Annotated in this window: 58 protein-coding genes, 1 tRNA gene and 4 pseudogenes (1 of these 63 running past the window's edge); 53 read left to right on the top strand and 10 right to left on the bottom strand. The window is 34.3% G+C overall.

The window, feature by feature from the left end; all coding sequences use genetic code 11:
* Positions 1-97, bottom strand: the beginning of a protein-coding gene (locus tag BM088_RS09445) for a type IV pili methyl-accepting chemotaxis transducer N-terminal domain-containing protein (protein ID WP_091983127.1). 722 nt of this gene lie to the left of the window's left edge; the window shows 97 of its 819 coding nt (coding positions 1-97); it begins with the start codon at positions 95-97; the stop codon falls past the left edge of the window.
* Between the two features lie 294 nt (positions 98-391).
* Between BM088_RS09445 and rpsF the strand changes: the two genes are divergently transcribed.
* Genes rpsF through rplI form a run of 4 tightly spaced genes read left to right on the top strand, consistent with a single transcriptional unit; the run spans position 392 to position 1,796 of the window.
* Positions 392-742 carry a 30S ribosomal protein S6 gene (gene rpsF, locus BM088_RS09440; RefSeq protein WP_091983125.1) on the top strand — a complete coding sequence of 117 codons (351 nt, stop codon included), beginning with the start codon at positions 392-394 and terminating at the stop codon, positions 740-742.
* A gap of 24 nt (positions 743-766) precedes the next feature.
* Positions 767-1,108 carry a primosomal replication protein N gene (priB, locus tag BM088_RS09435; RefSeq protein ID WP_091983123.1) on the top strand — a complete coding sequence of 114 codons (342 nt, stop codon included), beginning with the start codon at positions 767-769 and terminating at the stop codon, positions 1,106-1,108.
* Positions 1,083-1,310: a 30S ribosomal protein S18 gene (gene rpsR, locus BM088_RS09430; protein WP_002962753.1), complete on the top strand. Its 228-nt coding sequence runs from the start codon at positions 1,083-1,085 to the stop codon at positions 1,308-1,310. Before priB ends, rpsR begins: the two co-directional genes overlap by 26 nt.
* 33 nt (positions 1,311-1,343) lie before the next feature.
* Entirely contained in the window at positions 1,344-1,796 is a 453-nt protein-coding gene (gene rplI, locus BM088_RS09425) for a 50S ribosomal protein L9 (protein ID WP_091983121.1), read from the top strand.
* Positions 1,797-2,139: 343 nt separating this feature from the next.
* Here rplI and BM088_RS09420 read toward each other — a convergent pair whose 3' ends face one another.
* Entirely contained in the window at positions 2,140-4,608 is a 2,469-nt protein-coding gene (locus tag BM088_RS09420) for a penicillin-binding protein 1A (protein WP_091983119.1), read from the bottom strand.
* A 131-nt stretch (positions 4,609-4,739) separates the two neighbouring features.
* On the opposite strand from BM088_RS09420, the gene BM088_RS09415 reads away from it, so the two are divergent.
* From BM088_RS09415 to BM088_RS09375, 9 genes are all read left to right on the top strand, one after another.
* On the top strand, positions 4,740-5,819 hold the full coding sequence (locus BM088_RS09415) for a pilus assembly protein PilM (RefSeq protein WP_091983117.1): 1,080 nt from the start codon (positions 4,740-4,742) through the stop codon (positions 5,817-5,819).
* Positions 5,807-6,373, top strand: a complete 567-nt coding sequence (locus BM088_RS09410) for a PilN domain-containing protein (RefSeq protein ID WP_091983115.1) — start codon at positions 5,807-5,809, stop codon at positions 6,371-6,373. The genes BM088_RS09415 and BM088_RS09410 overlap by 13 nt, the downstream gene beginning before the upstream one ends.
* Positions 6,370-6,969, top strand: a complete 600-nt coding sequence (locus BM088_RS09405) for a type IV pilus inner membrane component PilO (RefSeq protein WP_091983113.1) — start codon at positions 6,370-6,372, stop codon at positions 6,967-6,969. The genes BM088_RS09410 and BM088_RS09405 overlap by 4 nt, the downstream gene beginning before the upstream one ends.
* A complete protein-coding gene (locus BM088_RS09400; protein WP_091983111.1) occupies positions 6,969-7,499 on the top strand; it encodes a pilus assembly protein PilP in 531 nt (176 codons plus the stop codon). Before BM088_RS09405 ends, BM088_RS09400 begins: the two co-directional genes overlap by 1 nt.
* A complete protein-coding gene (locus BM088_RS09395) occupies positions 7,483-9,567 on the top strand; it encodes a type IV pilus secretin PilQ (protein ID WP_425439296.1) in 2,085 nt (694 codons plus the stop codon). The genes BM088_RS09400 and BM088_RS09395 overlap by 17 nt, the downstream gene beginning before the upstream one ends.
* Before the next feature lie 189 nt (positions 9,568-9,756).
* Entirely contained in the window at positions 9,757-10,275 is a 519-nt protein-coding gene (gene aroK / locus BM088_RS09390) for a shikimate kinase AroK (RefSeq protein ID WP_091983107.1), read from the top strand.
* Between the two features lie 44 nt (positions 10,276-10,319).
* Positions 10,320-11,384: a 3-dehydroquinate synthase gene (aroB, locus tag BM088_RS09385; RefSeq protein ID WP_091983105.1), complete on the top strand. Its 1,065-nt coding sequence runs from the start codon at positions 10,320-10,322 to the stop codon at positions 11,382-11,384.
* A 9-nt stretch (positions 11,385-11,393) separates the two neighbouring features.
* Entirely contained in the window at positions 11,394-12,803 is a 1,410-nt protein-coding gene (locus tag BM088_RS09380) for an AAA family ATPase (RefSeq protein WP_091983103.1), read from the top strand.
* A 71-nt stretch (positions 12,804-12,874) separates the two neighbouring features.
* Positions 12,875-13,717, top strand: coding sequence for a Dam family site-specific DNA-(adenine-N6)-methyltransferase (locus BM088_RS09375; RefSeq protein WP_091983101.1), 843 nt, complete (start codon positions 12,875-12,877; stop codon positions 13,715-13,717).
* On the opposite strand, the gene BM088_RS09370 is transcribed toward BM088_RS09375, so the two are convergent.
* On the bottom strand, positions 13,714-13,896 hold the full coding sequence (locus BM088_RS09370; RefSeq protein WP_091983098.1) for a DUF2970 domain-containing protein: 183 nt from the start codon (positions 13,894-13,896) through the stop codon (positions 13,714-13,716). The genes BM088_RS09375 and BM088_RS09370 overlap by 4 nt on opposite strands.
* Positions 13,893-14,186 (bottom strand): hypothetical protein, encoded by a 294-nt coding sequence (locus BM088_RS09365; protein WP_091983097.1) that lies wholly within the window; start codon positions 14,184-14,186, stop codon positions 13,893-13,895. The genes BM088_RS09370 and BM088_RS09365 overlap by 4 nt, the downstream gene beginning before the upstream one ends.
* A gap of 291 nt (positions 14,187-14,477) precedes the next feature.
* Between BM088_RS09365 and rpe the strand changes: the two genes are divergently transcribed.
* The 10 genes from rpe (at position 14,478) to speD (ending at position 24,501) form a co-directional block, all read left to right on the top strand.
* On the top strand, positions 14,478-15,146 hold the full coding sequence (gene rpe / locus BM088_RS09360) for a ribulose-phosphate 3-epimerase (protein ID WP_091983094.1): 669 nt from the start codon (positions 14,478-14,480) through the stop codon (positions 15,144-15,146).
* A 115-nt stretch (positions 15,147-15,261) separates the two neighbouring features.
* Complete coding sequence (gene trpS / locus BM088_RS09355; protein ID WP_091983091.1) at positions 15,262-16,266, top strand: tryptophan--tRNA ligase; 1,005 nt, start codon at positions 15,262-15,264, stop codon at positions 16,264-16,266.
* 101 nt (positions 16,267-16,367) lie between these two features.
* Positions 16,368-16,952 carry an anthranilate synthase component II gene (locus BM088_RS09350; protein WP_091983087.1) on the top strand — a complete coding sequence of 195 codons (585 nt, stop codon included), beginning with the start codon at positions 16,368-16,370 and terminating at the stop codon, positions 16,950-16,952.
* 29 nt (positions 16,953-16,981) lie between these two features.
* Positions 16,982-18,142: an HDOD domain-containing protein gene (locus BM088_RS09345; protein ID WP_091983085.1), complete on the top strand. Its 1,161-nt coding sequence runs from the start codon at positions 16,982-16,984 to the stop codon at positions 18,140-18,142.
* Between the two features lie 595 nt (positions 18,143-18,737).
* The gene (locus BM088_RS09340; protein WP_091983083.1) at positions 18,738-19,949 is read left to right on the top strand and encodes an aspartate aminotransferase family protein; all 1,212 of its coding nucleotides are present in this window, start codon (positions 18,738-18,740) and stop codon (positions 19,947-19,949) included.
* An 84-nt stretch (positions 19,950-20,033) separates the two neighbouring features.
* Positions 20,034-21,050 (top strand): arginine N-succinyltransferase, encoded by a 1,017-nt coding sequence (gene astA / locus BM088_RS09335; protein WP_091983081.1) that lies wholly within the window; start codon positions 20,034-20,036, stop codon positions 21,048-21,050.
* A gap of 50 nt (positions 21,051-21,100) precedes the next feature.
* The gene (gene astD / locus BM088_RS09330; protein ID WP_091983079.1) at positions 21,101-22,567 is read left to right on the top strand and encodes a succinylglutamate-semialdehyde dehydrogenase; all 1,467 of its coding nucleotides are present in this window, start codon (positions 21,101-21,103) and stop codon (positions 22,565-22,567) included.
* A 131-nt stretch (positions 22,568-22,698) separates the two neighbouring features.
* Positions 22,699-23,043 carry a DUF3802 family protein gene (locus BM088_RS09325; protein ID WP_091983077.1) on the top strand — a complete coding sequence of 115 codons (345 nt, stop codon included), beginning with the start codon at positions 22,699-22,701 and terminating at the stop codon, positions 23,041-23,043.
* A gap of 147 nt (positions 23,044-23,190) precedes the next feature.
* A complete protein-coding gene (locus BM088_RS09320) occupies positions 23,191-23,598 on the top strand; it encodes an OsmC family protein (protein WP_091983075.1) in 408 nt (135 codons plus the stop codon).
* 96 nt (positions 23,599-23,694) lie between these two features.
* Complete coding sequence (gene speD / locus BM088_RS09315) at positions 23,695-24,501, top strand: adenosylmethionine decarboxylase (RefSeq protein WP_091983073.1); 807 nt, start codon at positions 23,695-23,697, stop codon at positions 24,499-24,501.
* A gap of 57 nt (positions 24,502-24,558) precedes the next feature.
* Here speD and BM088_RS09310 read toward each other — a convergent pair whose 3' ends face one another.
* On the bottom strand, positions 24,559-25,458 hold the full coding sequence (locus BM088_RS09310; RefSeq protein ID WP_091983071.1) for a phosphoribulokinase: 900 nt from the start codon (positions 25,456-25,458) through the stop codon (positions 24,559-24,561).
* A 124-nt stretch (positions 25,459-25,582) separates the two neighbouring features.
* On the opposite strand from BM088_RS09310, the gene radC reads away from it, so the two are divergent.
* The 5 genes from radC (at position 25,583) to mutM (ending at position 28,341) form a co-directional block, all read left to right on the top strand.
* On the top strand, positions 25,583-26,257 hold the full coding sequence (gene radC, locus BM088_RS09305; protein WP_091983068.1) for a RadC family protein: 675 nt from the start codon (positions 25,583-25,585) through the stop codon (positions 26,255-26,257).
* A 244-nt stretch (positions 26,258-26,501) separates the two neighbouring features.
* Entirely contained in the window at positions 26,502-26,738 is a 237-nt protein-coding gene (rpmB, locus tag BM088_RS09300) for a 50S ribosomal protein L28 (protein WP_091983066.1), read from the top strand.
* Between the two features lie 11 nt (positions 26,739-26,749).
* Positions 26,750-26,905, top strand: a complete 156-nt coding sequence (gene rpmG / locus BM088_RS09295) for a 50S ribosomal protein L33 (RefSeq protein ID WP_010364212.1) — start codon at positions 26,750-26,752, stop codon at positions 26,903-26,905.
* Positions 26,906-27,017: 112 nt separating this feature from the next.
* Positions 27,018-27,512 carry a hypothetical protein gene (locus BM088_RS09290; protein ID WP_143085056.1) on the top strand — a complete coding sequence of 165 codons (495 nt, stop codon included), beginning with the start codon at positions 27,018-27,020 and terminating at the stop codon, positions 27,510-27,512.
* 16 nt (positions 27,513-27,528) lie between these two features.
* Positions 27,529-28,341, top strand: a complete 813-nt coding sequence (gene mutM, locus BM088_RS09285; RefSeq protein WP_091983062.1) for a bifunctional DNA-formamidopyrimidine glycosylase/DNA-(apurinic or apyrimidinic site) lyase — start codon at positions 27,529-27,531, stop codon at positions 28,339-28,341.
* Between the two features lie 242 nt (positions 28,342-28,583).
* Here the strand turns inward: mutM and BM088_RS09280 are convergent.
* Positions 28,584-28,659 (bottom strand) — tRNA-His (locus BM088_RS09280).
* Between the two features lie 109 nt (positions 28,660-28,768).
* Here BM088_RS09280 and BM088_RS09275 point away from each other — a divergent pair.
* The 19 genes from BM088_RS09275 to BM088_RS09185 all read left to right on the top strand — a co-directional run bounded on the left by BM088_RS09275 (position 28,769) and on the right by BM088_RS09185 (position 49,105).
* Positions 28,769-29,146 carry a YbaN family protein gene (locus BM088_RS09275; protein WP_091983060.1) on the top strand — a complete coding sequence of 126 codons (378 nt, stop codon included), beginning with the start codon at positions 28,769-28,771 and terminating at the stop codon, positions 29,144-29,146.
* A 65-nt stretch (positions 29,147-29,211) separates the two neighbouring features.
* The gene (locus BM088_RS09270; RefSeq protein ID WP_091983058.1) at positions 29,212-30,024 is read left to right on the top strand and encodes a mechanosensitive ion channel family protein; all 813 of its coding nucleotides are present in this window, start codon (positions 29,212-29,214) and stop codon (positions 30,022-30,024) included.
* A 95-nt stretch (positions 30,025-30,119) separates the two neighbouring features.
* Positions 30,120-30,893: a DUF481 domain-containing protein gene (locus BM088_RS09265; protein WP_091983056.1), complete on the top strand. Its 774-nt coding sequence runs from the start codon at positions 30,120-30,122 to the stop codon at positions 30,891-30,893.
* A gap of 111 nt (positions 30,894-31,004) precedes the next feature.
* On the top strand, positions 31,005-33,641 hold the full coding sequence (locus tag BM088_RS09260) for an SLBB domain-containing protein (RefSeq protein WP_425439293.1): 2,637 nt from the start codon (positions 31,005-31,007) through the stop codon (positions 33,639-33,641).
* A 93-nt stretch (positions 33,642-33,734) separates the two neighbouring features.
* Positions 33,735-34,784, top strand: coding sequence for a UDP-N-acetylglucosamine--undecaprenyl-phosphate N-acetylglucosaminephosphotransferase (wecA, locus tag BM088_RS09255; protein ID WP_245763786.1), 1,050 nt, complete (start codon positions 33,735-33,737; stop codon positions 34,782-34,784).
* A gap of 191 nt (positions 34,785-34,975) precedes the next feature.
* Positions 34,976-35,386: a type II secretion system major pseudopilin GspG gene (gspG, locus tag BM088_RS09250; RefSeq protein WP_091983053.1), complete on the top strand. Its 411-nt coding sequence runs from the start codon at positions 34,976-34,978 to the stop codon at positions 35,384-35,386.
* Entirely contained in the window at positions 35,386-37,038 is a 1,653-nt protein-coding gene (locus BM088_RS09245) for a GspE/PulE family protein (protein WP_091983051.1), read from the top strand. Before gspG ends, BM088_RS09245 begins: the two co-directional genes overlap by 1 nt.
* Positions 37,038-38,240 carry a type II secretion system F family protein gene (locus tag BM088_RS09240; RefSeq protein ID WP_091983049.1) on the top strand — a complete coding sequence of 401 codons (1,203 nt, stop codon included), beginning with the start codon at positions 37,038-37,040 and terminating at the stop codon, positions 38,238-38,240. The genes BM088_RS09245 and BM088_RS09240 overlap by 1 nt, the downstream gene beginning before the upstream one ends.
* A 379-nt stretch (positions 38,241-38,619) precedes the next feature.
* Positions 38,620-39,066, top strand: a complete 447-nt coding sequence (locus BM088_RS09235; protein WP_177207999.1) for a pilus assembly FimT family protein — start codon at positions 38,620-38,622, stop codon at positions 39,064-39,066.
* Between the two features lie 2 nt (positions 39,067-39,068).
* Entirely contained in the window at positions 39,069-39,518 is a 450-nt protein-coding gene (locus tag BM088_RS09230; RefSeq protein ID WP_281247157.1) for a PulJ/GspJ family protein, read from the top strand.
* Positions 39,511-40,212 (top strand): PulJ/GspJ family protein, encoded by a 702-nt coding sequence (locus BM088_RS09225; RefSeq protein WP_091983044.1) that lies wholly within the window; start codon positions 39,511-39,513, stop codon positions 40,210-40,212. The genes BM088_RS09230 and BM088_RS09225 overlap by 8 nt, the downstream gene beginning before the upstream one ends.
* Positions 40,213-40,215: 3 nt before the next feature.
* The gene (locus tag BM088_RS09220) at positions 40,216-41,121 is read left to right on the top strand and encodes a type II secretion system protein GspK (RefSeq protein WP_091983043.1); all 906 of its coding nucleotides are present in this window, start codon (positions 40,216-40,218) and stop codon (positions 41,119-41,121) included.
* 3 nt (positions 41,122-41,124) lie between these two features.
* The gene (locus tag BM088_RS09215) at positions 41,125-42,273 is read left to right on the top strand and encodes a hypothetical protein (protein WP_091983041.1); all 1,149 of its coding nucleotides are present in this window, start codon (positions 41,125-41,127) and stop codon (positions 42,271-42,273) included.
* 1 nt (position 42,274) lies between these two features.
* Positions 42,275-42,829 (top strand): hypothetical protein, encoded by a 555-nt coding sequence (locus tag BM088_RS09210; protein WP_091983038.1) that lies wholly within the window; start codon positions 42,275-42,277, stop codon positions 42,827-42,829.
* Between the two features lie 7 nt (positions 42,830-42,836).
* The gene (locus BM088_RS09205; RefSeq protein WP_091983036.1) at positions 42,837-43,409 is read left to right on the top strand and encodes a hypothetical protein; all 573 of its coding nucleotides are present in this window, start codon (positions 42,837-42,839) and stop codon (positions 43,407-43,409) included.
* Between the two features lie 59 nt (positions 43,410-43,468).
* Complete coding sequence (locus BM088_RS09200; RefSeq protein ID WP_091983034.1) at positions 43,469-45,550, top strand: secretin N-terminal domain-containing protein; 2,082 nt, start codon at positions 43,469-43,471, stop codon at positions 45,548-45,550.
* Between the two features lie 321 nt (positions 45,551-45,871).
* Positions 45,872-47,278 (top strand): hypothetical protein, encoded by a 1,407-nt coding sequence (locus BM088_RS09195; RefSeq protein ID WP_091983032.1) that lies wholly within the window; start codon positions 45,872-45,874, stop codon positions 47,276-47,278.
* A 141-nt stretch (positions 47,279-47,419) separates the two neighbouring features.
* Positions 47,420-48,520 carry a DegT/DnrJ/EryC1/StrS family aminotransferase gene (locus BM088_RS09190; protein WP_091983030.1) on the top strand — a complete coding sequence of 367 codons (1,101 nt, stop codon included), beginning with the start codon at positions 47,420-47,422 and terminating at the stop codon, positions 48,518-48,520.
* 12 nt (positions 48,521-48,532) lie between these two features.
* Positions 48,533-49,105: an acyltransferase gene (locus tag BM088_RS09185; RefSeq protein WP_091983028.1), complete on the top strand. Its 573-nt coding sequence runs from the start codon at positions 48,533-48,535 to the stop codon at positions 49,103-49,105.
* Here BM088_RS09185 and BM088_RS09180 read toward each other — a convergent pair.
* The 3 pseudogenes from BM088_RS09180 to BM088_RS28105 all read right to left on the bottom strand — a co-directional run.
* Positions 49,102-49,352 (bottom strand): annotated as a pseudogene (locus BM088_RS09180) (transposase); the annotation flags it as partial. The gene BM088_RS09185 and the pseudogene BM088_RS09180 sit on opposite strands and share 4 nt — an antisense overlap.
* 16 nt (positions 49,353-49,368) lie before the next feature.
* Positions 49,369-50,417: pseudogene (locus BM088_RS09175) on the bottom strand (IS630 family transposase).
* Positions 50,418-51,072: 655 nt separating this feature from the next.
* Positions 51,073-51,240 (bottom strand): annotated as a pseudogene (locus BM088_RS28105) (DUF4277 domain-containing protein); the annotation flags it as partial.
* 273 nt (positions 51,241-51,513) lie between these two features.
* Here BM088_RS28105 and BM088_RS09165 point away from each other — a divergent pair.
* Genes BM088_RS09165 through BM088_RS09155 form a run of 3 tightly spaced genes read left to right on the top strand, consistent with a single transcriptional unit; the run spans position 51,514 to position 55,045 of the window.
* Positions 51,514-52,464, top strand: a complete 951-nt coding sequence (locus BM088_RS09165) for a Wzz/FepE/Etk N-terminal domain-containing protein (RefSeq protein WP_091983022.1) — start codon at positions 51,514-51,516, stop codon at positions 52,462-52,464.
* Positions 52,465-52,501: 37 nt separating this feature from the next.
* Positions 52,502-53,908, top strand: a complete 1,407-nt coding sequence (locus tag BM088_RS09160) for a lipopolysaccharide biosynthesis protein (RefSeq protein ID WP_091983019.1) — start codon at positions 52,502-52,504, stop codon at positions 53,906-53,908.
* Between the two features lie 3 nt (positions 53,909-53,911).
* On the top strand, positions 53,912-55,045 hold the full coding sequence (locus BM088_RS09155; protein ID WP_091983016.1) for a TDP-N-acetylfucosamine:lipid II N-acetylfucosaminyltransferase family protein: 1,134 nt from the start codon (positions 53,912-53,914) through the stop codon (positions 55,043-55,045).
* 44 nt (positions 55,046-55,089) lie between these two features.
* Here the strand turns inward: BM088_RS09155 and BM088_RS09150 are convergent.
* Positions 55,090-55,277 (bottom strand): annotated as a pseudogene (locus BM088_RS09150) (IS1595 family transposase); the annotation flags it as partial.
* A gap of 545 nt (positions 55,278-55,822) precedes the next feature.
* Here BM088_RS09150 and tnpA point away from each other — a divergent pair.
* The 3 genes from tnpA to BM088_RS09135 all read left to right on the top strand — a co-directional run bounded on the left by tnpA (position 55,823) and on the right by BM088_RS09135 (position 57,384).
* The gene (gene tnpA / locus BM088_RS09145) at positions 55,823-56,125 is read left to right on the top strand and encodes an IS66 family insertion sequence element accessory protein TnpA (protein ID WP_091983014.1); all 303 of its coding nucleotides are present in this window, start codon (positions 55,823-55,825) and stop codon (positions 56,123-56,125) included.
* Entirely contained in the window at positions 56,122-56,469 is a 348-nt protein-coding gene (tnpB, locus tag BM088_RS09140; RefSeq protein WP_091983012.1) for an IS66 family insertion sequence element accessory protein TnpB, read from the top strand. Before tnpA ends, tnpB begins: the two co-directional genes overlap by 4 nt.
* A gap of 96 nt (positions 56,470-56,565) precedes the next feature.
* Complete coding sequence (locus BM088_RS09135; protein ID WP_245763785.1) at positions 56,566-57,384, top strand: IS66 family transposase; 819 nt, start codon at positions 56,566-56,568, stop codon at positions 57,382-57,384.
* The last annotated feature ends 287 nt before the right edge of the window (positions 57,385-57,671 follow it).

Below are 57,671 nucleotides of genomic sequence, written 5' to 3'. Positions count from 1 at the left end.
TACTAATAGCTTGTTCAGTAGATAGTGCTTTTGAATTTCCTGAGTTTGATAGTAGTAATAAACTCATAAAAATTGGTATTAGAAGTATTTTTTTCATGGTGAACCTTTTGACTATTCCTTTTTGGGCACACCTTAACTTAAGAAAAAAGATAAAATTTGATCTAGATCAACTCAGTAAGTACTTAATAAATAATGCTTATATTTTCTACTTTGTTTTCATTAATGTGTTTTTAAAGTGAAAAATAATGAGCTAGAATAAAAAACATTCATAGATTGCAGAATATATTAAACCTGTGTAAAATACGCGCTCTTTCGACCAACTTAATATTAGTTCCTTGCCTTAAATCGACCGGTCGAACGATAAAAGGCTAATTAACCGTAAGGAATACCCATGCGTCATTACGAAATCGTATTCATGGTTCATCCAGATCAAAGTGAACAAGTTTCAGGAATGATCGAACGTTACACAGGTTCAATCACTGAAGCTGGCGGTACTATTCACCGTCTAGAAGATTGGGGTCGTCGTCAACTGGCTTACCCAATAAACAAACTTCATAAAGCACATTATGTTCTAATGAATGTTGAAACAACATCTGAAGTAGTAAGCGAGCTTGAAACTACTTTCCGTTACAACGATGCAGTGCTACGTAGTTTAGTTATTCGTACTAAAAACGCAGTAACTGAAGCTTCTCCTCTTGCAAGAGAAGAGAAAAAAGAAGCAGCTCCTGCAGCAGCAGCTTAATCGTTGTTGAGTAATGAAGGCAATATGAATGAGCTGAATATTTCGGGTGTTTTATGTAAAACACCTAAATTTAGCCAAAGCCCAGCTGGTATCCCACATTGTATTTTAGTGTTGGAACACAGATCTCAACAAATGGAAGCAGGATTTAACCGTAATAGTTATGTTCGAATTCAAGTTGTTGCTAGTGGTCATTCTATTGTTGAACATACTCAGAATTTAGAAGTTGGGCAAGAATTGGCTGTAATGGGGTTTTTAAACCGCCATGAAGGTCGAAATGGATTAAGTCAATTAGTTCTACATGCACAACAAATTAACAGAATTAGTTTAGGAGATTTATCTCATGGCACGTTATTTCAGACGTCGTAAGTTCTGCCGCTTTAAAGCGGAAGGCGTACAACAAATAGATTATAAAGATCTAGCTACTCTTAGAAACTATGTTACAGAAAGTGGCAAAATTGTACCAAGTCGTATTACTGGTACTAGCGCTAAATATCAGCGTCAACTAGCTACCGCTATCAAACGCGCTCGCTACTTAGCCCTTCTTCCATACACTGACTTACATAAGTAAGCAGCGGTTCAACATTTTTTAAGGTGTGGATAAATGCAAATTATTTTATTAGACAAGATCGCTAACCTAGGTACTCTAGGCGATCAAGTTGCAGTTAAATCGGGCTATGCTCGTAACTTCCTTTTCCCACAAGGTAAAGCAGTTCCTGCAACTAAAGCAAACATTGAAACTTTTGATGCACGTCGTGCAGAATTAGAAGCTAAAATTGCTGAACAACATGCAGCTGCAGAAATGCGTGCTGATACACTTGCTGCATTAGCTGAAGTTACTTTAGTATCTAAAGCTGGTGATGAAGGTAAGTTATTCGGTTCAATCGGTACTCGCGATATCGCTGATGCTATCTCTGCTGTTGGTGTTCCAGTTGCTAAATCTGAAGTTCGTCTTCCTCTAGGTACAATCCGTGAGTTGGGTGAATTTGATGTTGCTATTCAAGTACATTCAGACGTAACAGCTACGATTAAAGTTGTTGTTATTGCTGAAGCTTAATTTTTACTTTTTAAAGTAATTATTAATGTTAAAAACCGTGCTTTGTCACGGTTTTTTATTAAATTAGTTTAGTTTGCCTTAACTTTAGAATACTTATTCAAATACAACATCTCTTGATGGTTTTTCATTCAATATTACAATCAATTTTATTTTAGCTATTTCTCTTCAATCCATTATGTTTTTTCTATTATCTAATTTAACTTTCATGAAAAATATCCTATCTGAAATCAATGTTGCAGATTTTAGGTGGCTGTTTTATACCATTTAGATTTATATGCTCGGTTTGACATTAAAAACTCATTTAAAAGGAAAACAAATGCGTAAAATGAATTCGGCTAAGCGTCTAAAATAGCTCTTCTTCTTCGACAACTTTACCTTCATTATTGTCTTCAAAAATAGCAGGCTCACTATCTTGTATGTATTGTGTAGGAGCTGTATTTTTTATAAAGTATTCAAAACGACTTGTATAATCTGTTTTGTGACTTAATAATCCAGTTTTTAAATCTATTCTTACTGAAACTAAGCCCTCAGGCTGTTCTATTGGAGCAATAGGTTGTTCTTTTAATGCATATTGCATAAAGTCCACCCAAGCTGGTTGAGCTGTTCTGGCGCCTGCTTCAGTGCCTGAGACTTGGTTTTTTCCTAAGTTACTATTGCTTTTTGTTTTTCCGAGAGATTTACCTGGGTTATCGAACCCAACCCAAGTGGTTGTAAGTATGTTGCGATTGAACCCTGTAAACCAAGTATCAACCTGATTATTAGTAGTGCCTGTTTTACCTGAGAGATCTCTGCGTTTGAGTTTTTGTGCTCGCCACCCTGTACCGTTCCAACCTGTCTTATGAGTCCAATTTCCACCACCCCAAATAGTACTTGTCATCGCGTTTGCTATTAAAAATGCATTTTGTTTGCTAATAACACGAGGCGCATATTCAACAGTGTCTTTGATTTCTTGCTCATTACAAGTGAGGCAAGCGATGAGTGGTTTTGCTTTAAATAATTCATTGCCGAAAGCATCGTCTATTTTACTAATGAAATAAGGTTCAATTAAATGCCCGCCATTGGCAAAGGTTGCCATTCCTGTTGCTAACTCTAATGGTGTTAAAGAGGCACTCCCTAGTGCAAGGGTTTCATTTCTATGTATATCCTGGGCTTTAAAGCCAAAGTTTAATAAATAATCTGCAGTTTTATTTAAACCAACACCACGTAATAACCTTACTGAAATAACATTTTTTGACTGAGCTAATGCGCGTCTAACGCGTATTGGCCCAACATACTTTTCAGGACTATTTTTAGGTCGCCACGCGATGCCTTGACTTTTATCCCATTGATGAATCGCTGCATCATTCATGATGCTAGCTAAAGTATAATTGTTATTGATAGCTGCAGAGTATATAAATGGTTTTATATTTGAACCCACTTGGCGTTTTGCTTGAACTGCTCTGTTATATTGGCTTAATTTAAAGCTGTAGCCACCAATAATAGCAAGGATAGCACCATTTTGTGGGTTGAGAGAAACCAAAGCGCCAGAGGCGTCAGGTATTTGGCTAAGCGTATATTGTGATTGATCTTGCTCAAGAAGCCAAATTTGCGCGCCAGTATTAAGAATATCTATTGCAGTTTTGGGTGGCTTCCCTTGGCGATTATCGTTGATATAAGGTCTTGCCCATTTTAAACCATCCCATTGCACAGTGACAAAGTGACCATCTTTAAGCAGTACTTGAATACTCGTTTCAAATACGGCGGTAACAACACCAGCTTTTAAGTTAGCGACTTCTTTTATTGATTTTAAATGTTTTAGAATATCAGTTGGGTGCCATTGTTCTTCCTCATCTGAATTCCACAAATAAAGTTTGGGTCCACGATATCCATGTCTTAAATCGTATTGTTGTAAATTATTTGTGACAGCATACTGGGCTGCTAATTGTAAACCTGATGTTATACTTGTATATACACGATAACCATTATTATACGCATTTTCTAAACCATAACGCTTAACCATTTCAGCTCGAACCATTTCAGAAATATATGGTGCTGAAATTTCAATTTCAGCACCATGGAAACGTGCTGTAATGGGTTGTTTTATCGCATTTTCATATTGGCTTTCTGTTATGTGGTTTTCAGATAATAATCTACCTAAAACAATATTTCTTCTGGACTTTGCTCGTTTTGGATTTCTAATTGGGTTAAGTGCTGAAGGGGCTTTAGGTAAGCCTGCAAGCATAGCCATTTCAGGTAATGAAAGTTCATTTAAACTTTTACCATAATAAACTTGTGCTGCTGCACCTATGCCAAAAGCTCGATTACCAAGCTCTATTTTATTTAAATATAAAGCCAGAATTTCATCTTTAGAGAGTAAGCTCTCTATATGCATGGCTATAAAAATTTCTTTAACTTTTCTAATATAAGCTTTTTCGCGTGTCAGAAAGAAATTTCTTGCAAGCTGCATTGTAATTGTACTGGCGCCTTGCTTTTTTTGTCCTGTCGTAATTAAAACAATTGCAGAACGTATTATACCAATAGGGTCAATACCAAAATGTTCATAAAAACGACTATCTTCTGTTGCTAAAAATGCATTGATTAATGTCTGAGGTATTTCATCAATTTTTACAGGTATGCGTCGTTTTTCACCAAATTGATTAATAAGTTTGCCGTCTTTTGTGTAAACAAGCATAGGAGTTTGTAATTGAACGTCTTTTAAAATATCAACACTAGGGATGTCAGATTTCACGTAATAGTAGAGTCCTAGTAAGGTTAAGAGCCCTATAACCGTTGATATGATAATGAAACGTAAAATATTTTTTAACAATGTCACTGAAAATTCCCTAAATAAACTCCCATTTTTGGGGCAAGACTGCTAGTATATATTGATTAATAAATGAATAAAATTTTTTAACAACATTTTATAAGCTTATTAAAATTATAAAAAAAGGTTAGCGTTAGGTTATGTTAGGTCAATTATTTAAGAAACCAATATCCTGGATGGTCGGGATTGATATCGGATCTCATTCGGTCAAAGCTGTGTTACTCAGCAAAAAAAATGAGTTATACAGACTCGAATCATTTGCGATTGAACCTATGCCTAAAGGGGCCATGGTTGAACGCTCAATTCAAGATATTGAGTCTGTTGGGCGAGTGATTAACAAAATTCGTAAAAAAATGCCTAGATCTGTAACTCACGCGGCAGTAGCTGTTTCGGGTCAAACAGTTATTACGAAAGTTATTTTTATGGATGTTTCATTATCTGATAGTGAACTTGAATCTCAAATTGAAATTGAAGCTGATAGTTTAATTCCTTATCCTTTGGATGAAGTTAGTTTGGACTTTGAAAAGTTGGACATTAATGAAGCGGATCCATCAAAAGTAAATGTATTATTATCTGCAGCAAGAACTGAAAGCGTTGAAGCAAGAGCCGGAGCATTAGATGCCGGAGGTTTTGAACCTAAAGTTGTTGATGTTGAATCTTATGCTTTAAGTCGGACAATTTCTCTTTGTAAAAATACACTGCCAGAAGATGCCGAAGAAAAAATTATTGCTTTTATTGATGTTGGCGCTTCAACTACGCTATTTAGCGTTGTACAAAAAGGAAAAACAATTTACACCAGAGACCAAGTTTTTGGTGGTGAACAATATACTAAAACAATCGTTTCATATTATAACAAAAGTTTTGATGAAGCCGAACAAGCTAAGATTACGGGTGATTTACCTCCAAACTATACTTTTGAAGTTTTAGCTCCTTTTCAGACAACTTTTTTGCAGCAAGTACGTAGAGCTGTGCAAATGTTTTTGACAACCAGTGGTAATGAGCAACTAGACTATATTGTATTATCAGGTGGCACTTCTTTGATTCAAGGTATAGATCGTTTGTTAATCGATGAATTAGGAATACATTCAATCATCATAGACCCTTTTTCTGAGATGGAGCTATCTCCTGAACTCGATCGTGAGTTACTAGATAAGCACCGTGCTCAACTGGCTGTTGCATCAGGTCTTGCTTTGAGGAGTTTTTCTGCATGCCACATATAAATCTACTGTCATGGCGCGAAGCCTCAAGAAAAGAAGCACAGAAACAATTTTTATCTATACTTTTTTTAGTAACATTAATTTCATTTGGTTCTGTTTTTGCTATCAGTATGGTTTACGGTGAAATGAAAGATGGTCAAATAAAAAGGAACCAGTTTTTAACTGCTGAGATATCTATACTTGACAAGAGAATTGCTCAAATTAAAGAGTTAGATAAGAAAAAAGATAACTTACAACAAAGAATGCGGTTAATTGAAGAGTTGCAGAGTAATCGAAATTTGGGAACGCAAATTATGGATGAAATAGCAACAGTCGTGTCTTCAGGTGTTTATTTAACAAAATTAGAGCGACGTGACAATGCGATTCAAATTATAGGTAAAAGTGAGTCTAATAATAGATTATCAAGAATGTTACGTCATTTAGAAAACTCATACTTATTTCAAGATGCCACTTTAAAAGACATTATTGCAGGTGAACAACAAGCAAGGCTGCTAAGTGATTTTAATATGCAATTTACTGTAAAACCTTATGAAAAAATAGGTGAGGTTAAACAATGAATATTGATTTAAAAGCGATAGCTGATATTGATTTTAATGAGTTAGACCTAGAAAATATAGGAAGTTGGCCACTTGCGGTTAAGTTCATTGCAAGTATTATTGTTGCTGCTGTTGTTGCACTTTTAACCTATAACTTATTTGTATCTGATGAAGTAAGTGGTTATGAAAGTGCTCTAAATAAAGAAACAGAACTCAGAAATACATTTAAAGCAAAATATGGCGTCGCATCTAATTTAGAAGTTTACAAACAGCAAATGATTGAAATGGAAGATAAGTTTTCAAAGTTATTGAAACGACTTCCAACCTCAAGTGAAATTCCAGGAACCTTGGATGATTTATCATATGTGGGAACAACAAGTGGACTTATTTTTAATAAAGTGGGTTGGTTGCCTGAAATAGAAAAAGAGTTTTATACCGAATTACCTATTAAAATTGAGGTTGTTGGGCAATACCATGAGTTTGGAGAGTTTGTGAGTAAAGTTTCATTACTTCCTAGAATAGTAAGCTTACATGATTTTAGTATAAAGCCCGATGGAACCGGACGTTTAATGTTTAGTGTTATTGCAAAAACCTATCGCTATAAAGAGGTGCAATAATGAATAAACTTTTTTATGTTGTATTACCATTGTGTTTAAGCGGTTGTTTCGATGATACAACTGAACAGCAGGAATTCATCAATAAAGTTCAGGCAAGTACTGTCGCTCGAATTGAACCTATCCCTGAAATAAAAAAATTCGAGCATTTTGCTTATAGTACTGCTGATTTACGTAGTCCATTTGTTGCCCCAAAACCAGAAGTGATACAAGATAAATTGTTACAAATACAAAACTGCCTTCATCCTGACCCCAGACGAAAGAAAGAGCCTTTAGAAAGGTACCCTCTTGATAATATTATGATGAGAGGAACCTTAGGGGCAGGTAAAGAAACTTGGGCTTTAATTACAGCTTCTGATGATACATTACATAGAGTGACACGAGATAATTTTATGGGACTATATCATGGGAAAGTATTGCAAGTTCATAGCAGTTTTATTGAATTATTAGAATTAATACCAGATGGTGCAGGATGTTGGAAAGAACGCCTGACGAAAGTTGAAATCGTGGAGGCTACTGATGCATCTGAATAATAAAAAAGGGTCTTGTATGCACAAGAAAACTACAAAACTGAATCGCTTTATATCGGTATTTTTTGCCATGGTTACTATGCTATTTGTAACAACAGCAAGTGCAGTACCTTTATTGTATGACGTTCGTTATAACCCTTTGTTAGAAGGTGAAACTGAAATAGAATTTGTCTTTGATGAAGAAATTTATATTGAACCAAAAATTCAGGTTTTTAGTGAACCAGCAAGAATAGAGTTATTTTTTGATGAAGCCGATTATGAAGAAAATCTTGGCGAAGTTTTGATTAATAAAGCTGGAGTTAAAAAAGTTGTTAGTGAATTTAAAAATGACGGCTTTAAAGTTACAGTCTTTTTAGATTACCTAAAAATATATCAAACGAGAACTGATAAAAATTTATTTTATTTACATGTTTCAGATAATCCGACACAGGATGTTGCCGAAGCTTCAATTGTAGATGATGCTCAAACTTACATAAATAAAATTCAAGCCGTAGATTTTAGAAGAGGTGAAAAAGGCGAAGCGAGAGTTCTCATATTTATGCAAGAAAATATGGCTGCGATTGACGTAAGAGAGGAAGCTGGAAAAGTTGTTGTTGAGTTTCATAATACTGATATTTTAGATGATTTATTATATCAATTAGATGTACTTGATTACGGTACTATTGTTAGCACAATAGAGACTTTTAAAGATGGTGCTAATAGTCGCATTGTTATAGATACAACAACTGGTTTTGATTACAATTATCAGCAATTGGATAATATTTTTACACTTACCGTTGAGAAAGATGAATCTAAAAAAAGCTTCTTAGGAAGTGGTAAAGATTATCAAGGCAAGCCAATGTCTCTGAATTTTCAAGATATTGCAATACGTTCAGTGTTACAAATTATCGCAGATTATAATGGTTTTAACTTAGTTACAAGCGACTCCGTTTCAGGAAACATCACTCTTAGATTAGACGGTGTGCCATGGGATCAGGCTTTAGATATTGTATTGAAAGTAAAAGGCTTAGATAAACGTATGGATGGGAGTATCTTGATGGTGGCTCCGACGGAGGAGTTAGCCGCAAGAGAAGCTAAAGAATTGAAAGCTAAACAGCAAGTTGAAGATTTGGAGCCACTATATAGTGAGTATATTCAGCTTAATTATGCTAAAGCAGAAGACTTTGTAAATTTACTTAAAACAGACAGTAATACTATTTTGTCAAGTCGAGGTAGCGTTGCGGTTGATCAAAGAACTAATACCTTATTGTTAAAAGATACGGCAAAAAGTATTGAAAGTGTACGACGCATGGTTGATGTATTAGACATACCTGTAAAACAAGTGCTGATTGAATCTCGTATGGTTACTGTAACTGATAATGTGCAAGAGGATTTAGGTATTAAATGGGGGTTTAGCGATCAACAAAATGCCAATGGGATTGCTGGTACACTTGCTGGTGCTGAGAAAGTTGCCAATGGCACTATTCCTCCTTTAGCTGAGCGTTTAAATGTAAACTTAGCTGTCAGTAATCCTGCGGGCAGTATAGGCATGCATATAGCTAAACTAGCAGATGGAACATTAATTGACTTAGAGTTAACTGCTTTAGAACAAGAAAATAAAGCAGAGATCATAGCAAGTCCACGTATAACAACAGCTAATCAGAAAAAAGCACGCATTGAGCAAGGGACTGAAATCCCATATGTGCAAGCTGCTTCTAGTGGTGCTACAACTGTAACCTTTAAAAAAGCGGTTTTAAGCTTAGAAGTGACACCACACATTACGCCAGATAATAAGGTTATATTAGATCTGATTATTACACAGGATACGAGAGGGGATACTGTTTCAACTCCAACTGGCCCAGCAACTGCAATCAATACTCAACGAATTGAAACTCAAGTTTTAGTTAATAATGGGCAAACTGTTGTATTAGGCGGGATCTTTCAGCAGCAGATTGTCAATTCGACTAAAAAGGTTCCTTTATTAGGAGATATACCTTATTTAGGCTATTTATTTAGAACTACGAGTGAATTCAATGAGAAGAAAGAGCTACTTATTTTTGTAACTCCAAAAATTATAAATAACTCTCTCTAGCTAATAAATCGATATTCAGTGCTATGTTTAGCATTGTTAAATAAAAAAAGACCTTAACAGGTCTTTTTTTATTTATTTAACTTGATATACCTATTCAATTACTGAGATAATCACATCCTTAATTTTTGGGGCCATGTCGTAGGACGGGGTTATTTTATTATTTAATTAGAGTTCGTTTGTACTAAAGATATGGCTGAAAAACGTAATATATTTCTAGTGGGCCCAATGGGCGCAGGTAAAAGCACAATTGGTCGTCATTTGGCAGACCAATTACATCTTGAATTTTTCGATTCCGATCAGGAAATCGAACGTAGAACCGGTGCTGAAATCGCATGGGTATTTGACATCGAAGGTGAAGATGGTTTCAGACGTCGTGAAGAAGGTGTTATTTCTGATTTGACAGAAATGCAGGGTATTGTACTTGCTACTGGTGGTGGTTCGGTAATTAGCAAAGATGTGCGCAATAAGCTTTCTGCCCGCGGTATTGTAGTTTACCTTGAAACTCCAATCGAGAAACAAGTTGCACGTACACAACGGGATAAAAAGCGTCCTTTGTTGCAAACTAAGGAAGATCCTAAAGAGGTTTTAGAGCGTTTAGCTGATGAACGAAACCCTCTTTATGAAGAAGTATCGGATTTTGTAGTTCGTACTGATGAGCAAAGTGCAAAAGTTGTTGCAAATCAAATTATAGCAAAACTTGATTTTTAATTTTAAAATGAAAATAAAGTAAAAGTACTAGCAGGAGCTACGTTATGCTTGAGTTAAATGTTAATTTAGGTGAGCGTAGCTATCCTATTTTTATTGCACCAGGTGTTATGCACAATGAGTTGCAACTTAAAAAGTTTATTGGTGATTGTCGTCCTGTTATTGTCACTAATGATACAATTTCTCCCCTCTATCTCGAAACTTTCAAATCTAAGATAAATCATTTATCCCCTTTAACTTTTATATTACCCGATGGTGAACAATTTAAAACACTTTCCTCGTTTGAAAAAATCAATGCATTTTTATTGCAAAATAATTGCGGTAGAGACACGTGTTTAGTCGCTCTAGGTGGTGGTGTTATTGGTGATTTAACAGGTTTTGTTGCTGCATGCTATCAAAGAGGAGTGCCATTTATTCAAGTGCCAACAACACTTTTATCTCAAGTTGATTCTTCTGTAGGCGGTAAGACTGCAGTTAATCATCCTCTTGGTAAGAATATGATAGGTGCTTTTTATCAACCTTCTGCTGTATTCATTGATACTAATAGTTTATCGACTTTAGCGTCTCGTGAATTTTCAGCGGGTATGGCTGAAGTGATAAAGTATGGGTTAATTTATGATACAGAATTGTTTCTATATATAGAAAATAATGTTGATTCACTAAAGTCACTTAATAAAACAGCGATACAGCATATTATTCAACGTTGTTGCCAAATTAAAGCCGATATAGTTGCTTTAGATGAAAAAGAATCTGGTATAAGAGCGTTATTAAACTTAGGGCATACATTTGGTCATGCGATTGAAGCTCAAATGGGTTATGGGGTTTGGCTTCATGGGGAGGCTGTTGCTGCGGGTATCGTTATGGCCTGTAAGTTGGCAAAGTTGAGAGGGAATTTATTGGATACGGATGTTAACAGAGTAATTAAATTATTATCTTCTTTTGATTTACCAATCGCAGCACCTGATGAAATGTCGTATAAAGACTTTATTAGCCATATGAAAAAAGATAAAAAGAATTTGAAAGGAACAATTAGATTTATATTGCCAATCGAGTTTGGACGTTGTGCTTTAGAGTCGGATGTAACTGAACAACAATTAAAAGCACTTTTTTAGGCTTTTTTAATGCAAGTTCAAATTTTACCTAGTAGACAGTCATTAATTGACCGTATCGAATTACAATATGAATATGGTCAATCACTCATTTGTTTATTAGGTAGTTCTGGATTAGGCAAAAGTTACTTGTTAGAGTCATTTGTCACTGATAAGTTTCTGGATTTTAATAAGGTTTACCTACAATTAACGCCTCGTGTAACTGAGCAACAAGTCATTTCACAGTTGTTAGAGCAGTTATTTACTAACCCTCTAATAGATTATCATAAATCCTTAAGTGACAATTATATTCAATTATTAGAGCAACAAGTTTGTTCAAATACTGTTTTAGTTATTGATGACATACACTTTTTAAGTGAAGAGTTAATTGATGAAATAGAGCATATTTCAGAAATCACTGAAAATGCTTTTTATGTATTATCTGCATCTACTTCAAAAGTAACATTTAAAAAATCAGCAAATATTTACTTTGAAGCTTTATCATATGATGAAAGTATTGCACTTATGTCTATGTATTTTGTTGACTTGCCAAATAAGCATGAACCCGTATTTAAGGCGTTCGTAGATGCAGCATTAGGTAATCCAGCATTATTATTAGCTTGGGAACCAACTAAAAATGCAGTGATTAAGAAAAAAAATAAGCATATATTAATGATACTTTCGTTACTTTTTGTTGTGCTTATAACAATACTACTTTCATTCTTGTTTAATAAATTATCACAAGACAAAGATCAAGATGCTTTAAAGTTAAGATTGAGAGAAACAAGTGAAAAAATACTTACAATAAATGAACCAGTAATAAATAAAAAAAATATCGTTAGTTTATCGAATAAAGAAGAAAAGGTTGTCAATTCTAAAGGTTTAATTAAGTCAAAAAATATCGCAGTTCCGGTTGAAGTTAAAAAAGAGCCTGAGCGTGTTTCTGTTGACCTTATAGATGAATCATTTAGTAAAGTAGATCATCAACAGCAAAAAAAATATTCAGAGTTAACTAAAGAAACACCTGTAGCTACAAAACAAAAGAATGATCAAAAATTAGTAATAGCTGAGCAGATTGTAAAAAATAAGAATGATGAAGCCGAGCTAAACAAAAGCCAGATAAAGAATTCAGCTATTAATGTTAATAACTATGATAATGCTTGGTTTCTTAAACAAGAAGACCCTTTAGTCATGTTGCAGTTAATCGGTGTAAGTCAAGAAAGTTTATTGCAAAAATTTATTGATGATCATGAGTTAAAAGCATATAAAATCTATAAGAGTAAAAGATATGGGGGAAGTTGGTGGGTTATTACTATTGGACCTTTTAGTAGTATGATTCAAAGTCAAGAATATAAACAATCTCTAGCCCTTAAATTAGAGAAATTACAGCCTTTCAGTAAATCAATTAAAAATATTAAACAAGAAATTGCATTACTCAAATAGTAAAGAGTAGTGTAAAATCCCGAGCTTGATCTATCAATATTAAAGCTATTAAAAAGGCACATACATAACAAATGAAAAAAACTCGGGCTTTTTTAAAGTGGGCAGGTGGAAAATATAGCTTAGTTGAAGAAATTAACAAGCGTTTACCTGAAGCTAGCACCTTGGTTGAGCCATTTATGGGAGCTGGTTCGGTTTTTTTAAACTCTGATTTTGAACATTATGTCTTAAATGATATAAATGCTGATTTAATTAATTTATATAAAGAGTTAAAAGCATCGCCCGATGAATTTATTTTGGATGCTAAGAAACTTTTTGTAGACCTTAATAATCATGATGAAGCATATTATGCTTATCGAAAACAATTTAATGAATGTCAGGATATTTACGAAAGAGCTATTTTATTTTTGTACATGAATCGACATGGTTATAATGGATTGTGCCGTTATAATTTGAAAGGTATATTTAATGTACCATTTGGTAAATATAAAAAACCTTACTTTCCTGAAAAAGAACTTTTCTTTTTTGCTGAAAAATCTCAAAAAGTAACTTTTACCTGTCAGAGCTATACTGACGTATTTGCGAACTTACCTAAAAACTCCGTGGTTTATTGTGATCCCCCTTACGTGCCTTTAAGTAAGACAGCTTCATTTACATCATATGCAAAAGGTGGGTTTAACTTTGATGATCAAGCTCAACTGGCAAATCTTGCAGAACGAAGTGCTTTTGACGCGAATATTCCTGTTTTGATATCGAATCACGATACTATTTTAACTCGTAAAATTTATCAGCAAGCAAAGCTTGATACGATTCAAGTTAAACGTACTATAAGTCCTAAAGGAGGGTCTCGAAAAAAAGTTGATGAAATTATGGCATTATATATGCCAAAAGGAATGAAATTTGGGCCTAAAGTTTAGGGTAATACGAGTTTAACAATAAATATAACAGTAAATATAAAAATAATTAAAAATGTGATACCAATAGCGATTAATTGTTTAGGGGAGGATTGCTGAAAATCTTTCCTTCTTTTCCCTTCACTTTGTACACCAAATGCAGCGGCTAAAACACTTTGGATTAAGCTAAAAAGCGTTTTCATTTAAAGTGGCTAGTAATAGCTGAGTTATTTTGATCTTTATTTTCTGAGTTACTGAGAAGTTCAAGTAAATCTAAGTAATGAAATTGGGCACTACGGCTATTCCCGGTTAGCCACGAAAACCAGCTTTTATTAGACGCTTGGCATTGTGATATAGAAACTTGAGTTTTATACACTGTGGGACAGCATTGATTATTGATTTGTTTGCCATGAGATACTAATGAAAATGTTGTAGCAGAAAAAATAGCGATAAAAGATGCTATATATATTCCTTTTTGTTTTTTTACTTTCATAACAATACCCTCTGTTTTAGCAATGGTTAAAGCTTAACCAAACTAAATAAAGATTACAATGGCTATTAATCTCAAATTTTAGGCTGTTCATCTATAAATATATAACGAGTGTTAACAGCTTGTAAAGCGTGGGTAAGTTTAAGGTTTCATTAAAGTTGTGGAGGTTAAATTTATGAATAATTAATATCACAGTTTTAATGTTATTTTGATTTAATATTTTATTACTGAAATGATCCATCGTGTTATTATCTAGCAAAAGCTAGTTATATCAACTAAGAGTATAAATTCATTATGTCAAAATTTTTAATTGCTCCTTCAATATTATCAGCTGATTTTGCTCGTTTAGGCGAAGATGTAGAGGCAGTTTTAAAAGCCGGGGCTGATGTTGTTCATTTTGATGTAATGGATAATCATTACGTTCCAAATTTAACGATTGGTCCTATGGTCTGTAAAGCATTAAGAAGCTATGGGATAACAGCACCTATTGATGTGCACTTAATGGTTAAACCTGTAGATACTATGATAAGTCAATTTGCTAAAGCGGGCGCAAGTATTATTACATTTCATCCTGAGGCGAGTGAGCATATAGACCGGAGTTTACAATTAATAAAAGAGCTAGGATGCAAGGCAGGTTTAGTATTAAATCCAGCGACACCATTATCATGTTTAGAGTTTGTTATGGATAAACTTGATGTGATTTTATTAATGTCGGTAAACCCAGGTTTTGGAGGCCAGTCTTTTATTCCTCAAACATTAGATAAGCTAAAACAAGTCAGAAAGTTGATAGATGATTCTGGTTTTGACATACGTCTACAAGTTGATGGTGGTGTAAAAGTAGATAATATTAAAGAAATTGCAGAAGCTGGGGCTGATATGTTTGTTGCTGGTTCAGCTATTTTTAATCAAGCTGATTATAAACTGGTAATCGATGAGATGCGCTCAGAGTTAGCTGAAGTTTAATTTCACGAGATATGAATAAAAATAGAAACAGAATTAACTTTTTCTTGCTTAGGTCTCACAAGTAATTAAAATTAGTCCAATATTTATAAATTAAATTTAAGAGTGAAGAAATAACATGAGCAAGCCCGTAGTCTTAAGTGGTATTCAGCCAACAGGTGGTATGACAATAGGTAACTATATTGGCGCGATAAACCAATGGCTTACGCTACAGGAAAGCAGTGAATGTTATTTCATGCTTGTAGATTTACACGCCATTACAACACGTCAAGATCCTGCATTACTTAAAGAACGTGTTTTAGATGGTATTGCATTATATACAGCTTGTGGGATTGATCCTAAAAAATCAGCTTTATTCGTACAATCACAAGTACCTGAACATGCGCAGTTAAGTTGGGTATTAAATTGTTATGCGCAAATGGGCGAGCTTAATCGTATGACACAGTTTAAGGACAAGTCAGCTAAAAATACTAACAATATAAATGTTGGTCTTTATAGTTATCCAGTACTGCAAGCTGCTGATATTTTACTGTATCAGGCAACTCAAGTCCCAGTAGGTGAAGATCAAAAACAACATTTAGAATTAACGCGAGATATTGCAAACCGCTTTAATAATCTTTATGGGGATGTATTTACTGTGCCTGAACCTTATATTCCTGAGTTTGGTGCCCGTGTAATGAGTCTACAAGACCCAACTAAAAAAATGTCTAAATCAGATGAAAACCCAAATGGTTACATCATGTTGTTAGATGAACCTAAAAAAATAGAAAAAAAGCTGAAAAAGGCTGTGACTGATTCAGATGAACAAGCGCGTATTTATTTTGATAGCAAAGAAAAGCCAGGAGTTTCAAATTTATTAACGCTTATGTCTGTAGCGACAAAACGCTCTATTGAAGATTTAGTGCCTGAATATGAAGATAAAATGTATGGGCATCTAAAGAAAGACACAGCATCAGCAGTTGTATCTATGCTTGAGCCTATTCAAGCTCGTTTTAAAGAGATCCGGGAAGACCAAACTTTACTAAATGAAATCATGCGCGATGGGGCTGAAAAAGCAGGAGCGCGTGCTGAACAAACGCTAAAAGCGGTTTATGATGCAGTTGGTTTTATTCCTCGTTCATAATAATATCTCATCGTAGCAAGTATTATTCATATTTTAATACTTGCTATATCACTGTTTTAAATTCGTATTTTCGCATCAAAATTTTTTACTTGGGCTTTATTATGTTATTAATGATAGATAATTATGATTCTTTCACCTATAACCTTGTTCAATATTTTCAAAGTCTTAATGTCGAAGTTTTAGTCAAGCGTAATGATGAAATTAGCTGTGCGGAAATTAAAGTATTAAAACCTAAATACTTAGTAATATCTCCAGGGCCTTGTACACCTAAAGAGGCTGGTATTTCGCTTGATTTAGTTAATCAATTTAAAGGTGAAATTCCTATTCTAGGTGTTTGTTTAGGGCACCAAACAATAGCACAAGCATTAGGTGCTAATATTATAAGAGCTCAAAAGGTGATGCATGGCAAAACTTCAAAAATCATTCATAATAATCAAGGGGTTTTTAAAAACCTACCATCGCCTTTAACTGTTTGTCGCTACCACTCTTTAGTTGTTGAGCCTTCATCAGTACCTAAGGAATTAGAAATAACGGCTTGGCGTCATAATGAAAAAAATGAATTGAGTGAAGTGATGGGGCTAAAACATACTTCGTTAGCATTGGAAGGTGTACAATTTCATCCTGAGGCTATTTTAACTGAATTTGGAATAGATTTATTAGCTAATTTTATTGAACAGTATCGTTAATGACGAATATTTAAGGTATATAAACAGATATGAGCGAGTCGAAAAAGCAACTTGGAACGGCTGATGTTTTATATGGTCGATTTCATGATTTATTGTTAGGACATAATTTTGCTCAGCTACAACTTGGTTATATACATACTTTAGATTTAGATTATGGTGAAAAACTGCCATCACGCACTTTATTAGAGGTGGAAGAAAAAGCACAAAAAAATAGAAATAAAGAAGATACACAAAAACTCAAATACATGGCACAAGTCAATTCACAATTACATCATGAAATTGAAGAGCAAATTAATACTTATCTAGAAGATATAGATTACATTTATACCGATATTATCAATATACAAGATAACATTCCCGCTATTTTAGACATTCTAGCTGTCACATCAGCATCCGTTGGTAGAATTGACCCTTTGGTAAACGATTTACTTTGGTTAAGTGATGATATTGTTAAGTTGATTAATTTGCCACAATACCGTAAAGATAAAGACCCTAAAAAAGCGATTAAAGTTGAAAGCCCTTCACTAGCATTAAGATATTTAGGGTTAGAGAATTTAAAATCGGTAGTACCTACATTTTCTTTGAAGCAATGGGCTCCTTATAGCACGATGCCATTTCGTTTATTGAAACGAAAACTTTGGGAGTCCGGAATGACAACAGCAATTGCAGCTAAAACTTTAGCTCAAATGAATGATGTTAACCCTTTTCATGCTTTTGTTTTGGGCATGTTTCACGATGTTGGAAAAATTGCTATCGTGCGTTTATATCTCAGGACCTTTGAAACCCTATGGCAAAATAAAACTAAAGATAGTCGAGATAATAAAGAAAAAGAATTACATTCGGCATTGGTCGAATTATCACCTGATCCTTTGTGTTTACGTAACCTAATGGTTGAACACTCAGCTGCTTTGTCATGTCAAATAATCAAAAAAATGTCTTTTAAGTATTTGCCTATTCAACACTCAATGGAGCAGATAGCTAATAAGATCACATTTTCGAAGATGGATGATTTAGCAAAAGTAGTTGCTAAGGCACAATGTTATAGCCAATATAAAAAATTAAAAGAACATAATTTAGTTGAATCCGATGAAGTAAAAATTTGGTTCAAAATTTATAATTTTCAGGTTGCAGAACTAAAGATATTGGCAAGTACAAGTTTACACAATCTACAGCTCAAAATAGAGCATTAACAAATACAACTTTAGTGAAGTAAATAAAAATTGCACGTTTTAGGTTTTAAAAGCGCTAAATTTTAAATTATTTATTAGTTTATTTTCGATTATTCATTCAGTCTCTCTTTTTTACAAAATTAATCTTTGGGATAGCTCATAAGCTTGCATCATGAAGAATATGACGCAATATTGAGTTTTATCGTTTCAGAATTTATTATAAATTAGCAATATTTGGGTGTTATTGTTATTCCTTTAAAAAACAGATGAGATAAAGAGCATTGAATGCGCAAAGCCTTCATAGTTTAGATTCGAAAAACACAATGCAGCATCATTGATTTAATTAGTAATATCTATTGTTTGCCATCAATGTTTTATAAAAGCATTTCTATTTCTTACTGAATTCTATATTTTGAGTTGGTTTTTGGAACTGAGCTAAATACTTATTCACTATCATTGAAATTATACCCGCTTTCCTTATAAACCAAGGCTTTGGCCCCTAAGCTAAGGGAGACAAAAGTAATTTTTTTTGAAATAATGCATCTCCTTATCGAACAGTATTAAAAGTAAAAGGCTTTAATTTAGCAGTTCTTTACTTGTTAACAGAGGAAATAAAATGACTATAAATCGTGCACTTTTTGATGAAGTAATGGTACCAAACTACGCGCCTTCAGCCGTGATCCCAGTAAAGGGTGAAGGGTCTCGTGTATGGGATCAGGAAGGTCGTGAGTATATCGACTTTGCTGGCGGTATTGCTGTAAATTGTTTAGGTCATTGTCATCCAGCCTTAGTTAATGCATTAAAAGAGCAGGGCGAAAAAATTTGGCATCTTTCAAATGTAATGGCAAATGAACCTGCTTTACGTTTGGCTAAAAAGCTAGTTGATGCAACTTTTGCTGATAAAGTTTATTTTGCAAACTCAGGTGCAGAAGCAAATGAAGCTGCACTAAAATTAGCACGACGTTGGGCATTAGATACTGTTGGAGAACAAAAGTCTCAAATTATTGCATTTAATAAAGGTTTCCATGGTCGTACTTTCTTCACTGTAACTGTAGGTGGTCAAACAGCTTATTCGGATGGTTTTGGCCCAAAACCTGCTGATATTGTTCATACCGATTACAACGACTTAGAAAGCTTTAAAGCACTTATCTCAGATAATACCTGTGCTGTAATGATTGAACCATTACAAGGTGAAGGTGGTATTGTTTCTCCTACGGCTGATTTTATTAAAGGTGTACGCGCATTATGTGATCAACATAATGCATTATTAATTTTTGATGAAGTACAAACGGGTGTTGGCCGTACAGGTGATTTATATGCTTATCAGGGTTTAGATGTGACACCAGATATCTTAACGACAGCTAAAGCATTAGGTGGTGGTTTCCCAATTGGTGCTATGATCACGACTACTGAAATTGCAAAACACTTAAAAGTAGGCACGCATGGTTCTACTTATGGTGGTAATCCACTAGCATGTGCAGTTGCTGAAGCAGCATTTGATACGGTTAATACAGAAACAGTATTATCAGGTGTAAAACAAAAAGAAGCCTTATTTCGTGAACTATTAACTACAATAAACGACAAATACAATGTATTTTCTGAAATTCGTGGTAAAGGTCTTTTAATTGGTGCTGTAGTAACTGAGCAGTATAAAGGCAAAGCGAAAGAATTTTTAGTCGCTGCAACTGCACATGGTTTAATGTCACTTGTTGCGGGTGCTGATGTAGTACGTTTCACACCTTCTTTAGTCATTCCTGATACAGATATACGTGAAGGTATGGCTCGTTTTGAAAAAGCTGTTGCAGATGTTGTTAAGGCAAATGCTTAATTAAAGCCTTATTGTAAATACTCATAAAGGTGGTTATATCCACCTTTTATTTATCATTATAAACATAAGGGAGTAAGCGGCATTATGATGGTTATTCGCCCAATCCAAAAAAATGATTTTGCTGAATTAGTTAAAATTGCAGATGAATCCGGCCATGGTTTTACTTCATTGCCTAATAATGAAGAATTATTAGCGAGTAAAATTACACGCTCTGAAGCATCATTTAAAAAAACGGTAGACTGTCCTCAAGATGAAGGTTATTTATTTGTTTTAGAAAACACTGAAACAGGTGAGGTTTTGGGTACTTCGGCTATAGAAGCCGCTGTTGGTCTGGACGATGCTTTTTATCATTATCATTTAAGTAAAGTGATCCACTCATCCCGCACTCTAAATGTTTATAATCCAGTTGAAATTTTAACTTTATGTAATGATTATACTGGCGCAACTGAATTATGTACTTTATTTTTACGTGAAAAAGCCCGTAAAAATGGTAATGGTAAGTTATTATCAAAAGTTCGTTTCATGTTTATTAAAGAGCATGAAGACAGGTTTGCGGATACATTATTAGCTGAAATGCGTGGTGTTTCTGATGAGAATGGTAAAAGTCCATTTTGGAAATGGTTAGAAGAGCATTTTTTCTCAATGGATTTCCCTACAGCTGATTACTTAACAGGCATAGGACAAAAAGTATTTATTGCAGAGTTAATGCCTAAATATCCTATATATGTCAATTTGTTGAGTAAAGAAGCACAAGCTGTAGTGGGTGAAGTGCATGAAAAAACAAAGCCGGCAATTCAGCTGTTAAAAAATGAAGGTTTTACCTTTAATGGTTATGTCGATATTTTTGATGCAGGCCCTACCGTTGAAGCAAAATTAAACAACATTCGCACTGTCAGATCATCAAGTCATAAAAAAGTAATAATAGGTGATAACCCTGGTGGTCAGAATATTATGATTGCAAATACAGAGTTAGAAAACTTCAGAGCGACATTAGCTGCTCTTTCATTTGATGAAAATTGCGATGATATTATTATCTCTGCAAAAATAGCTGAAGCTTTACAGGTGAGTGAAGGCGATATTGTTCGCATTGCAACCGTTTAAACTTATAATCGATTGTTTAAAATAATCAAATAAATTTAGGAGAAATTGAGATGACTCATAATGCTCAGTTTATCAATAACCTATGGTCGGCTGGTGAAGGTGCTGAATTTAGTTCAGTAAACCCTGCAAAAAATGAAATAATTTGGACTGCTAACAGTGCCTCTGAACAGCAAGTTGATACTGCAGTTAAATCGGCGCGAGAAGCTTTTTTTTCGTGGAGTGATTTAAGCTTTAATGACAGACTCAGTATCGTCAAAAAATTTGGTGAAGTGCTTGGTGAAAATAAAGAGCAAATGGCTGACGCTATAGCAAAAGAAACGGGTAAGCCGATTTGGGAAACGCGTACTGAAGTAGGCGCTATGATGGGTAAAATTGCCATATCTGAAAAAGCTTATCATGAACGCACTGGTACTGTGGAGAATGCAATGCCAGTAGGGAAAGCTGTTATTCGCCATAAAGCGCATGGTGTTGTTGCAGTATTTGGGCCTTATAACTTTCCTGGTCATTTACCGAATGGTCATATCGTACCCGCATTACTCGCTGGAAATACTGTTGTATTTAAACCTTCAGAATTAACACCTATGGTTGCTGAGTTAACACTTAAACTATGGCAACAAGCAGGTTTACCAGCGGGCGTGATTAATTTGGTACAAGGTGAAGTTGAAACGGGTAAAGCGCTTGCTTCACATCGTGGTATTGATGGCTTATTCTTTACTGGTTCTTCTCGTACGGGTCACTTCATTCATGAACAGTTTGCTGGGCAGCCAGGTAAAATTCTAGCGATTGAAATGGGTGGTAATAACCCACTTATCGTAAAAGACGTTGTTGATACAACAGCCGTTGTGCACGATATCATTCAATCGGCTTTTATCTCAAGTGGTCAACGCTGTACTTGTGCTCGTAAGCTGTTTTTACCTCAAGGTGAGCAAGGCGATTCAATTTTAGCGCAATTAATTGAAGCAACCAAAGCTATTAAAGTCGGTTTTTATGATGATCAAGAGCAACCATTTATGGGCTCTATGATTTCAATTGGTGCAGCAAAATCTATGGTTGCAGCACAAAGTCAATTAATTGAATTAGGCGCAACGAGTTTAGTTGAATTAGTGCATACAGAAAATACAGGTTTTGTAACGCCTGGTATATTAGAGTGTACTAACGTGGGTGACTTCCCTGATGATGAGCATTTTGGTCCTCTTTTAAAAGTATTCCGTTATTCAGACTTTGATAAAGCTATTGAACTTGGTAATGATACGGCTTATGGGTTATCGGCAGGTTTGTTAAGTGATAATAGCGAAGATTATGATTATTTCTTACGACGCGTTCGTGCGGGTATCGTAAATTGGAACCGTCCGATTACGGGGGCTTCAAGTGCAGCTCCTTTTGGTGGCATTGGCGCATCGGGTAACCATAGAGCCAGTGCTTATTATGCTGCAGATTACTGTGCATATCCTGTTGCATCAGTTGAGCTTGAAAAAATAGCATTACCAGCGACATTGAGCCCGGGTTTAACTTTGTAATAGTTAGTTTTAAGTTTAATTTAAAGCCTTTGAATTGTTAGTTCAAAGGTTTTTTTGTTTGCGAGTATCTGGTATTTTTTATTTATATCTGCTTAAATCAAAGAACTAAAAATAAATATAAAAGGCATTTCATGGTTACTGATAAGCAAGGTTATGATGAACTCATCATGTATCTAACACAGCATTTGTCTATTTTTGAAAAGCCAGGCAAAGTTGCATCTAATGCACCAACTGTTATTAGTTTAATAGAAGATGATATTGCAGAGCAAATAATTGCATTTTGCCAGCAACATACCGAATTAGATACAGACCAACGAAGTGAAATTGTTCGAGAAGTTGATGGTATTGTTTATGATTTACAAGAAGTTTTATGTAGTGTTCTTAATCAACCTGTAACGATAGAGCAGCATGAATTTATTGATGAGTTCTCTGGTTTAGTTAAAAACTTATTTGATTCAGCTATTGTGGCTATGTGATTTAAAAACGTACTGTGTTTTATTCCTAATTACAGGTCGGGAATAAAGCAATTTATAACTCCTCTCATTTGATTTATTTTGTTGCACTAATTCCTCACTCATTTAATATTTGCCATATCTTAAAAAACTTCATATAAAGAGATAAATATGCACGCAAATGTAAAATGGGTTGAAGGCGATACTTTTATAGGCAAATCTGAATCTGGTCATAATGTTGTATTTGATACCAGTAATGATGGCGCTGCACCTAGCCCAATGGAAATGGTATTAATGTCGATAGGGTGTTGTTCATCAGTTGATGTTGTCAGCATTTTGAAAAAGGCGAGACAAGATGTTATTGCTGCAAAAGTTGAGTTGAGTAGTGAAAGAGCTGACAGTGCTCCACGTGTATTTAAAAAAATTAACCTACATTTCGTAATTACAGGTAATGCTGTTTCTGAGAAACATGTAGAGCGTGCGGTGAAACTGTCGGCTGAAAAGTATTGTTCAGTTGCTCTGATGCTCGAAAAGTCAGTAGAAATTACCCATAGTTTTGAAGTGTTAGCAGCACAGTGAAAAAAAGCTTTTTCATAGGGCTATTTTCGTATAAAATTCGCGAAATTCAGTCCTGCCTATGCAGGTTTTATCGATCCATATAAGGATGGTTTTATTGTGTATAAACCATTTGATAAACTAAAGCTTCATGGTTTTAATAATTTAACCAAAAGTTTAAGTTTTAGCATTTATGATATTTGTTATGCAAAAAATCAGCAGCAACGTAAAGAATATTTAGAATATATTGATGAGCAATATAGCGCTGAACGTTTAACTGATATTTTAGGTGAAGTAGTTGATATTATAGGTGCCAATATTTTAAATGTGGCACGTCAAGATTATGATCCACAAGGTGCCAGTGTTACCATTTTAATTTCTGAAGAACCTATTTTAGAAAATGTTGATCAAGAAGCTAAACCTGGCCCTTTACCTGATTCAGTTGTGGCACATTTAGATAAAAGTCATATTTGTGTTCATACATATCCTGAAGAGCACCCTGATGAAGGTATATGCACGTTTCGAGTTGATATCGAAGTATCCACCTGTGGCGTTATTTCGCCATTAAAAGCACTCAATTATCTTATACACTCTTTAGAATCAGATGTGGTGACACTTGATTACCGTGTTCGCGGTTTTACGAGAGATGAAGCGGGAAAAAAGCACTATATAGATCATGCTATTCATTCTATTCAAAACTTTATGACACAAGATACACTCGATGCTTATCAAATGGTTGATGTGAATGTCTACCAAGAAAATTTATTCCATACAAAAATGATGCTTAAAAAATTTGATTTAAGTGAGTATTTGTTTGCTATTGCATTATCTGATTTATCTGAACAAGAACAAGTAGAAATAGCGACTAAATTGCAGCGCGAAATGCAGGAAATATTTTATGGTCGTAATTTATCTGAGATCGTTTAAGAGAAGTTAATATGGTCTATAACTAAGAATGATAAGTTTTCATTCTTAGTTATGATTTTAGATAGGCAGCCCTAGGGGTTCTAAATTCAGAGCTGCACGTTTTTTCACTATAATAGCTTCAATTAAGGGCCTGAGTATTAACTCCATCGCAAGACCCATCTTTCCTCCTGGTACTACCATAGTATTAATGCGTGACATAAAACTACCCTCTATCATTTGTAAATAATAAGGGAAGTTAACATCTTCTATGTCTCTAAATCTGATCACCACAAAACTTTCATCTAATGAAGGTATATCTTTAGCGCTGAATGGGTTTGAGGTATCGACTGTCGGTACTCGTTGAAAATTTATATGAGTACGTGAAAATTGAGGTGTAATATGGTTTATATAATCATCCATACTGCGAACAATAGAGCCCATAACAGCTTCTCTAGAGTGTCCGCGCTCATTGGTATCGCGAATTAACTTTTGGATCCATTCTAAATTTATAATTGGTACCATACCAATTAATAAATCGACATGCTTTGCCACATTGTGTTCATCATCTACAACCCCTCCATGCAGCCCCTCATAAAATAGCAAATCTGTTGTCGCCTCTAAATCTTGCCACGGTGTGAATGTACCTGGCAGTTGATTATAAGGTACAGCTTCGTCGAAGGTATGCAAATAACGACGTATCTTACCCTGACCGGATTCACTATAGCTTGTGAATAAGTTTTCAAGAGCGGCAAAGTCGTTTGCTTCGGTACCAAAATAACTAATATGTTTGCCATCCTGATGGGCATCACGAACACGTTTATCCATTTCTGGTCTTGTATAGCGATGAAAGCTATCTCCTTCTATTGAAGCTGCATCAATATTCAGGCTGCGAAAAATATGTTTAATTGCGTTGGTTGTTGTTGTTGTACCAGCACCAGATGAACCTGTGATAGCTATAATAGGGTGTTTAACAGACATTATATGTTCTTATTATTTTGAAGACATACCTAAAGTAAATCGGCAGGGCTAATTGGTCAAGTTTAAGAGATAAATATAAAACTGAACTATACTTATTTTCAGGAACAAAATTCAAGGAATGAATATGCAATTATCAGCCATGTCAAAAATGTCACGCCCTAGAGAGAAATTACTTGAAAAAGGTGCTCCTGCTTTAGTCGATGCTGAATTACTCGCCATTTTTTTACGAACTGGGATCCCAGGTATGAATGCGATTGAGTTGGCGCAACATTTATTGGATAGTTCAGGTTCGTTACAAAACCTTTTTAATGCACCTTTAAATGAATTTATAAAATTTAAAGGGCTTGGCAATGCCAAGTATGCACAGTTACAAGCAGTTTTAGAATTGAATAAACGTTATTTGGCTGAACAATGTCAACAACAAACTTTATTTAATTCTCCCAAAGCAGTGCGAGATTTTTTATCTTTAAAACTAAAAGCGCATCAACAAGAAGTTTTTATGTTGCTGTACCTAGATAGCCAAAATAGATTGTTACAGGATGAAATATTGTTTTATGGAACAATTAATGCTGCAAATGTTTATCCAAGAGAAGTTGTAAAATCTGTTTTGAAAAATAATGCAGCGGCTGTAATATTAGCCCATAATCACCCATCAGGAATTGCAGAGCCAAGTCAGGCTGATCGATTAATTACAGACAAATTAATACAAGCTCTCAACTTAATTGATGTGCAAATTTTAGATCATTTAGTGATTGCAAGTGATAAAACAGTTTCTTTTGCAGAGAGAGGTTGGCTTTAAATTGAAGTAAATTGCTCTTTTGGACCTGAAAAAGTGAAAAAAAACGATTTATATGTAAATTAGTTTAAATTAACTGCACTTTTTGCTTTCACTTAGTCGAGAGGATCTCTATAATTAGCCGCTATCAAATTTACACATGAGCTGAAGTGGTCAGATAGTCCACTTTACAAAGATCTTTGCCTGTAGTTGCTGTACTTATGGCTTGGGGAAATAGGCTCGAGCAAGATATTGGAGATAAATAGACATGTCTAAGGTCTGTCAAGTTACAGGTAAGCGTCCAGCGGTTGGTAATCACCGTTCGCACGCAAGAAATGCAACTAAGCGTCGCTTTTTACCAAACCTACAAACTCACCGTTTTTGGGTTGAAAGCGAAAAGCGCTTTGTTAAATTACGTACTACTGCAAAAGGTATGCGTATCATCGATAAAAAAGGCATCGACGCGGTTCTTACAGAAATCCGTGCTCGCGGCGAAAAGGTTTAGGAGTTTAAGTTATGCGTGATAAGATCCGTTTAGTTTCAACTGCAGGTACTGGTTACTTTTACACTACCGACAAGAACAAGCGTAATATGCCAGAAAAAATGGAAATCAAAAAATTCGATCCTAAGGTTCGTAAACATGTGATTTTCAAAGAAGCAAAAATCAAGTAATTTTGCTTTTCAAGAAAAACCCGATTTAATCGGGTTTTTTTATGCCTGAAATATCTGCAATCCTATCATTAATTAGATACACTTAATTTAATTTCAACTATTCAAAAACACTATGATCCAATTAAGTAAAAAAGGCTGGAATAATGTTCTAATTTTTTCCATGCTAGTAATGATTTTTTTGTTTAATGGTTTACACCACAAGTGGATAGATTCACCTCAAGATAATAGCCCGCAATTAATTTTGGCTGAGCAAAGTTATATTTTAACTGTGCAATACCCTACGTATAAAATTGAACGTATTGGTACTAGCTGGCGAAGTAACTCACAACTCACTAATGAACAAATATCAAATGTAATATTACAGTGGAAACAAGCTACAGGAGTTTTGGTATCAGCGTCGCAAGATATTCAAAATGAAGCTAATAATAAGGTGGCAGATCAAATAGCCACAATTTGGCTTGCAGGAGAAGATAAACCTGTCGTGTTAGTACTGTTTAAATTGGGTTTAGGTTATGTTGTTCATTTATCAAAATCTAGTGATAATATTTGGTTGAAAATAACAAAAGAGCAAGCAAACTTAATATTTCCTAAACTAATTAATCACTGATTTTAAAGAGAATATAATGCCTGAATTGCCCGAAGTAGAAGTTAGTAGAATGGGAATATCACCTTACTTAGAAGGGGAAACGATAAAACTTGTGCATGTTTATCAGGCAAGTCTACGTTGGCCTGTGCCTGATGAGGTAAAGTTAACCGAAGGCTTAGTGATTAATAAAGTAATGAGACGCGCAAAATATTTATTATTAGAAACGGTTATGGGAAGTTTAATTTTACACTTAGGCATGTCGGGAAAACTTAGGGTAATAGATAAATCAGTGCCTAGAATTAAACATGATCATATAGATATAGAAATGGAAACCGGAAAAATACTAAGGTTTAACGATCCAAGGCGTTTTGGTTGTTTTTTGTTTCAACCACCAGGGCAAGTACATAAGTTATTAGCAAACTTAGGGCCTGAACCTTTGACTTTGGCTTTTAATTATCAAGATTTATATAATAAATCTCGAGATAAAAAAACAGCAATTAAACAGTTCCTGATGAATAACATAAATGTTGTTGGTGTAGGGAATATTTATGCGAATGAAGCTTTATTTAAAGCTGGGATCCACCCACAAATGCCTGCGGGTAAAGTGAGTAAAAAACGCTATGAAAAATTGGTTTTTTTAGTTAAAGAAACACTAGACAAAGCAATTGTGCAAGGCGGCACAACATTAAAAGATTTTGCACAAACTGATGGTAAACCTGGATATTTTGCACAAGAGTTATTAGTTTATGGTCGGGGGGGATTACCTTGTAAAGTATGTACTAAACCATTAACAGAAATAAAAATAGGACAACGTAGCTCAGTTTTTTGCGATGAATGCCAGAAGAGATAAAAGGATCAGTTTACAAGAAATAAGTTAACTGGAAGTTAGTTCAAATTGAGTGAAATTAGTTTAATAATAATTAAACACAGATACGAAGAATTGCCATCCCAATACTTTTACCTATATGGTATCGCTATTTGGGTTTTATTTGGAATGAAAAGTTCAGTTAGAAGCTTTAATCAAGTGAGAAATAAAAATTGAAAGCAAAAATATATTTAAAATAATAGAGTAAACTAAGATAAGTTAAAGAGTGGGGCGATTGACGGGGCTCGAACCCGCGACCACCGGAATCACAATCCAGGGCTCTACCAACTGAGCTACAACCGCCACTTCTTTAAACACCTCTTTGGTGTGGCGCGCATAATACATAAAAATAAACGTCATGGGAAGGGCTATGTTATTATTTATTTCGAAAAAACAAAAAAAAGGATAATAGATGATAAAACGCACATTTTGGATGTTGTTGGGCTTAATGAGTTTATTGCTTGGTTTAATTGGAGTCTTTTTACCTTTATTGCCTACAACTCCATTTGTATTACTCAGCGCATATTGTTTTTCAAAATCATCTCATAAGCTACACTCTTGGTTAATTAATCACAAACTATTTGGTTCACTTATAATAGATTGGGAAAAATATGGCGTGATACGATATAAAACAAAATGTATTGCTACTATTAGTATGATTGTTCTTGTTTCTTATCCACTTATTTTTTTGCCAATAGTAATTTGGGCAAAAGTAATGGTCATTATTAGTATTATTTTAGTTATGATTTTTATATGGAGTAGACCTTCTTTGCCAGTGATGAAAGAATAAAAAATAACCTTTTAAGGTTCTTTCAGATATAATCCTGTTTTTATTGATAATGTGGAGGAAGAGCAATGAATCAAGTGCTTGATTGGTTGAATAATAACTCAGATTTAATTGTTCATTACGGTATTAATTTAACATTAGCCGTAGTGATATTTTTTGTTGGTAATAAAGTTGCAAAATTTTGTGCCAAGATAACAGAAAAAGCTTTCGCCAAGAAAAAAGTAGATAAAGCGGTCGGCACATTTGTTTCTAGTATTATATATTCGCTTGTATTTGCAGCTGCGACTTTAATGGCCTTATCGCAAGTTGGCATTGAGACAACCTCATTCATCGCTATTTTAGGTGCCGCAGGCCTAGCAATAGGTTTAGCTTTACAAGGTTCTTTGTCAAACTTTGCATCAGGTGTTTTAATCATTATTTTACGACCTTTTAAATCAGGTGATTATATTGAGGCGGCTGGCCATTCGGGTTCTGTTGAGAAAATAGAAATTTTTGCGACAGAATTACGTACGCCAGATAATAAAGTGATAATAATCCCTAACTCATCAATTATGTCTGGTGCTATTACTAATTATTCTAGGGAGGTTACTCGTCGTATCGATTTAGTCGTCGGTGTTGGATACGATGCTGATTTAAAACAGGCTAAGCAGGTTTTACAATCAGTATTAAATAAAAATCCAAAAATCTTAAAAGACCCAAGTTATAACGTGGCTGTGTTTGAATTAGCAGACTCTAGTGTGAATTTTGTTGTACGTCCTTGGGTAAATACTACTGATTACTGGGATGTATATTTTGATTTAATGGAAAATATTAAAATTGCTTTAGATGATGCCAATATCAATATTCCATACCCACAAATGGATGTGCATGTCCAAAAATAAAATTAATAGTTTAGGTTTTAGAAAAGTCTCGAAATATTGGTTTTCGAGATAATAAATTTATTAAGTCGTTATTCAATGAAAGGTTCTAATAACAAATGAAAAAAGTATATCTATCACTTATAGTCGCAACTTTAACTGTTACATCAGCTGTTGCTAATGAGAAGAAAAAGGATTGGGAGATATCAAGTGAGCTGGGGCTTATTTTAACTGGAGGTAATACTAAAACAACTACACTTAAAGGTGCAATTAAAGCCAGGCATGAAATGGAAAGTTGGACAAATGAATATAAGTTAGATGGTTTATTTAAAGAAGATGAAGTTACTAATGATGATGGTAGTAAGGAAACGCAACGTACCAATGAAAAGTATTTTGCATCAGTTCAAGGTAACTATAAGTTAAGTGAAAGTCATACGCACTTTTTTATATATGGCTCTCATGCATCTGATTATTTTGGTTCATATAGAAATGAAAGTGTATTATCACTAGGTTATGGTAAACGTTTTTTAGACTCCGAAAATATGTTTTTTGATGCGGAAATTGGACCCGGTTATAAGTATTTTGAATTTCCAGAGGGGAGCACTGATAAAAAAGGTGTTTCAAATGAGGGGGATAATAAAGGCGAGCCCATCGGTTTAGGTAAGGTTAACTTTAATTGGAATATCACTGAGTACGCAAAATTTACTCAAACCGTCGCTGTGGAATATGGTTCTACTAATACTAAAACTAAATCAGAGTCTGCATTATTAACTAAAATTAATGGTTCAATGCAAATGAAGGTGGGCTTTAATGTAACTCACAATAGTGATGTAGATACAGATAAAGAAAACACAGATACAGAAACAGTTTTAACTTTAGTCTACAACTTTTAACATTTTAGACACATAAAAAGTAATAAAAGGAAGCTTTGCTTCCTTTTATTTTATTGAAACTAAGGTAGAATAGCGCACTTTATTTGCTCAATTTAATTTTAAGGGATTTTCGTGAAGTTTTTGAATATTGTTTTTTTCAGTATCATCATGATGTTATCTACATCAATAAGTGCTGCAACGCCTACAAAGCAGCAAATGGAACAATTTAAAAGCCTACCAAAAGCGCAACAAAAAGCCTTAGCTAAAAAAATGGGCATAGATATATCAGATTTTTCAGATAATAGTTCAGAAAAAGAAGAGGAAATTGAACCTACAATTTTACCAAGGGAAGAAATAGAATCTTTATTATCGGAAGAAGAAAAAAAATACAAACCAATTAAAGATGAAATTAAACCTTTTGGTTATGATTTATTTGCAGGTGAACCGACTTCATTTTCACCGAGTGAAATATCTGCTGTACCAGATACTTACACTGTTGGACGTGGTGATGAATTTCAAATTAATTTATATGGCAAAGAAAATTTAACACATACAGTTGTTGTAGATCGTGAAGGCCGACTATCAATACCTGATTTAACACCTGTTTTTGTTGCTGGTTTAAGTTTTGTTGAAGTCAAAGAATTAGTTAAAAATAAAATATCTCAAGAAGTAATTGGCGCAAAGTCTTTTATATCTTTAGGACAGCTACGCTCTATGCGAATTTTGGTTTTGGGAGAGTCGTTTAAACCAGGTAGCTATATTGTCTCTTCTCTTACAACTGTTTCTCATGCGTTATTTGTTAGTGGTGGCGTTTCTGATATAGGTTCTTTGCGTAATATTCAAGTAAAACGTGCAGGTAAAGTGGTGCAAGAATTTGATTTGTACGATTTACTTATTAAAGGTGATAGTTCATCAGATATTATGCTAAAACCTGGCGATGTTGTATTTATCCCCACAGTAAACAAGCAAGTTACTATTTCAGGTTTAGTGAAGCGTCCAGCTATTTTTGAACTGAAAAATAATGAGACTGCACAGCAGTTAATCAGTATGGCTGGTGGATTTAAGGCGGATGCATACCCTAAAAAAACCTTAGTAGAGCGCTATAGTGAAAATAGTTTTAAAACGGTATTAACTTTAGATTTTAGTAAAAAAGACATGACTTATACACCTCAAGATGGCGATGTTATTAAAGTTCAGGCATCTTCCACTGAACTTGAAAACGCAGTAACTTTAATGGGAGCTGTAGCACACCCTGGCAACTATCAGTGGGTCGATGGTGACTCAGTATCAAATTTGATTAACTCCTTAAAAACAGATGTATTGCCCATAGCTGATTTTGATTACTCTCTGATAGTGAGAGAGAAAAATATAAAAGGAGATGTAGAGGTTATCCAGTTTTCATTACTTAAAGCACTAGAGAGTAAAGATGAAAATGACATTAAATTAAAGCCTAGAGACATTGTTATGGTATTTAGTCGCTTCGAGCAAAAGCTAGACGAAAAACGTGTTTTATCCAGTCTAGCTTTAACGGAAGATGAATTTTATAAGCAGGAGAAAGCGCAACAATGGCAAACATTTGAAGCCGAAAATTATAAAGAGTTTTTAGGTATTGAAGCAGAAGAAGAAGAAAGCGATGATAAAGATACTGATTTAAATGCGTTGCTAAAAGGTAAAAAAATAGAAGTTAAAGAAAATGAGTTGTCTATTTTTGGTCGTACATTATTTTTAAAACCACTCATTATCAAATTGCAGAAACAATCATCATTCGGACGTGAAGCTGAGTTAATTTCGGTTAATGGTAAAGTGAGATATCCAGGTATTTATCCATTAGTTAAAAACGCAAATATGGATCATGCAATTAAAGCTGCCGGAGGATTATTAGAGTCGGCATATATTGAAAATGCAGAAGTGACACGAATTAATAATGATACAGAAAGCAGAATTGAACATATAAAGCTAAATTTACGCAATGAAAACGATGCGGTATATTTACTAAAAAGTAAAGATACAATTAATATATTCACCATGCCTAACTGGCAAGAAGATAGGTATATACAACTTGTAGGAGAAGTTAAGTTTCCAGGCAAATATACGATAAAACGAGGTGAAAAGCTAAGTAGTATATTAGAGCGAGCAGGCGGATTTACTGACCTAGCTGCACCAAATTCAGCCATTTTTACTCGTGAATCTATCAGATTAAAAGAACGAACTCAGTTATCTAAGCTGGCTAATGACTTAAGACGTGAAATAGCAACAAGAAGCTTTCAAAGCTCAGTAACTGATTCGAGTATGAACTATGATGATACAAATAAATTATTGAATGACTTATCAAAGGTAGAAGCTTTAGGGCGTTTAGTTATAGACTTACCAAGTGTATTTGATGGCTCAATAGATGTTGAATTGCAAAATGATGATACTCTATACGTACCCATTGTACAAAGTACTATTAATGTTATTGGCGAAGTAAATTTAGCTGTATCACATTTATACCAAAAGAATTTGTCACTTGAGCAATATATACAAAGAAGTGGTGGTTTAAAGCAAAGAGCTGATAGTGATCGTATTTATATCATAAAAGCAAATGGTTCGGTGCAATTACCAAAAGAAAGTAGTTGGTTTGCAGTATCAGATACAACTTACTTATCACCTGGCGATACCATAGTTGTACCTCTTGATACTGAGCATATGGATAAACTTACTCTTTGGAGCACTGCAACTCAAATCGTTTATCAATTAGGTTTAGCCGCAGCTGCAGTCTCTAGTTTGTAGTGAATAAACTTTAATCAATGCTGGTATTTTAATCAAAATGTATTAAAATACCTATCAAATCGGATATTTAGTATTTTTATGGTTAGTGAATCAATGACTGTTTTTTTTGCTTTTATAGCATCTTATATTTCAATATTAATGATAAAACCATTAGCCATAAAAGTTGGTTTAGTAGATACACCTTGTACAAGAAAAAAGCACATAGGAGCAATCCCTCTAATTGGTGGAGTCTCCATTTTTATGGCTGTGGTTTTTTCTGTCTTAATCTTTTTCCCGCTAGATAAACAAGTTGTTAGCTATTTGGCTTGTGCAGGTGCGATAGTGATTTTAGGAGTGATAGATGATTATCGTCAATTAGGTGTAAGAATTCGATTAAGCATTCAAACATTAGTTGCTCTACTAATGATGTGGGGCTCTGATGTTTATATTGAAAGCTTGGGAGAATTACTATTTTTTACAGAGGTAAACTTAAGTTGGTTTGGTATTCCATTCACAATTATTTGTGTGATAGCAGCAATTAATGCTTTTAATATGATAGATGGCATCGATGGTTTGGCAGGCTCACTGAGTATTACCACATTAGTATCTGTGTTTGTATTAATGTTATTAAGCGGGCATTTTGCGTTAGCAGCACTCCCCTTAGTTATTGTAGCGACAATAGTCCCATATTTAGCTTTTAATTTAGGGATCAAAGGGCACAGAAATAAAAAAATATTTATGGGCGATGCAGGCTCTATGTTTATAGGTTTAAGTGTTATCTGGTTCTTAATGATTTGTACTCAGGGAGAAAGTATTACTTTTAGACCTGTAACCGCCTTGTGGATTATTGCTGTGCCTTTAATGGATATGTTAGCAATTATTATTCGTAGAGTGCGAAAAGGTCAGTCTCCATTTTCTGCCGACAGAGATCATTTACATCATATATTTATGAGGGTGGGATTTAGCCCCAGACGCGCATTGCGTGCGATTGTTGTATTTGCAATAATTATGAGTGGTATAGGTATCTTAGGGGAAGTCCTTGCTATTCCGGATGTTATTATGCTTTCATTATTCATAGTGATTTTCATCGGTTATTCTACAAGCCTACAACACTGTTGGAAAATAGCCCGTTTTTTAAGACGAAAAAGAACAGAGAACGGTTAGTTATTATTAATTTTTAATTAAAAGCTTTTCTTTATTCTAAAAATAGATTTCTTATATAAGAAGTCTATTTTTCACATTCAGTTACTAAATATTATTTGCTAAACCTTCATTTAGGCCTTATCCCATCGACACATGGCCGCAATATTGATAATATCTTGCGTATTATTATGTGCATTTAAATATAAGTTATTATGAAAATACAAAATATTAAACAGCAGGCAGGCTTTACCATGATTGAATTACTAATTGTAATTGTGATCTTGGGTTTATTAGCGTCTTTAGTTGCGCCTAAATTTTTTAATCAGTTAGGCACTGCAGAGAGAGGTATCGCATCAGCTCAAATGAATGCCTTCGAAACGGCCTTAGATACTTACCGATTAGATATGGGAAGTTATCCTGTGAAATTAGAAGATTTAAGAAAAAGTGATAAACCTCGCTGGGATGGCCCCTATTTACCCAAAGAAGTACCACTAGACCCTTGGAGTAATTCGTATGTGTATAGTGTACCAGGTGAAAATGGCGAACCTTACAAAATAATGTCTTTTGGTGCTGATGGAAAGTTAGGCGGTACTGATAATAATGCAGATATAGTGCACAAATAATGCAATTAAGCCAACTGCTAGCGAAAAACTTCTCTGTATCTCTTGATGATCTAACTCGAGCCGAAAATTACCAAAAAAAAATCGGTGGCAGGCTGGAGCAAATTTTAGTTAATATGGGAAGTTTACCAGATGATCAAATACCACAATTATATAGTCAATTCCTTGAGTTACCTTTAGTTGATATTTCACAATGGCTTGATGTAGTAACACCAAAAATAAGTGAAAAGGATTTATCATTATTATTAGATAACCACTGGGTACCCTTACTTATAAAAGATAACTGTTGGTCTTTTGCATGTCGTTTTCCATTAGAGCTTAAAGTGAATGAATGGCTCAGTCAAAATGATATTGAAGCCGATATATATGTTGCCTCCGAAGCTGATATTTTAGCTTTAAGTAGTAAATTCGATGCTTTAATTAAAAATGAAACAGAACAAGAGTTTTTGGGTGATGAAGAAGACAGATTAAGGGAGCTTGCAACAGAGGCACCTACAGTTAATTTATTAAACTCATTGATTACACGGGCTTTAAGGCAAGGTGCATCGGATATGCATCTTGAACCTTTTAATGGTCGTTATAGGGCACGTTTCAGAGTTGATGGTGTTTTGCATGAAGCCGAAATGCTCGCCCCACGTATGCAACTGCCAATAGTAACCCGTTTAAAAATTCTTGCAGGAATGGATATCGCTGAAAAACGTCGTCCGCAAGATGGCAAAATAGAAATGAAAATTGCCAATCAAGAACTTGATATTCGTGTATCAGCATTACCATTAAATGATGGTGAATCTATGGTGCTGCGTTTTCTACGTAAAGATAACGTTCAATATGATATGTCGGTATTGGGTTTATCTAACGATATAGAAACTATGATCCGTGAAGATATAAAAACCACGGCGGGAGTTGTACTTTTAACAGGGCCTACTGGATCAGGTAAAACAACCACGCTTTATACTTTTTTAAATGCATTGAATAATGATGATGTGAAAATAATCACATTAGAAGACCCTGTAGAATATCAATTACCAGGTATAAACCAAGTACAAGTTAACTCAGATATAGGCTTTGATTTTTCTGCTGGCTTGCGAAGCATAGTACGACAAGATCCCGACATTATAATGTTAGGTGAAATACGAGATAAAGAAACAGCCCAAATTGCAATGCAATCAGCTTTAACAGGTCACTTAGTGTTTAGTACTGTTCATACCAATGATGCTGCAAGTGCTTATACGCGATTATTGGACTTAGGTGTCGAAGAGTTTTTATTAAATGCGGCGCTAGTTTCAATCGTTGCTCAGCGTTTAGCGCGTAAAGTGTGTGAACAATGTAGCGAACCTCATCCTGATGCACTGGATTTGGTTGAGAAGTATCAGTTGCAGGAAATGGCTAATAAATTTAATTTGCCAGAAATAAAATTGTCTCATGGTAAAGGCTGTGAGCATTGCTCGCATACAGGCTATAAAGGTCGTATGGCAGTTACAGAATACTTAAATTGTGATGATGAAATTAAAGCCATGCCAAAAGACTCTGATTTTATACCTAAAGCAAAAGAGCATAATGCACAATTAAAACGCAGAACCTTAATGGAAGATGGGTTTTACAAAGCAATCTTAGGCTTAACTACAATTGATGAAGTAGTAAGAGTAGCTGGCTAATGGCGTTATTTACTTATAAAGCATATGACAGTTCAGGCGCTAAAGTTGATGGACAATTGGAAGGTATAGATAAAGCTTCAGTTATTGCAGAATTAAAACAACAAGGGTTGCTGCCTACTGAAGTAAAAGATTTTAATGAAGCTGGGAAAAGCATATTAGGCTTTAAGCAAAAAGTTTCATTATCAGATCTTGAGTTTTTAACTGCTGAACTGAGTTTATTATTAGAGTCGGGTGTAAGAATTGACCGCGGAATTGATATTATTAAAAAAACCAAAGCAAAACCTGCTTTGGCTAAGTTATTAACAGATATAAGTAATAACTTAAAAAAAGGGAAAAGTTTATCAGAATCAGTAAGAGAGCATGATGATATTTTTGACCCTTTATATTGTAACTTAATTGAATTGGGTGAAGCATCTGGTAATCTCAGTGAAATTTTTGATGGTCTTGCTAAAGATTTAAAGTTTAGACGAGAACTGCAACGTAAAATAATCAGTTCATTAGCTTATCCTGTTGTGATATTTTGTGTGTGTTTACTGAGTATCTTTTTTATTTTCAACTTTATCATTCCTAAAATGTCCGCCATGTTTAATGAGGTTGATAACTTACCGTGGTACACGAGTGCCATGTTATCTACCAGTGAATGGATGATCCAATATCAAGGCTTATTATTAGTTGGAGTTATTGCAAGTATCTTTGGGTTAGTTGCAGCGAGTAAACAGCCTGCATTCATAAAGTGGTGGCAAAATTTAAGCTTAAAACTACCTATAATAAAAAAAGCAGTGATCACTGTTGAGTGTATACGTTTTAATAGCGGCTTAGCTATGATGGTTAAGGCTGGAGTACAAATTGATCGTGCTATCGGCTTATCAGCAGGCAATATCAAAAATATTGAATTAAAACGCGAAATGGAAATTGCCAAATCTAAAGTTAAAGGTGGAAGCGCATTAACACCAGCCCTGAAACAAACATCTCTTTATCCTGATTTTTTTGTCTCTTTGCTTGAAGTGGGTGAGGAATCAGGTAGTTTGGAACGTGTTTTTAATGAAATTGCCAACCGTTCACGTCAAGAATTTGAAAGCTGGACCGAGCGAATGACGACTTTGCTTGAGCCTTTAATGATTTTATTTATGGGTGGCTTTGTTGGCGGTGTTGTTGTTGTGATGTTAATGAGTATGGTTTCAATAAATGAAATGGGAATTTAGTAGGTGAGGCTTCAGCCTAACGAAGTATTAAATTATTTATTGCAGAAGAATTTAACTTCGAGCCTAACGTAGCGTCATTCCCGAGTTGTTTTATCGGGAATCTATAACGACATTAAGCAGTTTTAAATTTAAGCTTAAAATCATTAGGCTAAAGCCCAACCTACAAGGATATCTTTTGGGTTAGTAAGCTTTAACTATCGAATTTTTGTAGGTGAGGCTTTAGCCTTACTTTATATTCAAATTTAAAAGACAAAGGTATTAGGAAAATAAAGATACTAGAAAAATAAAGATACTAGAAAAAAGACTAGATGCTAGGGGAGCTTGAATTAAAATTTTGAGTAACCTAGAGCCTAGAGCCTAGAACCTAATAATGAGAAACATGAGTAAATATTCAAATTCAAACAAAGGCTTCACCCTTATCGAGCTCATGATAGTGATGTCTATTGTGGCTTTATTAATGGGCATGGTTGGGCCATTGGCAATTAATAGTTTAGAAAGGGCGCAGGCCAAACAAGAAATGCTGACAGTTAAAAACTGGCTGCGTAAAGTCAGTGCGCGTGCATTTAGTACAGGGCAAGCACATGTTGTTAAGTTATCAGGTAAAAATGTACAGTTATATGTAAAAGATGATGAACAAAATTTAATTGAAAATAAAACATTTGAATCACTATTTTTTCAACCACAGGAAATAAATTACAGTAAAAAGGGTTTTGTAGCTATAGATAAAATAGAAGGTACATATAGGGGCAGACCTTTAATTTTGAACTTGAAAAAATGGGTTAATGGCGAAGATCCTCTTGATACGCAAGTGAGTACCATCCATTGAAAATGATTTTAAATAAGAAGAAATTATTAAAACAAACATCTGGTTTTACTTTGGTTGAAATTTTGGTTGCTTCAGTTATTTTATTTACATCAATTGCTATGGTATCTATGGTGTATCGTGGCGCTTATATTAGTAGTGATAAGGCAGATGGTCATATAAACATAACTGGTGTATTACCGGCTGTATTAGCCACAATTAGAGACGACATTCGTGCTCAAGGTAATTCAAACTTAACTGAACTCAAAAGTGAAGCCAATATGTGGGATGTAAACTATCAATGGCAAGCCAGTTTATTACAGCATAAATCGCCTCCCAAAAAATATGATCTAGATAGTGGTAGTTTTATGGTACCTGCGAAAAAATATAAATTATGGCAAGTTGATCTCACTTTAAAACGCAATAACTTAGTAAAACAATATCAATTTAAAGAATTGAGTTGGCTAAATGACTAAATTGGAATACCAAGCTAATAAAAACACTGGTTTTACTTTAATTGAGTTAATGATTTCAATCTCAATACTTACCATGTTGTTATTTACCGGCTCTTATACCTATAGCATGATGTCAGAACGGTGGAATAAAGAACTTGGTCAGTTTTCACAGTCTACAAAAATAGCTCGAAATTTAGAGTTAGTGCAAAGGCTACTTGAAGGTGTGCAATCGTTTGTTGTGACAGATGATAAGCACAAACCCTCCTTTTTTTTCATAGGCGCACAAGATAGCCTATTAGCGGTAAGCCGCTCAGGTTTATTTAGCGGTGATTATCCTGAAGTTTTCAGATTATCTACAGTAGAAAAGCAAAATGGCTTAGTTGATCTCGTTTATCAATCTGTATCAACCGAAAATTTACTATTAACAGGAACTGCTCAGTCTATTGACTTTAGCCATCAAATTACATTGTTTACAGATTTAAATCAGGTCAACTTTAATTATTATGGTTGGTCACATTTAAATGATAAAGCAGCTAGAAACTTTAAAACGAAAGCGAAATGGTATACACATTTTTCGGGTATAAATAATCAAATAATGCCAGAAAAATTTAGTTTACAATTAACTCGCTCAAACCTAAGTTTAAGTATTCCAATAACCCTTGAAAATAATTCAGAGAAAAGATTGTCGGCTTATTTTCCTGATAGTAGCCTTTAATTTATGTCTATAAATAAAAATATTAACCAAATGCTACAAACGGGCATAGCTCTAATACAGGTTTTATTAATTGTCGGTGTTTTATCTGTTTTAGCTTTGTTTTTAACTTACACTGCAAAAGAGCAAGTTACTATGGCTCAGTGGGCAGATGATAAAGCGCAAGCTTTAATCAATGTACATAGTACAGAATCAGAATTGATTTTTTATTTACTAACTAAAAATAAGCATTCATTAACCAATCTCAAAGTGAGTGAAGGGAACAATCAATCACAATGGAATTTTTTTGCTAAACCATTTGAGGTCGGCAGTAATGTCATTGCACAAATTCAAGATCAGTCAGCATTACTTCATGCACAATTTCCTAACCGAAATAGATTAATAGCTTTGATAATGACACAGAATTTTTCATTATCAGATGCTAATCAAATATTTGATAGCTTGTTAGATTGGCAGGATATTGATACTATCCCACGAATAAATGGACTTGAGTCATCAAATAATAATGTGATCCGTAATGGTGCAGTACCAGATGTACATGATTTTAAAAATATTAATAAAATGACACTTGAATTACTTAACATATTGATAAACAATACAACTTTGTATAGAAAAAGTACCTTTAACCCAACTAATTCATCGTTTGAATTATTAAGGGCATTAACCAGTAATACAATTGCAAAGCAAGTTATTGATTTAAGAGATAACAATCAATTATCAAAGAATACTTTTAGCGAACTGACTGGATTATATGAAGATGACAGAATGATATTTTATCCATCTAACTTTGTAAGTATTAAGTTAAATAGTAAAGTAGGTGATTCAAGTGTATTAAAAGATATAACAATAGAAGTTACCCCATATGCAAAAGGGGCTAATAGTCCCATAAACTTATTTTCAAATCGTGGATAAATAGTGGCAGCAGATAAACTTAAAATTGAAACTTTAATTCCAAGTTTACCCTTAACTTTTAAAAAATTATTTTGTACTTTTGCTTGTTATTTCGATGGTGAATTAAAGCGTTTTAGCTTAAATGCACAAAATGAATTAGAACTAACACAAGTTGAGTATAATAAATCGTTTAAATTGCCTATCATGATAGTTAATAGAGGCTATTACACAGAGTGGGCAAAAGAATACCCAATAGATAATAAAAAAGAACTCAAAAAGTTATTAGCGCTAGAGTCGAGTAACAGTCAAAATAACCATCATTATATATGGGGTTATGAAAACGCACAAAGCCAGGTTAATAGTTGGCATTTTAACAATGCTGTACCGGAAACATTTATTCGGTTTCCAATTACCTTATTATTTGCTTTAACAGCTACAAATAACCAAATTGTAAATGTGCAAGCTAACAATCCATTTTATGTTGCTCGAAGTAATAAATTAATTCACTCATTACTGCATAATTCAGTTATTAATTCAAGCAAACGTTTTGCTGTTTCGGTAGGTGTGGCACAGGCTGAGTTAGATAAAATAGTTAATAAACAAAGCTTTGCTAGTGAGCTGGCGTTTGGGTTAAAACAAGCGATACCATTAATTTCAAGCTTTGTAACTATGCCTAAGGTTGAAAATCGCCTGCAGTTGTTAAAAAATATATCAGTACCATTTTCATTAATATTTACAACGTATTTAGCATTAAGTAGTGGTTATTTAGTTTATAAGCAACATCATTTAGAGAAAAATTTAGCAAATCAGAGTAACGACGTATCAATCGCATTAGAGCAACAAGTTATTTTTGATACTGAACTAAAACAATACACTGCATTAAAGTCGTTTTTAAATACTCAAAAAAACACATCAGAGATATGGTTGGTAATGGCCGAACTTTTCCCTACAGCAACTTTTAGTAATGTACGTTTGGCAGGAAAGCGTATGGTATTGAGAGGGAAAACATTACAAGCGACAGGCTTATTAGAAATAATCAGTAATAATGTTTTAGTTACCGATGCTAAATTTGACTTCCCTACACGAAAATATAGAGGTAAAGAAGAGTTTGTTATTAGCTTTAGGCTTAATACTAATATAATACAAAGCGTTAAAGTTCAGGAGGAAAGGTAAAGTGGCTGAATTTAGAAAGCATGCTTTGTTGTTATCTTTTATGGCAGTATTAATTGTTGCCAAATTTATTTTTGTGCCAATATTTGATTGGCAAAATAAACAATTACAAAGTATTAAACTACTTGAAAAAAAACAGCAAAAAATGACTAGTGTATTAACCAGTAAAAATGAAACTAATGAAGCTAATACTTCGTTAATAAAGATAAACAGCGTAGGGGAAAGCTTTTTTTTTCCTTACCAAACTGAATCTGCTTTTAAACTCAAGCAGCAAAAAATGCTTGAAACCTTGGTAACCAAACACAAGGTTCAAATAGAGCGCATAGCTTGGCAAGTAATAACCGTTTTTGAAGATTTATCTGTAAAACGTTATCAGTTGCAGTTATCTATTAAAGGCAAAACAAATCAAGTAGTAGAGCTATTTTCTGCCTTCGAAAATAATGAAAAGTTGATTGATATTAAAAATTTTAATGTGAGCTTTAAAGGTCAAAGAGAGAACACTTTGGGCCAGTTGTCTGGTAATTTAACATTACAGTTATATGTTATTAATAAAGCCTGAGTAAAATATGATTCAAAATTTAATCACTAATAAGTTGGGTTTGTTTGTTATTGTTTTAACAAGCTTATGGATTGCAACAGATATTAATAGTCGACTAAGTATTACTAGTGAAACAGCAAATAGAAACACTTTAATTGATGCTGTAGTTGCATTTAAACCTCCACAACTTTCAAAAGTTCATTTTTTAGATTTAAAAATGGCATATAAAAAATATCAAAGTGAAAATGTAGATTCTAAACCTATACAAAATATTGGTATGAGTGAACAAGATCAGGCTAGGCAAAAAGGCGAACTCAGTAATTTATTTATCGGAGAGAATAAATTAACGCTTAAAGCTGTGATTAATCGTAATATAAGTGAAAGTAATACAACAGTTAAAGCTAAGCAGCTAGTTGCATTAATATTAATTGAAAATGTAAAAAGCGGGGAAAGTGAGATAAAACGATTTAGCCACAATGACCAAATGCAAGGGTTTGTTTTAACCATTGATAAAAATACCCAAGTTAATTTCACTAAACGGCTTAAAGGTGGTGAACAAAAAGTCACATTGACTATGTATGACAAGGGGGTTAGTAGTTAAGTTCTAGAGTCTATGACTTAAATCCTAGGCTCTAGAACTTAGAGGCTTTAAATAACATAATGAATAATTTAAAAAATACGATGCAAATGAAAAATATAAAACATATTACTTTTAGTTTTTTAGTAACTTTGAGTTTAAATGCCTGTGTTACAGCTCCTAATGCTAAATACAGCCCTAAAAAATCCTACTTAAAACAAGATTCAATCAGTTTAGCTGCATCTACAGGTGCAAATTTAGATGATAAAAAACTAAGTGAGTTAAAAGTTGATTTAAAGAAAGATGACGTAACTTATTTGCCATCTCTAACTTCTGAAAAAATACAAAAAAAAGCAGTAGTTGATTTAACGGAGCAATTTAGTGAGTTTAATACTGTTAAAATCACTGCTGATGACTTGCCTTTGAAAGATTATTTACATTATGTTTTAGGTGATTTGTTAAAAATAAGTTACATTTTAGGTGAGCAAGTAAAAACTGACTCACAAAGTGTTACGCTTAATCTGCAACAAAATATTAGCCAGCGTAAATTGTTTTCACTAAGCGAGCAATTATTAGTAGAACGTGGTTATGTGATCCGATTTGATGATGGCATATTTTACATTCATAAGGAAGAAGGTAAAGCATCGGGCGCTTTTGCCTATGGTTATGGTAATAAAATTGAAAGCGTACCTAAAACTTCAGCAACCATATTGCAGTTAGTACCATTTAATTTCGGCATGCAAACATCATTAGCCAATACGCTTACTCAAATCTTGAAAATAAGAGCGCAGGCTGACTTTCAACGCAGCACATTAATATTACAAGGTAAGCGAAAAGATATTATAAGGGCGTTAGAATTTATAAACTTGATGGATCAACCCATATTTAAAAATAGACATATAGGCGCGTATAAAACAACTTATGTTAGTACTGATGATTTAATGAAACAGCTACCAATATTGCTTAAGCAAGAGGGAGTAAGTGTTAGTGCTGCTGGACAGAATGATTTAGCAGTCTCTTTGGTGGCATTAGATCGAATTGGAACATTAATTTTATTTGCTAATAGTGAGCAATTAATTGATAGAGTGTTTTTCTGGGCTAAACAAATAGATCAAGCCCCCAGTGGTAATGAGCTACAGTATTTTTTATATGCACCTCAGTTTTCTAGAGCAACCGATTTGGGTGAAAGTTTGCAGTTGTTAATTGGTGGAGGTAGCTCCACTGTAAGCTCTAATACATCGGCTTCATCACAAAATAAGCAAATAACTTCTAAGACAAACAAACCAAGTAACGGTATGTCAGCCTCAAACGAAGATATGAATTTAGTGGTTGATGAACGTGCCAATGCATTGATATTTCATACTACAGGAGATAAGTACCGACAATTATTACCTTTAATAAAGCGGTTAGACGTTATGCCAAAACAAGTTTTATTAGAGGTAATGATAGCGGAAGTAAAACTCTCTGATGTATTTAAGCAAGGGGTAAGTTTTGCCTTAACCAATCAAGGGAGTATTAATAAAGTAGGTGGTTTTAAGTTTGAATCTGGCGCTAAAGGTTTAAGCTATGTTTTATCCGGTGGGCAAGGTAATTTAACCTTTAGTTTATTAGAAACGAATTCGAATGTTAATGTTTTATCTCGCCCTTCATTATTGGTACGAGATGGTGTTAAAGCTACAATTATAGTTGGTGATGATATACCTACAGTAGGTGAAATAATTACAGATCCTACAAATGGTAGTCAAACTTCTGTTATATATCGAAAAACAGGTGTGGAACTACAAGTGAAGCCTACGATTAATGCACAGGGGATAGTAATTATGGAGATCGCTCAAAAAATTAGTAATCAAGTGAAAGGTGATTCATCAGTTGCTGGTTCTCCTATTATATTTGAACGAAGTATAAGTACTGAGGTCATTGCACAGAGTGGGCAAACTATTATTTTAGGCGGTTTAATAAGTGAAAATAGAACAATTAATGATACTTCTGTGCCATTTTTTTCAAGCATCCCCATTGTTGGAAAGTTGTTTGACTCTACTGAAGATACCGATGATAAAACAGAGTTAGTCGTTTTAGTCACACCTAAGGTGATAGAGTCAGTTGAGGAATGGGAGAATATTAAACTAAAGTTTTCATCAGCATTCAAAAAGCTTAAAATTGATTAATAAATTGACATATTACAAGTTTTTAACGTATTTACACTTGAATTAAAGTTGTTTATTGTTTACTGTCTTAGAAGTTTAATTTTCAGTTTATTTAAACTTTATCATTACTAAAGATTAGTAAAGATTAGTAAAGTGATCTTTTTTGAAGTTTTTATAAATAAATATTGTTGACAATGATTTTTGACTGATTAAACTAGTTACTGCTAAAAGTCGCTTAGGCGACGGCCTAAGTGTTTATGACCTAAGTGTTAGCTTTAATAAAATAAATGTTGATGTATTTGGAATTTAATGCATCAGTTTCATGAAACAAAGGAAATAAAAATGTTAAAAAAATCTCTATTAGCTCTAGCTGTTTCTGCAGCCGCTTTTTCTGGTGCCGTTAACGCTGCAGCTGTAATCACTGGTTTTACACCAGCTGTTGTTGCTTTAGAAGGTCACCAGAATACAACTATTGGTAACAATAAGCTTGATGAAGTAAATATGATTGGTGGTGCAGATACTATTATTGTTACTGCTGGTACAGCATATATTGTAAATGATTTAGTATATGTTAGTGTTTCAGGTGCAACTTTCGATACTACAATCCCACCAACGTTCGCATTTACTACAGCTGGTACAGGTACTGCAAATTTTGTTGATTTTTCTGATGCAAACACTGCTCGTTTCCGTATCGCTACAGCTGACTGGGCAGCAGCTGATCTTTTAACTATTACTGGATTTGATTTAAAAACAACTGGTGCAACAACAGCTACAAATATTAAGTTTGGTGCAAAAGCTGTTTCAGTTAACCCATTAATCGGTGATTATGATAAAGCTGTAGATTTATCAGCTTTTACATTTGCTAATCAATTATCAAATGTAATTACACCGCTTAATGCTGAAGTTAGTACTGGAGCAGGTCGCGCAGAATTCACTACTACTGGTGGTCATGCAACTTTACAAGACGTATTAACAGTGGCTACAACTGATACACCTACAGCTGTAGATTCAATATTAGTTACTAAAGTAACGCATGTTCTTACTGGTAATTACTCTTGGGTAATGGATTACGACCTAGCAGCTAACGGCGGTGATGCTGATGGCGTAATGGACGCTGCTGAAATTGCAAAAGCATTCACAACTACTCTAGGTGCTCCTGCACTTGGTGCGGATAATGTTGTTTATACACTTAATACAGCTTTAACTACTTTAACTGCAACACATAATGTTGTTGGTGGTGTTTTAAATACTTCAAGTGGTATCGATGCATCTGTTGCATTACAATTAAACGCAGTTGGTAATGCAAAGAGTGGGTCTACAATCTTTGCTCCTCAATCGTTTGCTTTAAATACGACTGTTTCAAATGGAACGATTAGTTACTCATTACCAGAAGTAACTGGCGGTAAATTTACACTGGATGGTTCAACTACTAATGTTGCATTTATGCCATATGGTGCTAACTATGCACAATCTATCACAGTAAGTAACCGTGGTTCTGTAGTTGGTGCTATCACTGTTGATATTTTTGCAGATGGTGTTAAACACTCTAAAGTATTAACTGCCACTTCAGCAGCTAACTCAGTTACTAATATCAGTACTGAAGTTAAAGATTTTGTTGCTGAAAAATTTGGTGCTACATTTGAAGGTAATGTAAGTCTATCTATTGTGACTAATTCACCTAGCGTTGAAGCTACGGCTCTTTACTACGCTAAATCAGATGCTGATCGCGTATTAGTTCAATCTAAATAATTTTAGTTTTTAACTATCGTTATTATAAAAACGCGCTTCGGCGCGTTTTTTGTTTCTGATAGCATGTAAGCTTACCTCTAGACCCTTTCTATAACATTTGCTAGAATCTTAGCAACTTTTATCCCACCAGACCTTTGCCTTGTGAAATACCCTATAGTTAAACCTTATTTACCTTGTTTAGAAAAATATCAAAATTATATTAGTGATGTATTTGAACGTAATTGGTTGACTAATAATGGACCGTTAGTACAGAAACTTGAAAAGCGTCTAGCTGAATATTTAGGTGTGGAGCATTTATTATTAGTCGCAAATGGTACCCTTGCTTTACAAGTGGCCTATGCAGCGTTAGGTATTAAGGGGAAAGTGCTTACAACGCCTTTTTCATTTGCAGCGACAGCAAGCTCTTTAGTTTGGCATGGTTTGCAAGCTGAGTTTATTGATGTTGATGCAGGTTCATTCAATTTAAATGCTGATAATATTTCAACTGAGCAAATTGATACTGCCAGTGCAATACTTGCAGTACATGTTTTTGGAAATCCATGTGAGGTTGAAAAGCTAGCCGCTTTGGGAGCTGAGCATGATATGAAAATTATATACGATGCAGCACATGCTTTTGGCAGTAATTTTAATGATCAATCGGTATTAAATTATGGTGATGCAGCAACTTTAAGTTTTCATGCAACTAAGTTATTTCACAGTACTGAAGGTGGTGCAATTATTTTCAAAAATAAAGCTGATTATGATAATGCCCGCCAATTAATCAATTTTGGCTTTGACAAAAATAATCACCCTGAACTTGTTGGTATCAATGCAAAAATGAGTGAAATGCATGCTGCTATGGGTTTAACTGTTTTAGAGAATATTGACCATATTACAGCACAAAGAAGTGAGCTAGTTAATCGTTACCATCAAAACCTTGAAACTATAACTTGCGAGTTATTACAATTACAGCATTGGCATGTAGCAGGTGTGAGAAATGGCGCTTATATGCCGGTTTTATTTAAAGATGAATCATCTGTATTATTAATCGCTGATCAATTAGCTAATGAAGATATAGGTACTCGTCGTTATTTTCACCCAAGTTTATCTCAAGTTGAAGCTTATGGAATGAAGGGTGATACGCCAATAGCGAATGATATTGCTTCTCGTATTTTATGCCTACCTCTGTATACCGATTTAACACTTGTTGATGTTGATTATATTTGCGATAAAATTAAGTTTTTTCTTGATGTAAGATCTTAGAGAATAAATTATATGAGTATATACAGCCAAACAGAATTAATGGCACTTGGTTTTGCATGCGTTGGTAAAAATGTTTCGATTTCTAAAAAAGCCTCACTTTACGGCATAAGCCGCATATCAATTGGTGATAACGTACGTATTGATGATTTCTGTGTGCTGTCGGCGGGAGAGGGGGGCATTGAAATTGGTGATTACATACATATCGCTGTATACAGCTCTATTATTGGGGCTGCTAAAGTTATATTAGCTGATTATTGTAATATATCATCTCGGGTTTCCATTTACTCTAGTAATGATGATTACTCAGGTGAGTTTATGAGTAACCCTATGATAAATGAGCAATATACTAACGTTACACACGCACCTGTGACTATTAATAAACATGTAATAGTTGGTAGTGGTGCTGTTGTCTTACCGGGTGTAACTTTAGCTCAAGGTTGTGTGATTGGCGCCTTGTCTTTAGTGAATAGATCGGCAGAAGCCTTTGGTATTTACGCAGGCCAGCCAGCCAAATTTATTAAATCTAGAAAGAAAAATCTATTGTTAATTGAAAAAAAAATGGTAAATAACCTGAGATCGGTTTAAGCCACAACCATTTGATTCATTTCAACATCTGTAATATTCAATTTTGGCTTGTTTTCTTTCTTTCAGAGAATAAGCCACAAGGGCACCTATAATATTCAGCATTAAGCCATTTATACTTCTATATCGTGAATGTTCTATTTGATAAGTATTTTCCAATTGATCCTTGATTTTTTCAATGATAAACCTTCGAGATAACATGGCTCTATCTCAAACAGATAAAATTTTCTTCCATATTTTTACGGAAGTTATACCAATCAAATTAATTAACTTCTCACTTTAATCCAATCTCTGGAACATATTTTTTTGACCCTATCAATGTCGCTGATAAAAGAATTCCATGCTGCAGACTTAACACTATCCTCATAGCCATTAAATCAGAGATTAGCTACTTCATTTTGACGAAGCCACTGCCACAGCTGTTCAATTGGATTTAATTCTGGTGAATATGGAGGAAGTTTTATTATGCTTATGTTCTTAAATTCATTTTCTAGATACTCCTGATACCAAGCGGCACCATCTACAATGATCACAGCATGTCTGCCTCTTTTTTCCGTTCAGAAATGAGTTTCAAATGCGCATGCATAATGTCCATATTTACGTATGGCGTGATTATCGCTTCAGTTGAGCCAGTGGAAGGACAAACAGCACCGAACAAATAAGCATACTAAATTTGTTGCTGTTTTACTGCTGCTGGTCGCGTGCCTGTTTTGGCTCAAAGTCGAGTTGTGGTATTTTTCTGACCAAATCTGGCTTCATCTTGAAACCACATATCTATCTGCTCAACAGAGATTCGCAACGGGGTCTTTTGATCATTTTGTTTTTGAATTTTTTAAAATCCTCTTGAATATCTAATGATTGCTTAGGGTGCCTAGAACGACTGGTGATCCATGAAAAGTTAAGTGAATGTAGTAAGCGATAAATATTATCAAGGCTATATTTAATACCAAGCTCATCATGAATATAATTTATAAGTAAAGCGGTTTTAAATCTTCCACCATCAGGTTTAATACTATTATCCAGGACATACTTCTTGAATAATGCCAGTTGTTTTTCACAAAGTGCACAAGGGCGTCTACTTCTAGGTTTGTCTTTTATCCCTTCGAGTCCATCAATATAAAAACGACGTACCCAATCATTGGCGCTTCTACGACTAATTTTTAAAAGCTTTGGATTTCCCTGATTTCACTAGACAGATTTCAGTTCTATTGGCTCCCTCTTTGATATGGGCAAGAGCGAGGAGTCGAATGCGCATTCGTGCATTAGTTTCTTTAGCAATTAATTTTTTAAAATTGATTTCTACTAAGGGGTTCATTATTAAAAGCTTGTGTTAAAAAGGTAATGTAATTAGATCACAAACTTAATAGGGTTGGTATAATTTGCCGATGCCGTTTGATAAAGTTTCTCTGTCTGGCGAGTGCGAAAAGTTTTTTTGGTTCAAAAGCGGCATTGATTTTTTCTGTTAACGTTGTAGGTCCATTGTCTTTGTGTCTTTTATTATTAATTTTGGCGAACCAATGAGATCACAAATCAGGCACGAAGACACCTTTTAAATCCTTAATATCTTACATATGAACAATGCTTAACAATGTTTTTAAAGCCTTCGTTGCCATAAATATTGCCACTGGCCGCTTACATATACATCGGAGTAGCTGCTTTGTTTTTAGTGCTTAAATTGGGTGTAGCCTGGTTCAACTCTGCCCGATAGTCTCTATTGTATGTAAACTCGAACTAATTTGACTGTTTTGCTGCTGCCGCCATGCCCATAATTACCATTAACATGAACACTGGTCGAGTCTAAATTAATACCTTCGCAAGGAAACTCCATGTGCTTGACTGCGCTGTTAGATAGCGTTTGGTAAATATCTAATACACCTGTTTCATAAAGCTTATCAAGGAAGCAACCAGTGCATCATCATAAATATACTCCGCCTTGATCCTTTTAGCGACAAAGCGTTCTTTGAAGTATTTCAGATACAGATGTAGGTACGTCCAACAAAACCAAGCCAGGTTAAAATCATGACTTCATTAAGTTGGCTGTTAGAAATAAACTTGTCATTACTGTGCCCTGAGACTGCCTTGTCAATTAACTTGGCAATACCAAGCTCTTTGTTCATGTCAGAAATTAAACCTAAATGATCAAGAGCTTTATTGAATACGACACTATTATTTTTCCATCACCTAAAGATAAGTAATAGATCAAATATGGAGATCTGCGTCAAGGTTTTTAATTAAATCTTTAGGTGCGGGAAGGTAGTTGTAAATAAGTCTTGTTACTTGATTAATACTGAATAGTTCTATTTTTTAGTACCTGATATAAGCTTGTTTTTTAAATATCTCCATGTAGTTTTTTATGTCTGTTAAATGTTACAATGCGCGCCCATTAACAAAGTTACGGCGGATTAATTTAGATGGAACATGAATTATTAGGTTTGGAAGATACCACTGAAATAGTAAGTTTTAAGAAGCTATATCGCATTATTTGGCGTATGAAATGGCTTATTATCGCTATAACCTTGGTATTTACTCTTGGTGCTTCTTATTATGCTATCAAGCAACCTAATATTTATAGAGCAAATGGGATTTATATCCCAGCAAAAAATCAAACCGGAGGAGGTTTGTCACAATTAGCTGGGCAGTTTGGTGGTTTAGCTAGTATGGCTGGTATTAGTCTTGGTGGTGACAAAGGGGATGATAATGAAATTGCGATTGAATTATTAAAATCTCGCAGCTTTTTACAAAGCTTTATTGAGAAGCGTAACATCCTGCCACAGATTATGGCTGCTGAAAAATGGAATGAATCAACAAATACCCTTGTATATAATCCTGAAATCTATGATATTAAAAATAATAAATGGGTTGTAAACGAGTCATCAGATAAAAAAACTAAACCAACGGCCTGGGATGCTTATTATAAACTATTGGGCATGATCAATGTTCAATATATGATGAAAAAAGGTATGGTAAAAATATCTGTTAGTTACCTTTCTCCCGAAGTTTCTGTTCAGTGGTTAAATTGGTTAGTAGAAGATTTAAATCAATATTGGCGTCAAAAAGATAAGCAGCAAGCAGTTGAAAGTGTTGAATATCTACAGAAACAAATAAGGCAAACGAACATTAGTGAAATGCATTCAATTTTTTATAATATTATTGCTGAACAAACCCAACAAATTTTGCTTACTGAAGTTAGAAAAGAATACCTTTTTAAAACATTGGCTCCAATTGTTACACCTGAAGAAAAATTTGCACCGTCTCGCGCTTTATTATGTATTGTTGGTATGTTCATTGGTAGCTTAATTGCATTGTTAATTTCATTTGTTTATGTCTCTTTTTGTCCTGAGAGAAAAGCTAAAAACATTTGATTGTCTGATTTTAGAAATTGTATGATGCATAAATAAAATGAATTTATCTAAATTAGCAAGTTTTGCTTTAGGGCCGTTTATGGCCGCAGGGCTAGGCTTAATAACTGTGCCCTTAATGGCTTGGTTATTTTCACCTGAAGTCGTAGGTCAAATTGCGATGTTCAATACTTTTTTAGCTGGAACAGCTCTTGTATTGACCTTAGGTTTAGACCAAGCCTATGTTAGGGAATATCATGAAGTTAATAACAAACCACAACTTTTACGTTCATTGATTTGTTTGTCATTGTTGGTGGTTATTGTATTTTGTGTAATGGTAATTATATTTAACCAATTCTTTGCTAAGTTACTATTTTCAATAAAAGAAAATACTTTGCTGATCTCTAGTGGCGTTGCGTTAGTTATTGTAGCTAATATCATCTATCGATTTTTAAGTTTAGTTTTGCGTATGCAAGAGCATGGGGTTAAATTTTCAATTTTACAGATTAGTTCTAAAGTAACCTTAGTGATCGCTTTGTTATCTCTATTGTTTTTAAAAGGTAAATTTGGTTTTATTACTGCTTTTGGTTTTAGCTGCTTATCATTATTGATTGCCAGTTTAGTTGCTATGGTTTTAACAAGAAGGGAATGTGCTTTAGCTTTAACGAGTGTTTTTGATATTGAACTTATTAAACCAGCTGTTAAATTTGGTTTCCCGTTGGTGATTTCGGGCTTTGCATATTGGGGCTTAATTTCAGTAGATCGTTGGGCTATTCGTTATTATTCAGGGCTTGAGCAGTTAGGTATTTATTCAGTCGCATTTAGCTTTGCAGCCGTTATGACTGTATTTCAACAGGTGTTTTCTACTGTCTGGGCTCCTATTGTTTATAAATGGCACAAAAAGGGTATTGATATTAATCAACTCAGTATCGTTACTGACTGGGTTGTTGTTATTCTCACACTTGTATTCTTTGTTGTTACTTTAACAAGTCCTCTACTTACTTTCTTTTTACCAACTGAATATGCTGATGTAGTTTTTTTATTACCAGCGTGTATGTTGTTCCCTGTATTTTATACTTTGTCAGAAACAACAGTTGTGGGCATGAATGTAGCTCGAAAAACTAATTATTCAATAATAATCACTATACTGCCATTATTACTTAATTTTCTACTTTGCTACTTATTAATACCTAAATATGCTGCGGGAGGCGCTGCAGTGGCTGTAGCAAGTGCTTTTTGTTTGTATATGACTTTACGAACAGAAATATCTAAATGGGTATGGAAAAAATTTCATACTACAAAGCTGTATTTGATTTCAGTTTTGCTTTTACTTAATGCATTTTGGCCTGCATTAACGATGACTGTCATGCCTTGGTACGTTAATTTTATCTGTTTGTTATTTGTTCTCATATTATATAAACACCGTTTATTTAATGTGAAAAATGATATCACTAATCTAAAAAGTTGAGTTATGTGTAAAAAACATATATTGCATTTAGTCACAAAATTACCTGAAAAATATAATACTAAGTTTATTGAATTCAGTGAAAATAATTTAAATGAGTACCGACACACTTATGTTTCCTTAAGTTCAACAGTAAGTGAGAATGAGGAGCGAAAGATTGATTCGACTAATATTATTGATCTTAATAATTTAGGTCGATTAAAAAAAATGAAAGCTTTAATTAAGCTATTTTTATCACCGAAATATGATTTAGTGATATTCCATGGTTTATTCTATCAAGGACCATTTTTACTTTTTTTAGCCGGATTATTTAAATTTACATCCTTAGCTGAAAAAGTGCTTTGGATGACTTGGGGCGGAGATATTTATTATTTTCAAAATCGGCCTAACTCTCTTTTTGGATGGTTTAACGAGTATTTACGAAAAAGTATTATTAAACGATTGTTTTTTATCTCTGCACTTGTAGAGGAAGAAGTCGCTTTACTTAGAGTAAATTATAATGCAAAAGCAATAGGATTTAATGCTTTTTATCCAAACCCTACAAATTATGAAATTATTGACGAAGAAGAAGTTTCTTCTGATATTGAGTATAAATTTCTAGTAGGTAACTCGGCCGACCCCCAAAATAATCATATTGATATGCTGAATTCTCTTTCGCATTTAAAAGATACAATTAAGGTCTATTGTATCTTGTCATACGCTATCGTCGATACGAATTACGTTGAAGAAGTTAAGTTGGTAGGAAAGAAGTTATTCGGTGAAAACTTTATTCCATTAGAGCAGTTCATGGTTTCTTCAGAATATAAAGATCTTATTAATTCAATGGATTTCGCCTGTTATTATCATAATCGACAACAGGCTTTAAGTAATATTTTTCAGTTTCTGCATTTAGGAAAAATTGTTTTTTTGAGAAAAGATACATTGTCTTATTCTTATTTAAATCGTTTAGGCTTTAATTTACAAAATAGTGAGGAATTGAGCAGTTTATCTATTAGTAAGTTGAAAGAATTAAAAATTATAGGCTTAAATAATCGAATTGAAAATAAAAAATATATAGAAAAATATTTTTCTGATGATGCGGCAGTAATTAAATGGCAGCAAACTTTAGATAAAATCTTTAGCTTTTTAAAAAAAAGCTAATTGTACCTGAATAAACAAATGTTGTTTTGAATAAATGATCCTGATTACCCATAAAGCCCAGCCATATGTAAATACTTATTTGGCATATAGGAGGAGTTCGTAAAGCAATATAAGCAAATCGCAGTAACATGTTTTTTAGTTGAAAACGTCGATAAAATAAGTACCGAGGGAAATGTTTATGTTGAACGGCATGATATGTGCCAACAATTGAATTTTTAACATTGCCTATCAGAAATCGAGAGCTTCCCTTGGTAAATAAGATACGACAAAGTTGCTTAGTGTTAATAAGACCACGTTTAGTAGCTCAAATCTAAGCTGACAAGACACCCGTAAAAAACGAGTGACTGTCAAATCAGGTCGAGACTAATACAAATTAGATAAAAAAGAAGTTCACAAAAGTCAGTTGGGACTCTTTTAACCCCTTGAACTTTAATAGATTGTTTTGGATGCTTTGAGTGAGTTGTGATCCAGGTTAGATTAAGTCCATGTCAAAGATGATATATATTGTTTTTTGATATTGCATATTAAACTCTGACAAAATATAAGCTTGTACATCTTTCCCTTGTAATCGACCACCATCAGATTTAACCTCTGAATTTACGACATAATTCTTAACTTGTTGTAATTGACCTTCACTAAGCGCTTTAGGACGTCCAGTGTGTTTTTCTCTTTAAGTCCTGTTAGTCCACTATCTAAATGTAAACATCCGGCGGTCTGCGTCTAATAAATCAAAGCCATTTTAGCTAAGTTATTACCAAACAACCCTTGGAGTAACTTATGAGAATTATGCGCAGCCAAGAACAATGGCAATCTATTATTGAAGAGCAACAATCGAGTGGTTCAACCATTATTGATTATTGTCGCCACCATAAACTCTCACTGACTGGCTTTTATGCTCACCGTAAAAAACTAGATTTAACGCAACCTGGATTTATTCGCGCTAAAGTGACGCAACAGATTGAGCTAGAGACACGCTCAGATGAAAATATTAGTCTAAGCGTTGGTAATGCAACTCTCTCTTTACCAAGTTCAACTTCAGCTTCGTATCTTGCTCAAATATTACGAGAGTGTGCCAGATGAAAGTGTTTGTTGATGTACCCAAGGTGTTTTTGCATCGTGATTTTGTCGATTTTAGAAAATCCATCAATGGACTCGTTGGTATTGTTGAATATGAACTGGCTCGTGATGCTTATTCTGGTGCATTATTTGTATTTTGTAATAAAGCCAAAGATAAACTCAAAATTTTGTATTGGGATAAAACAGGTTTTGCATTGTGGTCCAAACGACTTGAGAAACAAAAGTTCAAATGGCCTAGCAAAATATCGACTCAAGAATTTACATTGAGTTCAGAGCAGCTTCAATGGTTATTATCAGGATATGATGTACTTGGTCATGAACAATTACATTATCAATCACAGATCTAATTAGATCAAAATAGCAGTCAACGATCGTGTACATGCCCTTAATATTATTTAAATTCGAAAACAGATTAGACTTAAAATACTTGCTAAACTGCGAGCATGAAAATTGATGCTAATTCTCTCCCAGATGACCCTGAACAACTCAAGAATATGGTACTTGAGTTGCAACATCGAATGGATAAAGCATTAGCAAAAAAAGATGAAATCATTGATAGCTTGCTTGAGCGTTTTGAAGTAGCCAAACGTAAGCAATTTGGTCAAAGCTCTGAGAAATTACCTGGCTCAGGTGAAACCTTCAACGAAGCAGAAGAGATCATTGATGAAGCGGATAAGGTCTTATTAGCTGAGTCAGAAATAAATAAAAGTAACGCCGTTAAGAGCAAACCTAAACGTAAACCACTACCAAAAAACTTACCCCGTAAAATCGTCACTATAGATTTATCGAGTGAAGAAAAAATTTGTGATTGCTGTCAGAGTAAACTACATCAAATAGGTGAAACGCGTAGTGAAAAGTTAGCGTTCGTACCAGCACATATTAAAGTGATAGAAACTGTTCGCCCAAAATATGCGTGCAAGCAGTGTGAAAAAACAGACACCAAAAATCACATCAAGTTAGCGCCAATGCCAACAAGCCCCATTCCAAGGGGCATTGCAACAAGCAGTTTACTGAGTCAGGTTATCAGCGCCAAATATCAATATGGCTTGCCATTATATCGACAAGAAAAAATGTTCACTGACTATGGTATTGCGCTGAGTCGAAAAACCATGTCAGATTGGATTATACGTTGCGGGGAATTATTTGCTCCGTTGTATGAAAAATTAAAAAACACCTTACTTAGTCAAGCTGTCATTCATGCAGATGAAAGTGTGCCAAGACGGCATGTTGTTATACCAAACAGCATTTCTTGCTGTTTCTGAGATGGAAGTAGGCCTTCCGTATTCGCTTTACAGGAGGAGAATACAAACCACCTCAAGCTGCTATGGTTAAAAGCCATGGTAGTGAGCGTTGAGGAAAAGGCAACTTTAAGTTGTCAGGTATGGATAGAGGAGATGAACTCGTGTGAACCACTGGACAAGTGTCGTTACGTGTAAATGTTGTCGAAACTGTGCTCTTTTCGTTGGCATAGGACAAGAATAGCGGAAACCTGTTTATTGGCTATTTGGCAACCGGCATTGAGGTGGCATGACCTCTATCTAGGCTCAGA

This window comes from Pseudoalteromonas denitrificans DSM 6059, assembly GCF_900112265.1.
In the GTDB taxonomy this organism is placed as follows: Bacteria; Pseudomonadota; Gammaproteobacteria; order Enterobacterales; family Alteromonadaceae; genus Pseudoalteromonas; species Pseudoalteromonas denitrificans.
Note: the sequence above shows the minus strand (reverse complement) of the source record. Positions and strands in the feature narration are given on the sequence as shown.

What these genes read in the sequence shown, in the direction of transcription:
- astA (WP_091983081.1), top strand. Translation starts at nt 20,034, where the DNA reads ATGATGGTTATTCGCCCAATCCAAAAAAATGATTTTGCTGAATTAGTT.
- BM088_RS09310 (WP_091983071.1), bottom strand. Translation starts at nt 25,458, where the DNA reads ATGTCTGTTAAACACCCTATTATAGCTATCACAGGTTCATCTGGTGCT.
- BM088_RS09245 (WP_091983051.1), top strand. Translation starts at nt 35,386, where the DNA reads ATGCAATTAAGCCAACTGCTAGCGAAAAACTTCTCTGTATCTCTTGAT.
- tnpB (WP_091983012.1), top strand. Translation starts at nt 56,122, where the DNA reads ATGAAAGTGTTTGTTGATGTACCCAAGGTGTTTTTGCATCGTGATTTT.
- radC (WP_091983068.1), top strand. Translation starts at nt 25,583, where the DNA reads ATGCAATTATCAGCCATGTCAAAAATGTCACGCCCTAGAGAGAAATTA.
- aroB (WP_091983105.1), top strand. Translation starts at nt 10,320, where the DNA reads ATGCTTGAGTTAAATGTTAATTTAGGTGAGCGTAGCTATCCTATTTTT.
- trpS (WP_091983091.1), top strand. Translation starts at nt 15,262, where the DNA reads ATGAGCAAGCCCGTAGTCTTAAGTGGTATTCAGCCAACAGGTGGTATG.
- tnpA (WP_091983014.1), top strand. Translation starts at nt 55,823, where the DNA reads ATGAGAATTATGCGCAGCCAAGAACAATGGCAATCTATTATTGAAGAG.
- BM088_RS09270 (WP_091983058.1), top strand. Translation starts at nt 29,212, where the DNA reads ATGAATCAAGTGCTTGATTGGTTGAATAATAACTCAGATTTAATTGTT.
- BM088_RS09415 (WP_091983117.1), top strand. Translation starts at nt 4,740, where the DNA reads ATGTTAGGTCAATTATTTAAGAAACCAATATCCTGGATGGTCGGGATT.
- BM088_RS09400 (WP_091983111.1), top strand. Translation starts at nt 6,969, where the DNA reads ATGAATAAACTTTTTTATGTTGTATTACCATTGTGTTTAAGCGGTTGT.
- astD (WP_091983079.1), top strand. Translation starts at nt 21,101, where the DNA reads ATGACTCATAATGCTCAGTTTATCAATAACCTATGGTCGGCTGGTGAA.
- rplI (WP_091983121.1), top strand. Translation starts at nt 1,344, where the DNA reads ATGCAAATTATTTTATTAGACAAGATCGCTAACCTAGGTACTCTAGGC.
- mutM (WP_091983062.1), top strand. Translation starts at nt 27,529, where the DNA reads ATGCCTGAATTGCCCGAAGTAGAAGTTAGTAGAATGGGAATATCACCT.
- BM088_RS09410 (WP_091983115.1), top strand. Translation starts at nt 5,807, where the DNA reads ATGCCACATATAAATCTACTGTCATGGCGCGAAGCCTCAAGAAAAGAA.
- BM088_RS09365 (WP_091983097.1), bottom strand. Translation starts at nt 14,186, where the DNA reads ATGAAAGTAAAAAAACAAAAAGGAATATATATAGCATCTTTTATCGCT.
- rpmG (WP_010364212.1), top strand. Translation starts at nt 26,750, where the DNA reads ATGCGTGATAAGATCCGTTTAGTTTCAACTGCAGGTACTGGTTACTTT.
- BM088_RS09320 (WP_091983075.1), top strand. Translation starts at nt 23,191, where the DNA reads ATGCACGCAAATGTAAAATGGGTTGAAGGCGATACTTTTATAGGCAAA.
- BM088_RS09160 (WP_091983019.1), top strand. Translation starts at nt 52,502, where the DNA reads ATGAATTTATCTAAATTAGCAAGTTTTGCTTTAGGGCCGTTTATGGCC.
- BM088_RS09220 (WP_091983043.1), top strand. Translation starts at nt 40,216, where the DNA reads ATGTCTATAAATAAAAATATTAACCAAATGCTACAAACGGGCATAGCT.
- BM088_RS09375 (WP_091983101.1), top strand. Translation starts at nt 12,875, where the DNA reads ATGAAAAAAACTCGGGCTTTTTTAAAGTGGGCAGGTGGAAAATATAGC.
- BM088_RS09185 (WP_091983028.1), top strand. Translation starts at nt 48,533, where the DNA reads ATGAGTATATACAGCCAAACAGAATTAATGGCACTTGGTTTTGCATGC.
- BM088_RS09380 (WP_091983103.1), top strand. Translation starts at nt 11,394, where the DNA reads ATGCAAGTTCAAATTTTACCTAGTAGACAGTCATTAATTGACCGTATC.
- rpsR (WP_002962753.1), top strand. Translation starts at nt 1,083, where the DNA reads ATGGCACGTTATTTCAGACGTCGTAAGTTCTGCCGCTTTAAAGCGGAA.
- BM088_RS09200 (WP_091983034.1), top strand. Translation starts at nt 43,469, where the DNA reads ATGAATAATTTAAAAAATACGATGCAAATGAAAAATATAAAACATATT.
- BM088_RS09230 (WP_281247157.1), top strand. Translation starts at nt 39,069, where the DNA reads ATGATTTTAAATAAGAAGAAATTATTAAAACAAACATCTGGTTTTACT.
- BM088_RS09340 (WP_091983083.1), top strand. Translation starts at nt 18,738, where the DNA reads ATGACTATAAATCGTGCACTTTTTGATGAAGTAATGGTACCAAACTAC.
- priB (WP_091983123.1), top strand. Translation starts at nt 767, where the DNA reads ATGAATGAGCTGAATATTTCGGGTGTTTTATGTAAAACACCTAAATTT.
- BM088_RS09275 (WP_091983060.1), top strand. Translation starts at nt 28,769, where the DNA reads ATGATAAAACGCACATTTTGGATGTTGTTGGGCTTAATGAGTTTATTG.
- BM088_RS09370 (WP_091983098.1), bottom strand. Translation starts at nt 13,896, where the DNA reads ATGAAAACGCTTTTTAGCTTAATCCAAAGTGTTTTAGCCGCTGCATTT.
- gspG (WP_091983053.1), top strand. Translation starts at nt 34,976, where the DNA reads ATGAAAATACAAAATATTAAACAGCAGGCAGGCTTTACCATGATTGAA.
- BM088_RS09240 (WP_091983049.1), top strand. Translation starts at nt 37,038, where the DNA reads ATGGCGTTATTTACTTATAAAGCATATGACAGTTCAGGCGCTAAAGTT.
- wecA (WP_245763786.1), top strand. Translation starts at nt 33,735, where the DNA reads ATGACTGTTTTTTTTGCTTTTATAGCATCTTATATTTCAATATTAATG.
- BM088_RS09350 (WP_091983087.1), top strand. Translation starts at nt 16,368, where the DNA reads ATGTTATTAATGATAGATAATTATGATTCTTTCACCTATAACCTTGTT.
- BM088_RS09155 (WP_091983016.1), top strand. Translation starts at nt 53,912, where the DNA reads ATGTGTAAAAAACATATATTGCATTTAGTCACAAAATTACCTGAAAAA.
- BM088_RS09290 (WP_143085056.1), top strand. Translation starts at nt 27,018, where the DNA reads ATGATCCAATTAAGTAAAAAAGGCTGGAATAATGTTCTAATTTTTTCC.
- BM088_RS09325 (WP_091983077.1), top strand. Translation starts at nt 22,699, where the DNA reads ATGGTTACTGATAAGCAAGGTTATGATGAACTCATCATGTATCTAACA.
- rpsF (WP_091983125.1), top strand. Translation starts at nt 392, where the DNA reads ATGCGTCATTACGAAATCGTATTCATGGTTCATCCAGATCAAAGTGAA.
- BM088_RS09195 (WP_091983032.1), top strand. Translation starts at nt 45,872, where the DNA reads ATGTTAAAAAAATCTCTATTAGCTCTAGCTGTTTCTGCAGCCGCTTTT.
- BM088_RS09405 (WP_091983113.1), top strand. Translation starts at nt 6,370, where the DNA reads ATGAATATTGATTTAAAAGCGATAGCTGATATTGATTTTAATGAGTTA.
- BM088_RS09345 (WP_091983085.1), top strand. Translation starts at nt 16,982, where the DNA reads ATGAGCGAGTCGAAAAAGCAACTTGGAACGGCTGATGTTTTATATGGT.
- BM088_RS09235 (WP_177207999.1), top strand. Translation starts at nt 38,620, where the DNA reads ATGAGTAAATATTCAAATTCAAACAAAGGCTTCACCCTTATCGAGCTC.
- rpe (WP_091983094.1), top strand. Translation starts at nt 14,478, where the DNA reads ATGTCAAAATTTTTAATTGCTCCTTCAATATTATCAGCTGATTTTGCT.
- BM088_RS09225 (WP_091983044.1), top strand. Translation starts at nt 39,511, where the DNA reads ATGACTAAATTGGAATACCAAGCTAATAAAAACACTGGTTTTACTTTA.
- BM088_RS09135 (WP_245763785.1), top strand. Translation starts at nt 56,566, where the DNA reads ATGAAAATTGATGCTAATTCTCTCCCAGATGACCCTGAACAACTCAAG.
- BM088_RS09165 (WP_091983022.1), top strand. Translation starts at nt 51,514, where the DNA reads ATGGAACATGAATTATTAGGTTTGGAAGATACCACTGAAATAGTAAGT.
- rpmB (WP_091983066.1), top strand. Translation starts at nt 26,502, where the DNA reads ATGTCTAAGGTCTGTCAAGTTACAGGTAAGCGTCCAGCGGTTGGTAAT.
- BM088_RS09205 (WP_091983036.1), top strand. Translation starts at nt 42,837, where the DNA reads ATGATTCAAAATTTAATCACTAATAAGTTGGGTTTGTTTGTTATTGTT.
- aroK (WP_091983107.1), top strand. Translation starts at nt 9,757, where the DNA reads ATGGCTGAAAAACGTAATATATTTCTAGTGGGCCCAATGGGCGCAGGT.
- BM088_RS09265 (WP_091983056.1), top strand. Translation starts at nt 30,120, where the DNA reads ATGAAAAAAGTATATCTATCACTTATAGTCGCAACTTTAACTGTTACA.